General features: G+C 66.4%; 53 protein-coding genes, 1 other RNA gene and 1 pseudogene (2 of these 55 cut by a window edge). 18 read left to right on the top strand and 37 right to left on the bottom strand.

Translation table 11 applies throughout. The features are described 5' to 3' along the window. From ACSYDW_RS07530 to ACSYDW_RS07520, 3 genes are all read right to left on the bottom strand, one after another. A protein-coding gene (locus ACSYDW_RS07530; RefSeq protein ID WP_438338109.1) for a slipin family protein crosses the window boundary here: on the bottom strand, positions 1-701 show its 5' portion. 151 nt of this gene lie to the left of the window's left edge; the window shows 701 of its 852 coding nt (coding positions 1-701); it begins with the start codon at positions 699-701; the stop codon falls past the left edge of the window. A 342-nt stretch (positions 702-1,043) separates the two neighbouring features. Beyond that, the gene (locus ACSYDW_RS07525) at positions 1,044-1,721 is read right to left on the bottom strand and encodes a response regulator (RefSeq protein ID WP_438338108.1); all 678 of its coding nucleotides are present in this window, start codon (positions 1,719-1,721) and stop codon (positions 1,044-1,046) included. Beyond that, positions 1,706-3,016, bottom strand: a complete 1,311-nt coding sequence (locus tag ACSYDW_RS07520) for a sensor histidine kinase (RefSeq protein WP_438338107.1) — start codon at positions 3,014-3,016, stop codon at positions 1,706-1,708. Before ACSYDW_RS07520 ends, ACSYDW_RS07525 begins: the two co-directional genes overlap by 16 nt. 226 nt (positions 3,017-3,242) lie before the next feature. Between ACSYDW_RS07520 and ACSYDW_RS07515 the strand changes: the two genes are divergently transcribed. From ACSYDW_RS07515 to cls, 3 genes are all read left to right on the top strand, one after another. Then, the gene (locus ACSYDW_RS07515; protein WP_438338106.1) at positions 3,243-3,827 is read left to right on the top strand and encodes a M15 family metallopeptidase; all 585 of its coding nucleotides are present in this window, start codon (positions 3,243-3,245) and stop codon (positions 3,825-3,827) included. 225 nt (positions 3,828-4,052) lie between these two features. Then, positions 4,053-5,519: a carboxylesterase/lipase family protein gene (locus ACSYDW_RS07510; protein ID WP_438338105.1), complete on the top strand. Its 1,467-nt coding sequence runs from the start codon at positions 4,053-4,055 to the stop codon at positions 5,517-5,519. A 92-nt stretch (positions 5,520-5,611) separates the two neighbouring features. Next, on the top strand, positions 5,612-7,120 hold the full coding sequence (cls, locus tag ACSYDW_RS07505) for a cardiolipin synthase (protein WP_438338104.1): 1,509 nt from the start codon (positions 5,612-5,614) through the stop codon (positions 7,118-7,120). Positions 7,121-7,883: 763 nt separating this feature from the next. Here the strand turns inward: cls and ACSYDW_RS07500 are convergent. The 3 genes from ACSYDW_RS07500 to ACSYDW_RS07490 form a co-directional block, all read right to left on the bottom strand. Beyond that, positions 7,884-8,675: an ABC transporter ATP-binding protein gene (locus ACSYDW_RS07500; protein ID WP_438338103.1), complete on the bottom strand. Its 792-nt coding sequence runs from the start codon at positions 8,673-8,675 to the stop codon at positions 7,884-7,886. Continuing rightward, complete coding sequence (locus ACSYDW_RS07495; RefSeq protein ID WP_438338102.1) at positions 8,668-9,588, bottom strand: ABC transporter permease; 921 nt, start codon at positions 9,586-9,588, stop codon at positions 8,668-8,670. Before ACSYDW_RS07495 ends, ACSYDW_RS07500 begins: the two co-directional genes overlap by 8 nt. Positions 9,589-9,681: 93 nt before the next feature. After that, on the bottom strand, positions 9,682-10,698 hold the full coding sequence (locus ACSYDW_RS07490; RefSeq protein WP_438338101.1) for an ABC transporter substrate-binding protein: 1,017 nt from the start codon (positions 10,696-10,698) through the stop codon (positions 9,682-9,684). 414 nt (positions 10,699-11,112) lie between these two features. On the opposite strand from ACSYDW_RS07490, the gene hrpA reads away from it, so the two are divergent. Continuing rightward, entirely contained in the window at positions 11,113-15,099 is a 3,987-nt protein-coding gene (hrpA, locus tag ACSYDW_RS07485; RefSeq protein ID WP_438338100.1) for an ATP-dependent RNA helicase HrpA, read from the top strand. 68 nt (positions 15,100-15,167) lie between these two features. Here the strand turns inward: hrpA and ACSYDW_RS07480 are convergent, their stop codons facing one another. After that, positions 15,168-16,259 carry an endonuclease/exonuclease/phosphatase family protein gene (locus tag ACSYDW_RS07480; protein WP_438338099.1) on the bottom strand — a complete coding sequence of 364 codons (1,092 nt, stop codon included), beginning with the start codon at positions 16,257-16,259 and terminating at the stop codon, positions 15,168-15,170. Between the two features lie 309 nt (positions 16,260-16,568). On the opposite strand from ACSYDW_RS07480, the gene ACSYDW_RS07475 reads away from it, so the two are divergent. Beyond that, on the top strand, positions 16,569-17,567 hold the full coding sequence (locus tag ACSYDW_RS07475) for a patatin-like phospholipase family protein (RefSeq protein WP_438338098.1): 999 nt from the start codon (positions 16,569-16,571) through the stop codon (positions 17,565-17,567). A 99-nt stretch (positions 17,568-17,666) separates the two neighbouring features. Then, positions 17,667-17,918: a hypothetical protein gene (locus ACSYDW_RS07470; RefSeq protein WP_438338097.1), complete on the top strand. Its 252-nt coding sequence runs from the start codon at positions 17,667-17,669 to the stop codon at positions 17,916-17,918. A 97-nt stretch (positions 17,919-18,015) separates the two neighbouring features. On the opposite strand, the gene ACSYDW_RS07465 is transcribed toward ACSYDW_RS07470, so the two are convergent. From ACSYDW_RS07465 to ACSYDW_RS07455, 3 genes are read right to left on the bottom strand one after another with little or no spacing between them, the layout of a single operon-like run. Further along, on the bottom strand, positions 18,016-18,444 hold the full coding sequence (locus tag ACSYDW_RS07465; protein ID WP_438338096.1) for an HIT family protein: 429 nt from the start codon (positions 18,442-18,444) through the stop codon (positions 18,016-18,018). Then, complete coding sequence (locus ACSYDW_RS07460; protein WP_438338095.1) at positions 18,441-19,610, bottom strand: NAD(P)-dependent alcohol dehydrogenase; 1,170 nt, start codon at positions 19,608-19,610, stop codon at positions 18,441-18,443. The genes ACSYDW_RS07465 and ACSYDW_RS07460 overlap by 4 nt, the downstream gene beginning before the upstream one ends. A gap of 60 nt (positions 19,611-19,670) precedes the next feature. Next, positions 19,671-20,519, bottom strand: a complete 849-nt coding sequence (locus ACSYDW_RS07455) for a sulfurtransferase (protein ID WP_438338094.1) — start codon at positions 20,517-20,519, stop codon at positions 19,671-19,673. 197 nt (positions 20,520-20,716) lie between these two features. Here ACSYDW_RS07455 and ACSYDW_RS07450 point away from each other — a divergent pair, with 197 nt between their 5' ends. Further along, entirely contained in the window at positions 20,717-21,739 is a 1,023-nt protein-coding gene (locus ACSYDW_RS07450) for a PLP-dependent cysteine synthase family protein (RefSeq protein WP_438338383.1), read from the top strand. On the opposite strand, the gene ACSYDW_RS07445 is transcribed toward ACSYDW_RS07450, so the two are convergent. After that, a complete protein-coding gene (locus tag ACSYDW_RS07445; protein WP_438338093.1) occupies positions 21,736-22,410 on the bottom strand; it encodes an MBL fold metallo-hydrolase in 675 nt (224 codons plus the stop codon). The genes ACSYDW_RS07450 and ACSYDW_RS07445 overlap by 4 nt on opposite strands. A gap of 172 nt (positions 22,411-22,582) precedes the next feature. Between ACSYDW_RS07445 and ACSYDW_RS07440 the strand changes: the two genes are divergently transcribed. Further along, complete coding sequence (locus ACSYDW_RS07440) at positions 22,583-23,008, top strand: Fur family transcriptional regulator (RefSeq protein WP_438338092.1); 426 nt, start codon at positions 22,583-22,585, stop codon at positions 23,006-23,008. Between the two features lie 167 nt (positions 23,009-23,175). On the opposite strand, the gene ACSYDW_RS07435 is transcribed toward ACSYDW_RS07440, so the two are convergent. The 5 genes from ACSYDW_RS07435 to ACSYDW_RS07415 all read right to left on the bottom strand — a co-directional run bounded on the left by ACSYDW_RS07435 (position 23,176) and on the right by ACSYDW_RS07415 (position 28,359). Continuing rightward, the gene (locus tag ACSYDW_RS07435; protein WP_438338091.1) at positions 23,176-24,051 is read right to left on the bottom strand and encodes a metal ABC transporter permease; all 876 of its coding nucleotides are present in this window, start codon (positions 24,049-24,051) and stop codon (positions 23,176-23,178) included. A 4-nt stretch (positions 24,052-24,055) separates the two neighbouring features. Further along, entirely contained in the window at positions 24,056-24,856 is an 801-nt protein-coding gene (locus tag ACSYDW_RS07430; RefSeq protein WP_438338382.1) for a metal ABC transporter ATP-binding protein, read from the bottom strand. A 4-nt stretch (positions 24,857-24,860) separates the two neighbouring features. Then, positions 24,861-25,874 (bottom strand): metal ABC transporter solute-binding protein, Zn/Mn family, encoded by a 1,014-nt coding sequence (locus tag ACSYDW_RS07425; protein WP_438338090.1) that lies wholly within the window; start codon positions 25,872-25,874, stop codon positions 24,861-24,863. Positions 25,875-25,942: 68 nt separating this feature from the next. Next, on the bottom strand, positions 25,943-27,010 hold the full coding sequence (locus tag ACSYDW_RS07420) for a hemolysin family protein (protein ID WP_438338089.1): 1,068 nt from the start codon (positions 27,008-27,010) through the stop codon (positions 25,943-25,945). Then, positions 27,007-28,359: a hemolysin family protein gene (locus ACSYDW_RS07415; RefSeq protein WP_438338088.1), complete on the bottom strand. Its 1,353-nt coding sequence runs from the start codon at positions 28,357-28,359 to the stop codon at positions 27,007-27,009. Before ACSYDW_RS07415 ends, ACSYDW_RS07420 begins: the two co-directional genes overlap by 4 nt. Before the next feature lie 698 nt (positions 28,360-29,057). Between ACSYDW_RS07415 and ACSYDW_RS07410 the strand changes: the two genes are divergently transcribed. The 3 genes from ACSYDW_RS07410 (at position 29,058) to ACSYDW_RS07400 (ending at position 33,780) form a co-directional block, all read left to right on the top strand. After that, entirely contained in the window at positions 29,058-32,858 is a 3,801-nt protein-coding gene (locus tag ACSYDW_RS07410; protein ID WP_438338087.1) for a multifunctional oxoglutarate decarboxylase/oxoglutarate dehydrogenase thiamine pyrophosphate-binding subunit/dihydrolipoyllysine-residue succinyltransferase subunit, read from the top strand. Positions 32,859-32,983: 125 nt separating this feature from the next. Then, positions 32,984-33,589 carry a GDSL-type esterase/lipase family protein gene (locus ACSYDW_RS07405; RefSeq protein WP_438338086.1) on the top strand — a complete coding sequence of 202 codons (606 nt, stop codon included), beginning with the start codon at positions 32,984-32,986 and terminating at the stop codon, positions 33,587-33,589. A gap of 116 nt (positions 33,590-33,705) precedes the next feature. Next, a complete protein-coding gene (locus tag ACSYDW_RS07400) occupies positions 33,706-33,780 on the top strand; it encodes a 50S ribosomal protein bL37 (protein ID WP_369299107.1) in 75 nt (24 codons plus the stop codon). A gap of 96 nt (positions 33,781-33,876) precedes the next feature. Here the strand turns inward: ACSYDW_RS07400 and rsrA are convergent, their stop codons facing one another. Together rsrA and ACSYDW_RS07390 are read right to left on the bottom strand one after the other, a co-directional pair. Further along, positions 33,877-34,143: a mycothiol system anti-sigma-R factor gene (gene rsrA / locus ACSYDW_RS07395; protein ID WP_438338085.1), complete on the bottom strand. Its 267-nt coding sequence runs from the start codon at positions 34,141-34,143 to the stop codon at positions 33,877-33,879. Beyond that, positions 34,143-34,862: a sigma-70 family RNA polymerase sigma factor gene (locus ACSYDW_RS07390; RefSeq protein WP_438338084.1), complete on the bottom strand. Its 720-nt coding sequence runs from the start codon at positions 34,860-34,862 to the stop codon at positions 34,143-34,145. Before ACSYDW_RS07390 ends, rsrA begins: the two co-directional genes overlap by 1 nt. Before the next feature lie 333 nt (positions 34,863-35,195). Here ACSYDW_RS07390 and aroA point away from each other — a divergent pair, with 333 nt between their 5' ends. From aroA to ACSYDW_RS07370, 4 genes are all read left to right on the top strand, one after another. Further along, a complete protein-coding gene (aroA, locus tag ACSYDW_RS07385) occupies positions 35,196-36,548 on the top strand; it encodes a 3-phosphoshikimate 1-carboxyvinyltransferase (RefSeq protein ID WP_438338083.1) in 1,353 nt (450 codons plus the stop codon). 4 nt (positions 36,549-36,552) lie between these two features. Beyond that, entirely contained in the window at positions 36,553-37,656 is a 1,104-nt protein-coding gene (gene rsgA / locus ACSYDW_RS07380; RefSeq protein ID WP_438338082.1) for a ribosome small subunit-dependent GTPase A, read from the top strand. 81 nt (positions 37,657-37,737) lie between these two features. Further along, positions 37,738-38,538: a histidinol-phosphatase gene (gene hisN, locus ACSYDW_RS07375; protein ID WP_438338081.1), complete on the top strand. Its 801-nt coding sequence runs from the start codon at positions 37,738-37,740 to the stop codon at positions 38,536-38,538. Then, complete coding sequence (locus ACSYDW_RS07370; protein WP_438338080.1) at positions 38,538-39,218, top strand: metal-dependent transcriptional regulator; 681 nt, start codon at positions 38,538-38,540, stop codon at positions 39,216-39,218. Before hisN ends, ACSYDW_RS07370 begins: the two co-directional genes overlap by 1 nt. A gap of 54 nt (positions 39,219-39,272) precedes the next feature. Here ACSYDW_RS07370 and ACSYDW_RS07365 read toward each other — a convergent pair whose 3' ends face one another. The 14 genes and pseudogenes from ACSYDW_RS07365 to ACSYDW_RS07300 all read right to left on the bottom strand — a co-directional run. After that, a complete protein-coding gene (locus tag ACSYDW_RS07365) occupies positions 39,273-40,250 on the bottom strand; it encodes a YrdB family protein (RefSeq protein WP_438338079.1) in 978 nt (325 codons plus the stop codon). A gap of 564 nt (positions 40,251-40,814) precedes the next feature. After that, positions 40,815-41,184: a transfer-messenger RNA gene (ssrA, locus tag ACSYDW_RS07360) on the bottom strand. Between the two features lie 100 nt (positions 41,185-41,284). After that, positions 41,285-41,767 (bottom strand): SsrA-binding protein SmpB, encoded by a 483-nt coding sequence (gene smpB / locus ACSYDW_RS07355; protein ID WP_438338078.1) that lies wholly within the window; start codon positions 41,765-41,767, stop codon positions 41,285-41,287. A gap of 56 nt (positions 41,768-41,823) precedes the next feature. Next, positions 41,824-43,278: a peptidoglycan DD-metalloendopeptidase family protein gene (locus ACSYDW_RS07350; protein ID WP_438338077.1), complete on the bottom strand. Its 1,455-nt coding sequence runs from the start codon at positions 43,276-43,278 to the stop codon at positions 41,824-41,826. A 53-nt stretch (positions 43,279-43,331) separates the two neighbouring features. Continuing rightward, on the bottom strand, positions 43,332-44,246 hold the full coding sequence (gene ftsX / locus ACSYDW_RS07345) for a permease-like cell division protein FtsX (RefSeq protein WP_438338076.1): 915 nt from the start codon (positions 44,244-44,246) through the stop codon (positions 43,332-43,334). Next, complete coding sequence (gene ftsE, locus ACSYDW_RS07340; RefSeq protein WP_438338075.1) at positions 44,243-45,049, bottom strand: cell division ATP-binding protein FtsE; 807 nt, start codon at positions 45,047-45,049, stop codon at positions 44,243-44,245. The genes ftsX and ftsE overlap by 4 nt, the downstream gene beginning before the upstream one ends. 263 nt (positions 45,050-45,312) lie before the next feature. Further along, positions 45,313-46,431 (bottom strand): peptide chain release factor 2, encoded by a 1,119-nt coding sequence (prfB, locus tag ACSYDW_RS07335; RefSeq protein WP_438338074.1) that lies wholly within the window; start codon positions 46,429-46,431, stop codon positions 45,313-45,315. 113 nt (positions 46,432-46,544) lie between these two features. Further along, entirely contained in the window at positions 46,545-47,012 is a 468-nt protein-coding gene (locus ACSYDW_RS07330; RefSeq protein WP_438338073.1) for a pilus assembly protein TadG-related protein, read from the bottom strand. Then, positions 47,005-47,469, bottom strand: a complete 465-nt coding sequence (locus tag ACSYDW_RS07325) for a hypothetical protein (RefSeq protein ID WP_438338072.1) — start codon at positions 47,467-47,469, stop codon at positions 47,005-47,007. Before ACSYDW_RS07325 ends, ACSYDW_RS07330 begins: the two co-directional genes overlap by 8 nt. After that, complete coding sequence (locus ACSYDW_RS07320; RefSeq protein WP_438338071.1) at positions 47,462-47,905, bottom strand: TadE family protein; 444 nt, start codon at positions 47,903-47,905, stop codon at positions 47,462-47,464. Before ACSYDW_RS07320 ends, ACSYDW_RS07325 begins: the two co-directional genes overlap by 8 nt. A gap of 19 nt (positions 47,906-47,924) precedes the next feature. Beyond that, positions 47,925-48,119 carry a hypothetical protein gene (locus ACSYDW_RS07315; RefSeq protein WP_438338381.1) on the bottom strand — a complete coding sequence of 65 codons (195 nt, stop codon included), beginning with the start codon at positions 48,117-48,119 and terminating at the stop codon, positions 47,925-47,927. Between the two features lie 125 nt (positions 48,120-48,244). Then, positions 48,245-49,186 (bottom strand): type II secretion system F family protein, encoded by a 942-nt coding sequence (locus ACSYDW_RS07310; RefSeq protein ID WP_438338070.1) that lies wholly within the window; start codon positions 49,184-49,186, stop codon positions 48,245-48,247. Continuing rightward, positions 49,183-50,034, bottom strand: coding sequence for a type II secretion system F family protein (locus tag ACSYDW_RS07305; RefSeq protein WP_438338069.1), 852 nt, complete (start codon positions 50,032-50,034; stop codon positions 49,183-49,185). Before ACSYDW_RS07305 ends, ACSYDW_RS07310 begins: the two co-directional genes overlap by 4 nt. Continuing rightward, positions 50,031-50,396 (bottom strand): annotated as a pseudogene (locus ACSYDW_RS07300) (CpaF family protein); the annotation flags it as partial. The gene ACSYDW_RS07305 and the pseudogene ACSYDW_RS07300, both read right to left, overlap by 4 nt. A gap of 9 nt (positions 50,397-50,405) precedes the next feature. On the opposite strand from ACSYDW_RS07300, the gene ACSYDW_RS07295 reads away from it, so the two are divergent. Then, positions 50,406-51,830 (top strand): recombinase family protein, encoded by a 1,425-nt coding sequence (locus ACSYDW_RS07295; RefSeq protein WP_438338068.1) that lies wholly within the window; start codon positions 50,406-50,408, stop codon positions 51,828-51,830. Here the strand turns inward: ACSYDW_RS07295 and ACSYDW_RS07290 are convergent. The 5 genes from ACSYDW_RS07290 to ACSYDW_RS07270 all read right to left on the bottom strand — a co-directional run bounded on the left by ACSYDW_RS07290 (position 51,799) and on the right by ACSYDW_RS07270 (position 54,863). Continuing rightward, a complete protein-coding gene (locus ACSYDW_RS07290; RefSeq protein WP_438338067.1) occupies positions 51,799-52,206 on the bottom strand; it encodes a tetratricopeptide repeat protein in 408 nt (135 codons plus the stop codon). The genes ACSYDW_RS07295 and ACSYDW_RS07290 overlap by 32 nt on opposite strands. A 108-nt stretch (positions 52,207-52,314) precedes the next feature. Then, a complete protein-coding gene (locus ACSYDW_RS07285) occupies positions 52,315-52,704 on the bottom strand; it encodes an ImmA/IrrE family metallo-endopeptidase (protein ID WP_438338066.1) in 390 nt (129 codons plus the stop codon). A gap of 74 nt (positions 52,705-52,778) precedes the next feature. Further along, positions 52,779-53,768: a PASTA domain-containing protein gene (locus ACSYDW_RS07280; RefSeq protein ID WP_438338065.1), complete on the bottom strand. Its 990-nt coding sequence runs from the start codon at positions 53,766-53,768 to the stop codon at positions 52,779-52,781. A 50-nt stretch (positions 53,769-53,818) separates the two neighbouring features. Then, positions 53,819-54,055, bottom strand: a complete 237-nt coding sequence (locus ACSYDW_RS07275) for a hypothetical protein (RefSeq protein ID WP_438338064.1) — start codon at positions 54,053-54,055, stop codon at positions 53,819-53,821. Between the two features lie 40 nt (positions 54,056-54,095). Then, positions 54,096-54,863, bottom strand: a complete 768-nt coding sequence (locus tag ACSYDW_RS07270; RefSeq protein ID WP_438338063.1) for a helix-turn-helix domain-containing protein — start codon at positions 54,861-54,863, stop codon at positions 54,096-54,098. Between the two features lie 166 nt (positions 54,864-55,029). Between ACSYDW_RS07270 and ACSYDW_RS07265 the strand changes: the two genes are divergently transcribed. Further along, a complete protein-coding gene (locus ACSYDW_RS07265; RefSeq protein WP_438338062.1) occupies positions 55,030-55,284 on the top strand; it encodes a helix-turn-helix domain-containing protein in 255 nt (84 codons plus the stop codon). Between the two features lie 11 nt (positions 55,285-55,295). Continuing rightward, positions 55,296-55,972, top strand: partial view of an antA/AntB antirepressor family protein gene (locus tag ACSYDW_RS07260; RefSeq protein WP_438338061.1) — the 5' portion only. 166 nt of this gene lie beyond the right edge of the window; only the first 677 of its 843 coding nucleotides appear in the window; its start codon is at positions 55,296-55,298; its stop codon lies beyond the right edge, outside the window.

Here is a 55,972-nt window from a genome sequence, read left to right as displayed (position 1 = left end):
ACCGTCGAATTCTTGTCGACACCGAGCTCCACGAGAGTCTGCAGGTTCCGCAGTTGCAGGGCCAGCGGGTGGGCCATCATGGTGTCCGACGCGTCGCCCAGGGCCGCCGCGGCCAGGGACTCGCCCTGGGCGGCGATGATCTTGGCCCGCTTCTCGCGTTCGGCCTCGGCCTGCCGCGCCATGGCGCGCTTCATGCTCTCCGGGAGCTGGATGTCCTTGAGCTCGACGAGCGTCACTTCCACACCCCACTCAAGGGTCGCCACGTCGAGGATTTCGCGGATCCCGGAGTTGATGACGTCGGTTTCGGCAAGCGTCTCGTCCAGGGTGTGTTGGCCGACCACCTTGCGCAGCGTGGTCTGGGCGATCTGGTCGATGGCGGCGTGGACGTTTTCGATGGCCACCACCGACTTCACCGCGTCGACAACGCGGAAGTAGGCGACCGCCGAGATGTCGACGCTGACGTTGTCGCGGGTGATGATCCCCTGCGACTGGATGGGAAGCGTGATGATCCGCAGGGAGACCTTCGTCAGCCTGTCGATGACCGGGATGATGAGCACCAGGCCCGGCGGCCGTGCACCGTTGACGCGCCCCAGCCGGAAGACGACGCCCTTTTCGTACTGCTTGACCACGTGGATGGCCAGCACGGCAAGGATGACCGCCAGGAGGGCGATGAGAACGTAGATGACGATGGCGGTGAACATGGCCTGTCCTTGGAGGCGCGGCCGGGTTTTGCTGAAGCGGAACGCTCGCGCAGGCCGGGCAACGGCCGATCCACCCGGTGCGTCGTGACGGTTCCTGCGACGTGCGCATTCCCGTCAACCCCAAGGTAGCCCCTGGTGGATCCCCGGTGGAGGGTCGAAAGGCCCGGGACACGGGTTAAAAGGCAACCCCCGCGGTGACGGCGAATCTCCACGGGGGTCTAACCGCAACAACCCTCGAGAAAAAGCGTTTTGGCTGACTCGAACTCTACAGCCATTGCCCGGGATCCCCGCATCCTGGACACGTGATGCTCGCTACAGCCCCGGCACTTCGGCTGGCACCGGTCAGCGCCGGATCCCGTTTTCGTAGGCGTACACGACGATCTGCACCCTGTCGCGCAACTCGAGCTTGCGCAGGATCGCCCCGATGTGGGTCTTGACCGTCGACTCGCTCAGGAACAACCGCGCCGAGATCTCCTGGTTCGCCAGGCCGAGGGCCACGGCATCGAAGACTTCTTTTTCGCGCTCGGTGAGTTCGTCGAAAAGTTCCGGGACCTCTGGGGCCGGGGCCGGTTCGGCCTCCAGCAGGGCGGCGAGGTTCTGCGGGGCGATCACCGCGTTCCCGGCATGCACGGCACGGATCGACTCGCACACGAATTCCGGGGTGCTGTCCTTCAGCAGGAACCCGCTGGCTCCATGGCGGACGGCCGTTGCGGCGTGCTGGTCCCAGTCGAAGGTGGTGAGCATGATGACCTTGGGGGTCTTTTCGAACCGGCCCGCGGTGTCGGAGAAGATCTTGCGGGTTGCCTCGACCCCGCCCATGGGTGACATCTGCACGTCCATGAGCACCACGTCCGGCCGGTGCCTGGTGATGGCTTCGAGCGCCTCGGTCCCGTCTGCGGCCTGGCCCACCACCTCCATGTCCTGCTGCGCACCGACGATGATGGCCAGTCCGGAGCGGAAGAGCTGCTGGTCATCAACCAAGACAACAGTGATCGTTTGGTCGTTCAACGGCTTGTCCATTCATTGTTCAGCGGAAAGGTTGCGGCGATCGTGAAGATGCCGGGGGCATCACCGACGCCTTCCTCGGTGTCGATGCTCAGCGTCCCGGCGACGGAGGCAATCCGCTCGCGCATGCCTCCGAGGCCGGTTCCGCTGCGCGGCTTGGGTTCGGAGGCCTCGAAGTAGTTTGCCACGCTGAGCGTGTAGCTCGTGGCGCCCCAGTAGTGGCGGACGCAGATCGGCGTCGATTCCGTCCCGTGGTGCAGGGCGTTGGCCAGCATCTCCTGGATGATGCGCCTGACCACCGGGAGCAAGCCTGCCGGCAGCGGCACCGGCTCCCCCAGTGTTTCCTCGGCGACCTGGTAGCCGGTGGCCCGGACGTTGTCCAGGATCGCAGAGACGTCCGAGGTCCGTGGCGGCAGGAGCCCGAGTTGCGCGGTTTTCAGGACCGCGCTGCCGGGGCCTCCCTTCTCGGGCACCCCGGATTCGGCTGTTTGCGACAACACGTGTCGGACCTCGCCGAGGGAACGCCGGGCCGCATCCGCGATGGTTCCGGTGGTTTCCCGGATCTTGGCAACGTCGGAATCCGGGATGAAACGGATGGCGTCCGCCTGGGCGATGATCACCGCCAGCGAATGGCCCACGACGTCGTGCACGTCCCTGGCCAGGGCCGCGTTCTCGGCCCTGAGCCGGGCGAGTTCCAGGGCGTTGTCCGCTTCTTCACGCGCCTGGGCCGTGTACATCTCGGCCGATTGCTTGCCGGCGAAGAGCCTGATCATCAGCCCGAGCAGCCACGGCAGGGCCATCATCGACGCGGTTGCCACGAACACCGCAATCACCTGGTTGTTGCTGGGCCACTGGTTGTATTCCACGGCGCGCACCACCGGGCCCACCAGCCATGAATCGATGCGGATCATGTAGAGCGTGCCCAGGGCAGATCCGAGGATGATCGACAGCCCCGAGAGCGCCACCCACAGGCGGCTGCCATGGCGGGCCACCATGCCCACCACGTAGAGGGTGGCCACCTGGCTGAGGAGGATGTCGAACCTGCTGTTGACCTGCAGCAGTGTTGAAAGCCAAATCAGCGATATCGCCAGCCCGGGCATGGCCCGCGCGCAGGCCACCGCGAGCGCGGCAACCCCGATGAACACCACCGCATCGGCGGGAATGGACTGGGCATTGCGCCAGGAACCCGGCCAGCCGAGGAAGTACTCGTGGACAAGGACCACCACGGACACGAAGACCACGGCGACTATTGCATCCGGCTGCCAACGGATCCAGGACCGCGCAGACCCGGCGCGCACGCTCGGCCTCACGCGCGGCCTCTGGCTTCCGGATCCGCCGGCACTGCGGGGACACGGCGTGGAAGCACGCCGATGGCGCGACAAACGTGGATCTGCATACTCCAACGTTAGGCGTAATTCCCTCCGGGCGTTATCCACCGGAAGTGCAGTGGCTGTCATCCCTGGGTACCATGCGGTCCTTTCCACGTAGATACCGTGGCCTGATGTGCGGCGGGCCCGAAACGAGAAGGATTGGAACATGATGAGATTTCCTTCGCAAACGCCGCCTTCGCCTTACACCCGCATGTTGCGGATAGGCATTCTGGCGACGTCGTTGATGATCGTCATCGCATCGGCGATCGGCTTCGCCTACGCGTTGTGGCCTGCAAAGGAGATCCCTGCCTCGGGGTCCGCCACCCCGACGGCCACCGTCGTGGGGCATGGCACGAATGCCCTCGACAAGCTCGGTACCGCCTACGGCAACGGCAAGATCCCCCGGAGCGAGCTGGAGGAAATAGCACCGGGCCGCAGGCTGACCCCCGAGGCAGCCGAAGGGTTCGCCGGCATGAAAAAAGCCCTGGTCAGGGCCGGGCACGAGCTCCAGGTCAATTCCGCCTACCGAACGCTCTCCGAGCAGGAGGGTCTCATCAAGCGCCACGGGCTGCTTTCCGACGGCGGCAACGCGGCGCCCGTCGGGGAAAGCGAGCACGGCCTGGGACTCAGCGTCGACCTGAAGCTGGATGCGGACGCCCTGGCGTGGATGCGGGAGCGTGCCGGATCCTTCGGTTTCAAGAACACGGTTCGCGGCGAGCCGTGGCACTGGACCTACGTGGGCGCCCCGTAGGTCCTGCTCCTTCCCGGCTGCCGTTCCCGCGGGAGTTCTCCGGGCGGACACTCGGCGGTACCCCCGCGGGTGCGGCCCAACCGGCCCCCGGCTTCGACCCGGAACTCCGGCACGACCACTCCGGACGCCACGCACCAGCACGTGTGCACCCCCCTGCCAATGTCCACCGTGCACCGCTAGTCTGGTCTTGGGGAGTCCATGCGGCGGAGGCAGGAGGGGAAAATCATGAGCCTCAGCGACCAACAGCACGTGGTTCCGGTCATCAGGCGGACGCTTTCCGGCCCGGTCCAGGGATTGCTCTCGGGCGGGATCGAACGATTCCTCGGCATCCCCTACGCGGCGGCGCCGGTCGGGGACCTGCGCTTTGCGTTGCCGGTGCTGCCTGAGCGCTGGACCGAACCCCGCCCCGCGTTGGATCCCGGGCCAACGGCTCCGCAGGTTCCCTACGAAGGCGCGCTGGGACGACTCCTTCCCACGGTCACCGTTCCCGGGGACGAGTACCTCAACCTGAACATCTTCGCCCCGGCGCACCGCAGCGACACCCTGCGGCCGGTCATGGTCTGGTTCCACGGCGGCTCCCTCAGCCACGGATCCAACGCGCTGCCCGGGTACGACGGCAGCGCGTTTGCGCGCGACGCCGTCGTATTCGTCTCGGTGAACTACCGGCTCGGGACCGAGGGCTTCTCGGTGCTTGAGGGCGCGCCGAACAACCTCGGGCTGGCCGACCAGGTCGCCGCCCTGGAATGGGTCAAGGCAAACATTTCAGCCTTCGGAGGCGATCCGGCGCAGGTCACAGCGTGCGGGCAATCGGCCGGGGGCAACACCCTCGCGGCGTTGCTGGCGCACCCGCGGGCCAACAGCCTGATGTCCCGGGCGATCATCCAAAGCGCCCCCTTGAATGCCCAGCCCCTGGCCAAGGCCCGGCGGATCACCCAGCGCATCGCCGCCGACCTGGGGATCCAGGACTCCCGGGAGGATTTCCTGTCGAAGTCCCCGGCCGAACTTCTCGCCTCGCAGGCTCGGGTCCTTTCCGGGTCCTCGGCCCTCTCCGGCGGACCGCAGTTCGCCGTGGGCATCGAACCGGAGCTGGTGCCCGTCGATCCGTTGGCGGCGCTGCTCTCCGGCGAGGGCAGCAACGTGCCGCTGATGATCGGCACCACCACGGAGGAAGCCCGGCTCTGGCTGGTACCCACCGGGCTGGGCGCCAAGGTCAACGGCATCTACCTGGCATTGGCCCGGCGCAAGGCCGGACTCCCCCGCGCCGCCCAGAAGGTGTTCCGCCGCAACCGCCCGGATGCGACGCCCGGGGAGATCCTCGGTGCGCTGCTGACCGACAAGCTGCTTCGCGTCCCGATGAACAAGCTGGCCGATTCCAGGTACCACGCCAGGGCGCAGACCCACGTCTACGAATTCGCCTGGCGGAGCCCCGTCGAGGAGCTCGGCGCCGCGCATGCCGTGGAACTGCCCTTCGTCTTCGACAACATTGCCTTGCCGGACTCGGTCGGTCTCGTGGGAAACGCCGCGCCGCATGCGCTGGCCAGCGCGATGCACGAGGCATGGGTCTGCTTCGCCACCCTGGGCGACCCGGGCTGGCCCGCCTGGGACTTCAGCCGGCCCGTGAAGAGCTTCGACGGAAAGTCGAACCCGGTGCTCTTCTCCCCGCGCGATGACGAGTGCGAGGCCCTGTCCTGACCGTGTCCCACCGGGTTTTCCGCGCAAAAACGCTCCCCATCGGCTAGCGTGATCCCTAGGACCATGGTTGCCGGCAGGGGAAAGAAGCACGAATGTTCAACAACGCCCTGTGGTGGGCCATCACGCTCGTCGTCATCGACATCACGATCCGCGTCCTCGCGATCATCTTTGTGCCCCGCAACCGCCGTCCGACCTCCGGCATGGCATGGCTGCTGGCCATCTTCCTGATCCCCTACGTCGGTGTCCTGTTCTTCCTGCTGATCGGCAGCCCCAAGCTGCCGCGCAAGCGCCGCGAGGTGCAGGACGAGATCAACGCGTTCATGCGCGCCATGTCCATCGAGGAACGCCGCAACCAGGACCTCTCGGAGAACCCCGCCTGGTTCAACTCGCTGGCGGAGATGAACTCGAAGTACGGCGGGCTCCCGCTGACCCACGGCAGCGACGGCCGCCTGCTGGAGGACTACGAGGACACCATCGCCGTCATGGCCGAGGCGGTGGACGGGGCCACCGACTACGTCCACGTCCAGTTCTACATCTTCAGCCTCGACGCCACGACGGCCCCGTTCTTTGACGCCCTCGAACGCGCCGTGGCCCGCGGCGTGCGGGTCAACGTGCTCTTCGACCACTGGGCCTGCCGCGGCAAGCCCTTCTACAAGGAAACCAAGGCGCGGCTCGACGCCATGGGCGCCAGCTGGGCCCTGATGCTGCCGCTGCTGCCGCTGGAGGGCAAGTACCAGCGCCCGGACCTGCGCAACCACCGCAAGATCCTCGTGGTGGACGGCACCGTGGGCTACATGGGCTCGCTGAACATGATCTCGCGAGACTACAACGTGAAGAAGAACATCGCGCGCGGCCTGAAGTGGCAGGAGCTGGTGCTCGAAATCCGCGGGCCCGGGGTTGCCGCCTTGGACGCCGTCTTCATTTCCGACTGGTACGCCGAAACCGGCGAGGTGCTCACCGAGAGCGTGCGCCGCGCCGAACTAGTCGCAGCCGGCGATTCGCTCAGCCGGCTCGGCGGCTCGCTCATCGACCACCGCGAGGACCGGGGCACCATGCTCACGCAGGTGGTCCCCTCCGGCCCCGGGTTCGAGCGCGAGAACAACCTGCGCCTGTTCCTGGGCATGATCCACTCCGCGCAACAGCGCGTGGTCATCACCTCCCCCTACTTCGTGCCCGACGAGGCACTGATGTACGCGATCACCTCGGCGGTGGCGCGCGGGGTGCCGGTGGACCTCTTCGTCTCCGAGATCGGCGACCAGGCGCTGGTCTACCACGCCCAGCGCTCGTACTACGAGGAACTGCTGCGCGCCGGGGTGCGCATCTACCTGTACCCGGCCCCCTACATCCTGCACTCCAAGCACTTCACCGTCGACGACGACGTGGCGCTGATCGGCTCGAGCAACATGGACATGCGCTCCTTCGGCCTGAACATGGAGGTCTCGATGCTGGTGCGCGACGTCGACTTCGTGCACCAGATGCGCGAGGTGGAGGACCACTACCGCAGCATCAGCCGGCTGCTCACCCTTGAGGAATGGCTGAGGCAGCCGCTGCGCTCCACGGTGCTGGACAACCTCGCCCGGCTCACCTCGGCGCTGCAGTAGACAACGCCCCGGCAAAGACATCCGGGGAGGCCGCCAAGGCCTGCGACCAGGCGCCACTCCCGTTCCTCCACATCCGGGAACGGATCCCGGGCATCGACGTCGACGGGACATCGATCCGCCTGCGCGCCGGGTGTTGGAACGGCATGGTCGTTGCCCTGGGCCCTGCGGGCGCCGAGGACGCCTCCCACCTGCCCGAGCGCGCCGACGAACTTGTCTGGGTTCGCGTCGTCCCCGGCGGCTACCTCCGCGTGCGCGGTTCGGGTGGCTTGCACGTCGCGGCGTTGTCCATCTGCCTCGATCCCGCCGTGGCGCTGGAGGGCAAACCGCAAGGCCTTCGTTGGCGATTCCGGAATCACCACGGGTATAGCCAAGGACGCGGGCCTTGGCGGGTGGAGCGTCGAGGCCCTGGCCCCGCTGGAACGCGACGGGGCGGTAACCCGAACCGACCCATGGCTACAGCCCGAGGGTCCTTGGCGACTTCTCCCCCGCCCCCGCCCCGCATGGGAGGAAGTCCTGCCCAGTGCCGTGGGCCCGGAGCTGGTGTTCCACGGACATCTCGGAAGCGAGGGACGAACCGAGGTGGCGCTCCTCGGGATGGCCCTGACCGCGCGCAGCATCCTGGCCTCTCGCAAACTAACGGAGGGGTGAGCGCCACCCCGGGTTCTCGCCACACGCACGAACGAGAAAGGAGCCGCACCCCGTGGGGTGCGGCTCCTTCGTCAGACGGTTCGTGCCGGTCCGCGCCGTGCGGATCGATAGGGCGCTACTGGAGCAAGGTCCGGTCGTCGAGCTGTGCGCCCTTGATCTTCTCGAACTCGTGCAGCAGGTCCGCCACCGTCATCTTGGACTTCTGCTCGGAGTCCAGGTCGAGGATGATCTGGCCGTCGTGCATCATGATCAACCGGGTGCCCAGGCGCAGCGCCTGTTCCATGTTGTGCGTGACCATCAGCGTGGTGAGCTGGTGGCGTTCGACGATTTCCTCGGTCAGCCGGGCCACCAGGGCCGCACGCTGCGGGTCGAGCGCCGCCGTGTGCTCGTCGAGCAGCAGGATCTTCGGTCCGGAGAACGTGGCCATGAGCAGGCTCAGCGCCTGGCGCTGGCCGCCGGAGAGCAGGCCGACCTTGGACTTGAGCCGCTTCTCCAGCCCAAGCTCGAGGGACTTCAGTTCCTCGACGAACAGCTCGCGCTTGGACTTGTTCACGCCCATGGACAGGCCGCGGAACTTGCCGCGGCCCAGGGCCAGCGACATGTTTTCCTCGATGGACATGTTCGGCGCGGTGCCTGCCATCGGATCCTGGAAGACCCGGCCGATGTACTTGGCACGTGCGTAGTCCGGAAGCCGGGTGACGTCCTTGCCGGCGATGGTCACGCTGCCGGTGTCCGGGCGCAGCTTGCCGCCGACCATGTTCAGGATCGTCGACTTGCCGGCGCCGTTGGAACCGATGACCGTGACGAACTCGGCGTCGTTGAGCGTGAGGCTCACATCGCGCAGGGCCTTGCGCTCATTGACGGTGCCGGGGAAGAACGTCTTGTTGATGTTCTTGATCTCAAGCATTGGTCTTCACCGCGTCTTCCTTGGGTGCAGTCGCTTTTCCGTTGATGCGGATCCGGTTGGCGAACTTCGAGAAGCCCTTCCATTGTGGCAGGATCAGCGCGACGACGACCAGTATTGCGGAGATCAGCTTCATGTCGTTGACCTCGAGGCCGGCGTTGAGGGCCAGCTGGATGACCAGGCGGTAGATGACCGAGCCGAGGACCACGGCGATGCAGGCAATCCAGATGGCCTTCTGGCCGAAGATCGCCTGTCCGACGATGACCGAGGCCAGGCCGATCAGGATGACGCCGATGCCCATGCCGATGTCGGCGAAGCCCTGGTACTGGGCGATGAGCGCGCCGGCGAGGCCGACGAAGCCGTTGGAGATGGCAAGGCCCAGGATCTTCTGGTTGTCGGTGCTGACGCCGAAGGAACGGATCATTTCCTCGTTGTCACCGGTGGCGCGCATGGCCAGTCCGACGTCGGTGCGCAGGAACCAGACGATCATGGCAACGGCCACCAGGCAGCCCAGGAGCATGAGCCCGATCGAGGTCGGGGTGCCCAGCAGCTGGTTGTCGCGCAGGAAGGACATCACGGTGGTCTCACCCAGCAAGGGGGTGTTGGCCTTGCCCATGATGCGCAGGTTGATCGAGTAGAGGGCAATCATCGTCAAGATACCTGCGAGCAGGCCGTCGATCTTGCCCTTCGTGTGGAGCAGGCCAGTGACAACGCCGGCCAGCGAGCCGACGACGAAGGCGAGGATCGTGGCAATGAACGGGTTGACGCCATTGACGATCGAGATGGAGGCGACAGCGGCGCCCGAGGTGAAGCTTCCATCGACCGTCAGGTCCGGGAAGTCGAGAATGCGGAAGGTCAAGTAGACCCCGAGTGCCATGATCGCGTAGATCAGGCCTAATTCAACCGCGGTGATCATGGGTGGATCCTTGCGTTTCGAGAGTTGGGTTAATGTCGGTGGCCGGTCGGTGTTGACCGACCGGCCACCTGGAGACCGCAGATGCGGTCGGGACTACTTGGTGTAGGTTTCGACTGCCTCGGAGAGCAGGTCGGCCGGGAACGTCAGGCCGATCTTTTCCGCGGCGGCGGTGTTGACGTAGAGCTCGACCTTGGTGATGGTCTCAACCGGCATGGACTCGGCCTTGGCCTCGCCCTTGAGCAGCTTCACGGCCATGGCGGCGGTCTGCTCGCCCAGCTTCTCGTAGTTCAGGCCGTAGGTTGCGGTGGCGCCGCGCTTGACGGATTCGCCGTCGGCGGAGATGACCGGGACCTTCTTGTCCTGCGAGACCTGCAGCAGGCCTTCGAGTGCGGAAACCACGGCGTTGTCGGTCGGCACGTAGAACGCGTCGACGTTCAGGCCTGCGGCAGCCTGCTGGACCTCGGAGGAAGCCGAGATGGCCTTCGCGTCGATGGTCAGGCCGAGCTCAGCGCCGGCTTCCTTGGCCCAGTCGACCTGCACCTGCGAGTTGACTTCACCCGAGGAGTAGACGATGCCAACGGTCTTGGCTTCCGGCTTGATCTTCTTCAGCAGCTCAAGCTGTTCCTTGACCGGGTTCTTGTCCGAGGTGCCGGTGACGTTGCCGCCCGGCGCTTCCAGGGACTTGACCAGCTTGGCAGCCAGCGGATCGGTCACTGCCGAGAAGAGCACGGGAATGCCGGTGATGGCCTGGGCTGCGGCCTGGGCGGTCGGGGTTGCGACGGCAAGCACGAGGTCCATGTCCTTGTCGGCTGCGAACTTGCCGATCATGGCGGTGTTGTTGGCCTGGTCGGCCTGTGCGTTGGCGAAGTCGTACTTCACCTTGTCGTCGCCGGTGTAGCCGGCGTCCGCCATTCCCTTCTTGAATCCCGTGACAACGGCGTCGAGGGACGGGTGGGAGACGTACTGGCCGATGCCGATGACAACCGGGCCTTCGGCGGCCGGAGCCGAACCGGAGGCGCCCGGCGCCGGGGTGGAACCGCCACAGGCGGAGAGCACCAAGGCGGTGGCGGCGAGGCCGGCAGCGATCTGGGCGGACTTGAAGAGTTTCATGTTTTTCCTTTCACAACATGCGAGTCATGCCCGGTCTTCGACAGTTGCCGCGTCGGGGCCCGTTCAGGATTCGTACGTCCCTGCCTACGGCCGGAAGTCCTCCTCATGAATCACCTAGATACTACATGTGAATCAACTCACATTTCTTCCATGAACCATGAAATACAAGACGAATTGATCTTGAAACCGTCTCAAACTTGTAAATCTACGATCTGAAACCCGGCCAATCAATCATTTTGTATCTCACCGCTACAACTTTCAGACGGATACGCGGCGCCCACCGCCATGATTTACGCCACGCCCCGTGAAAACCGCAAGCCACATGCCATTCCTGCGCATCAGCCAGCCCGACGGGAAGCCGCGCGCGGGCCGGAACGGCGGCCCTCCCCCGGGCTGGCCTAGACTGGTGAGACCATGGCTCTGACGATTTCCTATCCCGAGGCTCTGCCCGTTTCCGCACGTCGTGAAGACATCATGTCGGCGATCACGGACCACCAAGTGGTCATCGTGGCCGGCGAGACCGGATCGGGCAAGACAACCCAGCTGCCCAAGATGCTGCTCGAGCTCGGCTTGGGCGAAAAGGGCATGATCGGCCACACCCAGCCCCGCCGCCTGGCAGCGCGCACGGTGGCCGAGCGCATCGCCGAGGAACTCGGCACCAGCATCGGCGACGAGGTCGGCTTCCACGTGCGGTTCACCGGCGAAACCTCACGCAGTACCAAAGTCAAGGTGATGACCGACGGCATCCTGCTGGCCGAGATCCAGCGCGACAAGCTGCTCAAGAAGTACAACGCAATCATCATCGACGAGGCCCACGAGCGCAGCCTGAACATCGACTTCCTGCTGGGCTACCTGCGCCGGATCCTGCCCAAGCGCCCGGACCTGAAGATCGTCATCACCTCCGCGACGATCGATCCGGAGCGCTTCGCCGAGCATTTCGCAGCCCCCGGCACCGACGGGGCCGAGCCGGTTCCGGCACCGATCATCGAGGTTTCCGGGCGCACCTTCCCGGTGGAGTTGCGCTACCGCCCGCTGAACCCGGCAGACGGCATGGACGAGGACGAGCTCGACCCCGATGCCCAGGTCGAGGACCGCGACCCGCTGGATGCCATCTGCGACGCCGTCGACGAGCTGGCCAAGGAAGCCCCGGGTGACATCCTGATCTTCTTCTCCGGCGAACGCGAGATCCGCGACGCCGCAGACGCGTTGCGCGCCCGCGTCCAGACCAACAAGCGGCTGGCCGGCACGGAGATCCTCCCCCTGTTCGCCAGGCTCTCGCTGGCCGAGCAGCACCGGGTCTTCCACCCGGGCTCCGCGCGCCGGATCGTGCTGGCCACCAACGTCGCCGAAACCTCGCTGACGGTGCCGGGCATCAAGTACGTCATCGATACCGGAACCGCACGCATCTCGCGCTATTCCCACCGCACCAAGGTCCAGCGCCTGCCCATCGAACGCGTGTCCCAGGCCAGCGCCAACCAGCGCTCCGGGCGTTGCGGGCGCGTGAGTGACGGCATCGCCATCCGCCTGTACTCCGAGGACGACTACAACTCGCGCCCCGAGTTCACCGACCCCGAAATCCTGCGCACCAACCTGGCCGCGGTCATCCTCCAGATGAGTTCCATGGGCGTGGTCCGCACCGCCCGCGACGTCGCCGACTTCCCGTTCGTCCAGCCTCCGGACTCCAAGTCGATCGCCGACGGCGTGGCGTTGCTGCGCGAACTCGGCGCCCTCAACACCGGCACCGACGCCACCGTCACCAAGGTCGGCACCCAGCTGGCCCAGCTGCCCGTCGACGTGCGCCTGGGGCGCATGATCGTCGAGTCCGGTACCCGTGGCTGCGCCAAGGAGGTCATGGTCCTGGCCGCCGCGTTGAGCATCCAGGACCCGCGCGAGCGGCCCAGCGAGGAAACCGGCAAGCGCGAGCGCGCGCAGGAACTGCACAAGCGCTTCGTGGACGACAAGTCCGATTTCTCCTCCCTGCTGAACCTCTGGCGCTACCTGCAGGAGCAGCAGAAGGAACTCTCCTCCTCCGCCTTCCGCCGGCTGTGCAAGAACGAGTTCATCAACTACCTGCGCGTGCGTGAGTGGCAGGATCTTTTCTCGCAGCTGCGCCAGCTGGCCAAGCCCCTGGGCATCACCCTGTCCCCGGACCCCGTCGACCCGGCGGGCCACGAGGAGGCCATCCACGTCTCGCTGCTCTCCGGGTTGCTGAGCCACGTCGGCTCCTGGGACGAGCGCAAGCGCGAATACGTGGGCGCCCGTGGCACCCGCTTCTCCGTCTTCCCCGGCTCGGCCCTCTTCAAGAAATCGCCCGAGTGGGTCATGGCCGCCGAGCTCGTGGAAACGAGCAGGCTCTGGGCCCGCACCGCCGCCCGGCTGGACCCCAAGTGGGTCGAGGAAGTCGCCGGGGACCTGCTCAAGCGCAGCTACTCGGAACCGCACTGGTCGCGGAACATGGGCGCAGTCATGGGCTATGAGAAGGTCACGCTCTTCGGCCTGCCCATTGTGCCGCGCCGCCGCATCCAGTACTCGCGCGTGGATCCCGAACTCTGCCGCGAGCTGTTCATCCGACATGCCCTGGTGGAGGGCGACTGGAAGACCCACCACAAGTTCTTCGCCCGCAACCGCCGGGTGCTCGAGGACATCGAAGAGCTCGAGACCCGCATGCGCCGGCGCGACCTGCGCGTGAGCGACGAGGACCTCTTCGAGTTCTACGATTCGAGGCTCGGACCCAACGTGGTCTCCGAGCGGCACTTCGACCGCTGGTGGAAGGCCGCCCGCCAGGAAAACCCGACGTTGCTGGACTTCGACCCCGAGGCCATGCTGCTCGCCGACGCCCAGGAACTGGACCAGGAGGCCTTCCCGCGCACCTGGCGCCACGGCTCCCTGGATCTTGACCTTGTCTACGAGTACAACCCCGCGGCCAAGGCCGGGGAATCGGACGGCGTGTCCGTGCGCGTGCCCGTGCTCTTCCTGAACCAGCTGGACCCCGTGCGTTTCCGTTGGCTCATCCCGGGCCTGCGTGTGGAGCTGGTGACGGCGCTGATCAAGTCGCTGCCCAAGGCGATCCGCAAGAACTTCGTTCCGGCACCCGATGTGGCCCGCCTTGCCGTCGCCGCGTTGGAGGCAGACTTCAACCCGGAGACCGACGACCTCGCCGCGTCCCTGGAGCTGGTGCTGCGCCGGCTCAAGGGAGTGGTCGTCCCCCCGGGGTCCTGGAACTGGGATGCGCTGCCGGAACACCTGAAGTTCTCCTTCCAGGTGATCGACTCCGACGCGAAGATCCTCGACGAATCCAAGGACCTGGCCATGCTCCAGCAGACGCTTGCTGCGGCCAACCGCTCGGCCCTGGCCCGCTCGCTCGGCGTGAAACCCGGTGCCTCGATGCCCGCGGGCAAGCAGGCCGGCACCGGAAACGCGAAGGCCTCGGCGGGACGGAACGCCAAGGGCACCAACTCCCCCGCGGCGAAGTCGCGCCCCGGCACCCCCGGCTCCGTGGCCACCACGGTGTGGGAACGCAAGGGGCTCACCGACTGGGATACCCAGCTGGGCCTGAACGGGACCATCACGGCCAAGGTCGTCTCCGAGGTCGCCGGGCAGCAGGTCACCGCCTACCCGGCGCTGCTCGATGACAAGACCAGCGTCCGCCTCACGGTCTTCCGCAACGAGGCCGAACAGCTCGCTGCCCACCGCACGGGCGTGATCCGCCTGCTGCTGCTCAAGGTGCCGTCCCCGGCCCGGTACGTGCTTGACCACCTGAACAACAAGGAAAAGCTGGTCTTCACGCAGAACCCGCACGGCAGCGTCGACTCGCTGATCCAGGACTGCACTATGGCCGCGGTGGACCGGCTGGTGCCCGAAAAGCTGCCGTTCGCCAAGACCGAGTTCGATGCGCTCTACGAATCCGTGCGAGCCGAGCTGATCGACACGGTCTTCGCCGTGACGGCCATCGTGGAGAAGGTGCTCTCGGGCACGCGGCGCATCAACCAGGAGATCAAGTCGGCATCGTCCCTGGCTCTGATCAACGCGCTCAACGACGTGAAGACCCAGCTGTCCCAGCTGGTCTACCCCGGATTCGTGGCGGCCACCGGGTACGCCCAGCTGGCGCAACTGCCGCGCTACATCGCCGCCATCGAAAAGCGACTGGAAAAGCTGAAGGCCGGCAACGTCACCCGCGACAACGCCGCGACCCTGGCCATCCAAGCGCTGGAGGACGAGTACGACGCGGCGCTGGAGATGCTGGTTCCGGGCATGCGCACTCCCCCGCTGCTCGCCTCGGTGAAGTGGATGCTGGAGGAGTTCCGCGTTTCACTCTTCGCCCAGGAGCTCGGCACCGCGTATTCGGTCTCCGAGAAGCGGATCCGCATGGCCATCAAGGAGGGCCTGGCCGCCGCGCGGTAGCCCGTGCCCTGGCTCGCACCAAGCCCGCTGCCTGCGGCGGCGTCCGCGGCTTGATGCGAGCCGGAGGCTCAATGCTTCGGTTGTCCGGCCTTTCCGTGCACCCTGTAGCTCACAAGGATCCCCTTGTGGTCCGTCGGCCACGGGGCATCCGCCATGATGAAGGGATCCTTGCCGGATTCGGCAACGCGGCGGTTGCGCACTATCGATTCGCGCGGACCCACCACTGTGGCATCGACCAGCTTCAGGCGGGCGTCCGGGCGGTGGAACACGTAGTCGATCCTGTCCCGTTCGTCAGCTTCCGGGGCCCACGTCAGCTCGCTGACATCGGCCCGCGGGTTGCTCGCCGGCCACGTGAATCCGGGATGCGTGACCGGATTGGGGTGCTGGCGCCGATACGCGTCCACGAACCCGGCATCCCTGAGCAACCGCGTTGACCCCCACTGCTGGACGACGCCGTTGTGGTCGAAGAGCCGCGCCGTCCGCTTGGTCCAGTCAAGGGTCGAAGGCTCGTTGAAGTCGCCGCCCAGGATGACCGCGCGCCCAAGACGCCGTTCGTTCTGGGCGTCCTTGAGGAACCCGGCGATCACTTGAGGCCGTCCCGATTCCTCGTTCACGCGGGCAACTGCCGCCTCATCGGTCACCGGGCCGCCTGGCATCCGGTTCCATCCGAACTCGGAGTACTCCCCGCCGGGAACACCCGCCCCGTAACCGCGCGGCAGGTATGTCGCGTACCACCGATACTCCAGGTGAGCCGCATAGGCCGCAATCTCAACCGAATCGACCGTCACCACGGCCTTAGTCATGTAGGGAAGCGCGGTGGCCTCGCCTATCGGATGGGTTGAAATGATGGCGTTGTCACCGGTGATCTTGTGCCGGAAACCCAGGCCGGCCGCGTTGAGCCTGGCCACGATATCCGGCGTGGTCTCGTTGGCCTCCGAGATGAAGACCAAGGTTGCCCCCGATTCCTTGATGATGTCCGCGATCATGCCAACGCCGCCGCTGATTTGCTTGCCACCGTGCCAGGCATTGAGCACCAGGACCTTCAAGGAGGTCTTGGCCGGCACGGCCCCAGCGGGAGGGGCTCCCGTGATGGACAGGGCTCCCAGGGCTGCAGCACCGGCGATTCCTTGGACGACGCTTCTTCGAGACACTTGGCTCATGGATTTCCTTTCTCGCAGGGATTCGGCCTCACACGCTAGGACGTCCTTATGAACGGGATCACCGCAACCGGTGGGTCCGTGGCCAACACCGGATGAACGACTCGCACGGCGATTGTTGTCGCATCTGGACCGGTGATTGCGGACGCCCGGGCTGCGTGCTAGATTTCCCGTGATCGTGAGAAACCGGCTGGAGGTGAGACCCATGTACGCAGTGTCCACAACGGGTGCTCCCCCGCCGTCCACGATCGCGCGACAGGACTAGTCGCCGTGCGGGAGCTCCGGCCAGGAAATTCGCGAAAGGCGACTCCCATGGAACAAACACCTTTTTCAACCCGATACGTCGTGCCCCGGGCGTCGGCTGTCCGCTCGGCCGCCGGGAAACAACCGGAATCCACCGATTCAGACCCCGTGCGCTCCCCGGACCGCCGGGCGTTGGTCCTCGGTGGCGGTGGATCGGCAGGCAACGCGTGGTTGGTCGGCGTCCTCGCCGGACTGCGCGAGGGCGGGCTGGATGCGACAACGGCCGATTTGGTCGTCGGGACTTCTGCCGGGGCGACGGCTGCAGCGCAGCTCACCGGCGCAAACCCCGGGCAGCTGCTCTCCGATATCCTCGATGCCGCTCCCCCGCAGCGCCCCGCCGGAATCACCGGCACCGGCCGCACACCCGGCGGGCAACCGTCGGACCCCATGCGCATCACCGGCGACATCATCGCCGCCTCCTCGGACCCGGCCGACATGCGCCGCAGGCTGGGTGCCGCGTCGCTCGCAATGTCCGACGATACCGCCGACTCCTGGACCGCCCGCTGGCGCGGTGTCGTTGCCTCGCGGATGCCCGGGGCACACTGGCCCCGGCACCGCGTGTTCATCACCGCCGTCGATGCCCGGACCGGTGAACCCGTCCTGTTCGACAACCACAGCGGGGTCGATCTCGTAGATGCCGTGGCCGCAAGCACCTCATTCGGCTTCGGGGCGCCTCCCTACCGGATCGGCGAAGATCGGTACATCGACGGCGGATACCGCCGTTCCAGCGAGAACGCGGACCTGGCGGCCGGGTACGGGCGCGTGTTGGTGCTCTCTCCCCTGGGCGGCAGGTCACGGACGCCGGCGGAATGGGGAACGGACCTCGCAACCCAGGTGGAGGAGCTGCGCGCCGGCGGCAGCGAGGTCTGCTGCATCCTGCCCGATGCCGAATCCCTCGGGGTATTCGGCAGCAACATGATGGACCTCTCGACCCGCCCGCCGGCTGCCCGCGCGGGTTACCACCAAGGCAGGGCGGTTGCCGCGGAGCTCGCCGGATTCTGGAGCTGAGGACCAAGCCGCGCCGGCCGGCCCATCCGCTGCCGGCCAGCGCGGACACACATTCCCCCCCCCCCCCCCCCGACGCGTGCCGGTGCAAAAATTAGGGTCATGCGCATCGAGGAATGGTGGCCCGCACTGCCGGCCGACAGCAGGGAATGGCTGGTCCGGCACAACGGCGAAGCGGTTCCGCAGCACATCGTGGACAACATCAGGTCGGTGGAGGGGGCCGCAACGGCGGACACGTCGTGGGCCGGCGCCACGGCCCCCGATGGTTTCTTCCTCTCGGACCAGGCCGTCGATTGGATCGAGGCGGTTGCCAACGGCGAGACACCCGACGGCAGCGGGGCCACCGACCGGTAGCAGCGTGGCAAGGGCGCCCTTCTCCGGATGCTCACAGCACGAAGCCTTCGGGTCGATGGTGTCACCGGCCCGAAGGCTTCCGCTTGTTCCCGCACTGTTAGCTGGCGGGAACCCAGTCCCCGTGGCCGTCTTCGCGCAACGCGGCACGCAGCTTTTCGGCGTTTTCATCCATGGTCGCCGGGTTGGGGTTGACGTCGGCACGGGCCAGGTCGAAGTCGGCCAGCGAGTTCGTGGGCCAGACGTGCAGGTGCAGGTGCGGCACCTCGAATCCCGCAATCATCAGCCCCGCCCGCTCGGAACCGAAAGCACGCACCTGCGCCTTGCCGATCTTGCCGGCAACGTCGGTGAGGTGGTTCATCAGGCCGGTGGGGGCCTCCGTCCACTTGTCGACCTCCGCGCGTGGTACCACCAGGGTGTGCCCGTGCGTGATGGGCCCGATGGTCAGGAACGCCACGGCGTACTCGTCCTTCCAGACGAACCTGCCGGGGATCTCCCCGTCGATGATCTTGGTGAACAGTGTGCTCATGCACCCTCCTTGGCTGCTTCGCCGAGTGTGGCGATATCTAGGACAAATCTGTATTTCACGTCGGAGGCGACCATGCGGTCCCAGGCCTCGTTCAGGTGTGCGGCATCGGTGAGTTCGATGTCTGCGGCGATGCCGTGCTCGGCGCAGAAGTCCAGCATCTCCTGGGTTTCGCCGATCGACCCGATGGGCGATCCGGTGTAGCTCAGGCGCTTGGTGATGAGCTGCCGGGTATCGAAGGCGGGCATGCCGTCGGCCGGCAGCGAAAGTTGCACCAGCGCCCCGTCGCGCTTGAGGGTCCGCAGGTAGAGGCCGATGTCGTGCGGCGCCGACACGGTGTCGATGAGCAGGTTCAGCGTGTCGAAGGCAGCCCGCAGCTCGGTGGCGTCGGAAGAGTTGGCCACGCGGGCCGCACCCAGTGCCAACGCGGATTCGCGCTTGTCCTCGCTGCTGGTGAAGACAGTGACGCTGGCGCCCATGGCGACGGCCAGCTTGACGGCCATGTGCCCGAGTCCGCCAAGTCCCAGCACGCCGACGGCACTGCCGGGGCCCACCTTGTGGTGGCGCAGCGGCGAGTAGCTGGTGATGCCCGCGCACAGGAGCGGGGCTGCGGCGGCCGGGTCCAGCGCGTCGGGGATGCGCAGCACGAAGTCGCGGTTCACCACGATGCCCTGCGAGTATCCGCCCTGGGTGTATTCGCCCGTGGCCGGGTCCGTGGCCCCGTAGGTGCCGACCCGCTTGGGGCAGAACTGCTCCAGCCCCTCGCGGCAGGCCTCGCATTCCCGGCAGGAATCCACCAGGCAGCCCACGCCCACCCGGGCGCCGACGGCCAGGTCCCCAACCTCGCTGCCGGTCTCCCGGACCACGCCGACCATCTCGTGTCCGGTCACCAGCGGAAGCTTCGCCGCACCCCATTCGCCGCGTCCCGCGTGGACGTCGCTGTGGCACAGCCCGCAGTACTCGAGGTCGATGACCACGTCGCGGGCTCCAGGTTGCCGCCGCTCGATCTGCAGGGCCGTGAGCGGGCCGTGCTCCTCGACGATGCCCATGGCCCTGACCTTCCGGGGCCCGCCGGCCACGGGGTCCCGCGGCTGCCGGGCACGTGCCGCGAACCGGTCGTTGATGCGCTGTTCGGCGTTGTGGGGCGGGGGTACCGGGCGACCAATCATGCTTTCGAACTTACTCCTTGGAGGCCGCAGGTGCCAGCGCGGCACCCCTGCTGCGGGCGCCTACGGGGCTTCCCCGGTGGCGGGGGTGCGCGTCGGGTCCGACGCGTACTGCGACCAGGAGCCCGGATAGAGCGCCGCCCGGACTCCTATGGTTTCCAGTGCCAGGATCTGGTGTGCCGCGGTGACGCCGGAGCCACAGTAGGCGGCCACCTGCTGCCCGCTCTCGGTGGCCTGCACGCCCAGCGCGGCGAAGCGCTCGGCCAGCACCGTCGGCACCAGGAACCGTCCGTCGGTGCCAAGGTTTTCGGTGGTCGGCCGGCTCACTGCACCCGGGACGTGCCCGGCGCGCGGGTCGATGGGTTCGGTGGCGCCGGTGTAGCGTTCAAAGGCGCGGGCATCGAGCAGGACACCGGCAAAACCCTCGGCCTGGTCGATCTCGATGATCGGCAGGTGGCCCCAGCCCAGCTCCACGGTCCCGGGAACCGCCGTGCGCTCGCCCCGTTCCAGCGGGAACCCGGCGCGCGTCCAGGCATCGAGCCCGCCGTTGAGCACCCGCACGTCGGCGAACCCGGCGTGGCGCAGCAGCCACCACGCGCGGGCCGCCGCAAGCGCGCAGGTCGCGTCGTAGACCACGACGCGCGAGCCGGGGTTGATGCCCCAGCGACGCGCTGCCCGGTGGAAGGCCTCCGCGGAGGGCAACGGGTGGCGGCCGGCCTGCGGGCTCGGTTCCGCGGCGAGTTCGTGGTGGAGGTCGACGAAGACCGCACCGGGCAGGTGCCCGTCCAGGTAGTGCGCATGGCCGTCGGGATCCCCCAGTGCCCACCGCACATCGAGCAGCACGGTGTCCCCCGGCGCCTCCAGCAGCCGGTGCAGTTCCTGTGCCTCGATCAACGGGTATTGCTGTGCCATCGATGTCCTTCCCTGAAGTGCCGAAATGACGCCCCCACCACGACTCTACCCGTGGCGAGGTACCCGCCCGCGTCATCCTGGCGGGTGATCTTGGGTAGGGTGGGAGCGTGGACACAACACCCCTGATCTCGCTGCCCGAACCCTCCGCCACCCGTGCCTGGGTCGACGCCGCGGTGCGCACCATCGACGCGGAATCCATGCGTTCGGCCGACACACACCTGCACAAGCTCGAGCTGCCCCGCGACTGGGGCATCGACCTGTACCTCAAGGACGAGTCGACGCACCGCACCGGCAGCCTCAAGCACCGGCTGGCCCGCTCGCTCTTCCTCTACGGGCTGGTCAATGGTTGGATCACCGAGGGCACCACGATCGTGGAGGCCTCGTCCGGGTCCACAGCGGTCTCCGAGGCGTACTACGCAAAGCTGCTCGGGTTGCCCTTCATCGCCGTCATGGCGGCAAGCACCAGCCCGGAGAAGATCGCCCTGATCGAGGCCACCGGGGGCACCTGCCACTTGGTCCGGAACCCCTCGGAGGTCTACCAGGTGGCCGAGCGGCTGGCCGCCGAGACCAACGGCCACTACATGGACCAGTTCACCTACGCTGAACGGGCCACCGACTGGCGCGGGAACAACAACATCGCCGAATCGATCTTCGGGCAGCTGGCCATGGAGGAACACCCGGTCCCGTCGTGGATCGTGGTCGGCGCCGGGACCGGCGGCACCTCGGCCACCATCGGGCGCTACGCGCGCTACCACCGCCATCCCACCCGCTTGGCCGTGGCGGACCCGGAAGGCTCGGCGTTCTCCCCCGCCTGGCATGCCTGGGCCGAGGGCACCGACCCGGCGTTGGCCACGGGCCGGGCCAGCCGCATCGAGGGCATCGGCAGGGCCCGGCCGGAACCTAGCTTCGTGCCCTCGGTCATCGACTTCATCGCCACGGTGCCCGACGCGGCCTCCGTTGCGGCAATGCGCCACCTGCGGGACTTCGCGCACCTGTCCGCCGGCCCGTCCACGGGGACAAACCTGTGGCTGGCCTGGCAGATCATCGCCACCATGCGCGCCCGGGGCGAACGCGGCTCGGTCGTCACACTGCTCTGCGACAACGGCGACCGCTACGCGGGGTCCTACTACAACGAGGCCTGGCTCGCCGGCGCGGGGCTCGACCCGGCACCCTACGCCGGACGGATCGAGCGCCTGCTGCAGACCGGCAGCTGGGACTAACCCAGCGGCACCCGTTCCCCGTCGGCGATGCGCCTGTAGGACAGGCCGCGTTCGGCGGCGACCCGTCCGAGGTGCCCGTCCATCATGGCCAGGCCGCGCGCGTTGAGCAGCCCGTCGTGGATCGGGAAGTTCCGCGCGGCGCCCACCGCCGCCAGGAAGTCGATGGTTTCGCCGATCTTCGCCCATGGGGCGTGGGCCGGGACCAGCAGGATCTCCACCTCGAGGCCGCCGGGGACCTCGTAGCTGTCCCCCGGGTGGTAGAGCCGCCCGTCGACGAAGTACCCGATGTTTGCCACGCGCGGCAGGTCCGCATGGATCAGCGCGTGCACCCCGCCGTGGGCCGAGACCCGCATGCCGGCAGCTTCGAAGGAGTCCCCGGGCTCCACGGCGTGGATGCGCCCGGCGGCCCCGACCACTCCGGCGGCCTGCGCCGCCTCCAGCACGCGCGCTGCCACCGGCGCAGGCGCATGCAGCTCGAGCCCGTTCCTGGTTTCCAGCGCCTCCACGACGGGTCCGAGGTCCAGGTGGTCGGCGTGCTCGTGGGTCACCAGCACCGCTTCGACGCCTTCCAGCGCCTCGGGGACCTGGCTGAAGTTGCCCGGGTCGATCGCCAGGGCCCGGCCGCCTGACTCGATGCGCACGCAGGCGTGGGAGAACTTTTGCAGATCCATGCTGAAACCCTAGCGCCGGGTTCCCGGTTCGCGCCAGCGCCCGGGCCCACGCCCGGAACCTGGCACCCACTGGTAAACTTGGGGAGTCATCGGTGTCTTGTTGCCGCGCCGTTTCCGGCGCCCATGACGCCCACCGACGATGTTGTGCTGATCTATAGGAGTGCTTCCACCCATGACCAATCCCACGACCGAGCGGCGCGGCTCCGAGCAGCGCGTGACAAAACAGCGGCTGGCGGTTGTTGCGGCCCTCGGACAGGTCGATGACTTCGTGACGGCCCAGGAGCTCCACCGCTGGCTCGTCGACGAGGGTGACAAGGTGTCGCTGGCCACGGTGTACCGCCTGTTGCTCTCCATGGCCGAGGACGGCCAGGTCGATGTGCTGCGCAGCGCCGAGGGCGAGGCGATGTACCGCCAATGCCAGGCCGAGCACCACCACCACCACCTTGTCTGCCGCAGGTGCGGCAAGGCCGTCGAGGTCGAGGCACCGGCCGTCGAGCAGTGGGCGGCCCGCGTCGCTGCCGAGAACGGCTACACGGTGCCCACCCACACCGTGGAGATCTACGGGCTGTGCCCCGCCTGCTCCGCGGCGGAGGCCTAACCGGGAAAACCCCGAAGACGGGTCCCGCCGCGGAACCGGCTCCCCGTATCTACGCAAACGCCTCGGGCGGAACCCCCTCCACGGGATCGGGGTTCCGCCCGAGGCGTTTGCGTACCGGGCCGTATTTGGGGCCCGGACGTTCCGGAACGGTGTGGGCCGCCGCGGACTCAGGCCGCGAGTGCCGCCGTCTTGATGTGCCGCACCCGGTCGCGGCGCCAGGCAATCACGCGGCAGACCACGTAGATCAGGAAGGAGATCGTCGTGACGTACGGGCTGATCGGCAGGCTCCCGGCCAGGGCCAGCAGGATTCCTCCCACCACGGAGGTGACGGCGAAGGCCACCGAAAGGCTCACGGTGAGGACCGGGTTTGCCGTCACGCGCATGGCTGCGGCGGCCGGGGTGATCAGCAGGGAGAGGACCAGCAGCGAGCCGACGACCTGGATCGAGAGGGCCACGGCCAGGCCGAGCACCAGCATGAAGGCCACCGAGAGCTTGGCCGCGGGAATGCCGCGGGCCGTGGCCACCGCCGGGTCGACGCTGATGAAGGTCAGCGGGCGCCACATGGCGACAAGTGCCACGAGCACCACCACCGAACAGACGGCCAGCAGGCCCAGCTGCACCTGGTCGACGGCGACGATCTGGCCCGTGAGCAGGCCGAACTTGTTGGCGCTGCGTCCCTCGTACAGGGCCAGGAACAGGATGCCCAGGCCCAGGCCGAAGGGCATCAGCACGCCGATGATGGAGTTGCGGTCCTTCGCCGCGGCACCCATCATGCCCAGCACCAGGGCGGCGATGACGGAGCCGATCAGCGAACCGAACACCACGTTCGCGCCAACCAGCAGCGCAAAGGCGGCACCGGCGAAGGACAGCTCGGCGATGCCGTGCACGGCGAATGCCATGTCGCGGAGCATCACGAAGATGCCGATCATGCCGCCCACCAGGCCGAGCAGTGCGCCGGCGATCAGCGAGTTGGTGACCAGCGGCAGGATTTCGGCGTAGTCCTGGAAGCTGAAGACGGTGTTCCAGATTTCTTGCAGATCCATGGGCTCAGGCTCCTGCCGTCGGGTGGGCGTGGCTGACGTTTTCCGGCATGCCGACCACCACGATCCGGCCGTTGGACTCGAAGACCTCGATCGGGCTGCCGTAGAGGTCCGAGAGCACGTCCGAGCGCATGACCTCGGCGGGGGTTCCCACGTGGAAGCGCCCGCCGGCAAGGTACAGCACCCGGTCCACGTACTGCAGGATCGGGTTGATCTCGTGGGTCACGAACACCACGGCCGACCCGCGGTCGCAGGCCTGGCGGTGGATCAGGCCGGAGACGGCCTGCTGGTGGTGCAGGTCCAGGGAGAGCAGGGGCTCGTCGCAGAGCAGCAGCCGCGGGTTGTCGGCCAGCGCCTGCGCCGCGCGCAGCCGCTGCTGTTCGCCGCCGGAGAGCACGCCGACGGGGCGGTCGGCGTAGGCCGTGGCGCCCACCAGTTCCAGCAGTTCGTCGACGCGCTTGCGGATGGCCTTGCGCTTGAGCCGGATGCCCCAGCGGTGGCCGTCGATGCCCAGCGCGACAAGGTCGCGGGCGCGCAGCGGGGTGTTGTCGGCGAAGGGGCGCTGCTGCGGGATGGTTCCCACCAGGCGCGAGCCGCGGGTTGCGGGCTTGCCTGCCACCTCGACGGTTCCGCCGGAGAGCTGCTGCAGCCCCAGCAGGGTGCGCAGCATCGTGGTCTTGCCGGATCCGTTGGGGCCCAGCACCGCCAGGAACTCGCCGGGTGCGATGTCGAGGTCCAGTCCGTCCCAGAGCAGGCGGTTTCCGAAACTCAGCGACGCGTCGCGCAGCCGGACGACAGGTTCGGCCATCGGGTCACTGGTTTCCAAGGGCCACCTCGAGTTGTTGCACGTTTGAATCCATCCAGGAAATGTAGTCCTGCCCCGGGGGCAGGGTTTCGGTCATGCTGATGATCGGGACGCCGGCGGACTCGGCGATGGAACGCACCTTGTCCGTCTGCGGCCCGGAGGTCTGGGTGTTCAGCGCCAGCAGCGCGTATTCCCGGTTGACCAGGCCGTCGCTCAGGTGCTTGAGCAGCAGCGGCGACACGTCGTCGCCGGATTCCATCGCGGCGCTGAAGCCGGAGGGTGTTGCGTCCTCCAGCCCCGCCTCGGTCAGCAGGTAGAAGGCCAGCGGTTCTGTCATGGCAAAGGTCTTGCCTTCGGCTGCGGGCTTCAGGGCGTCGATGCGCCCGGCCAGGGAATCCACCTTGGCCTCGAAGCCGTGGGCCGCGGCCTCGAACTCGGAGGCCTTCTCCGGCATCAGGGAAGCGAACTTATCCGCCAACCCCTCGGCCAGGGCGCCAACGGTGTGCACGTCGTACCAGACGTGTTCGTTGGGGCCCGAGTGGTCGTGCCCGGCGTGGGCTCCCCCGGCCGCGTCGGTTGCCTCGGCGGGTTCCGAGTGCTCCTCGTGGCCATGTCCGGTGTGTTCGTCGCCGTGAGCCCCGGACAGGTCGGCGAAGTCGACGGCATGCAGGACCGCACCCGGCGGCAGTTCCAGCCCTCCGGCCAGCGATTCCATGAACGGGTCGTAGCCGCCGCCGTTGGCGACGATCACGTCTGCCTTGGACAGTGCCAGCATGTCCCGGGCCGTGGCCTCGTAGGAGTGCGGGTCCTGCGAGGTCTTGTCGACGATCGCCGTGACCTCCACGTTCGCCCCGCCGACGGCCTTCGCCACGTCCGCATACACGGACGTCGAGGCAACCACGTTAAGCACGGAGTCCCCACCGCCAGTCCCGGCCGCACCTTCGGCCGGCGCCGTGGTGGCGCAGGCGGAAAGCAGCAATGCCGAGACTAGGACGGTGAGGACACTCGGTGTTCTGCGCATGCGGTGTTCGCGGGCCCTTTCGGAGGAAGCTTGGAACACCAGCCTATCTCAAATGCGAGTCATTCGCATTATTGGGCGCTCCGGTTCTCGCGGCGGATGCCGCGCTTCTGGTTCTGGTCATCGATCTCCCCGACCAGCTGTTCAAGCACGTCCTCGAGGAACAGGACGCCGAGCGTGCTTCCGGAGGGATCCACCACGCGGGCCAGGTGCTCGCCCGCGGCGCGCATCTGCTCGAGTGCGTCCTCGATCTCCGCGTCCGGGGCCACCACACCCATGGTGCGCAGCGGGGTGTTGGCGATCGGCTCGCGGTACTGGGCGTCCGGAAGGGACATGACGTCCTTCAGGTGCCAGTAGCCCACGAAGTCCTCGCCGTCGCTGATGACGATCCGGGAGAATCCGGTGCGTCCCACGGTGCGCTCGAACTGCTCGACCGTCGCCCCGAGCTCCAGGCTCACCACGCGCTCACGGGCAACCATGGTGCCCTCGGCGGTGAGGTTGGAGAACTCCAGCGCCTTGGAGAGCCGCAGCGCGTCCTCCTCCTGCATGGCGCCGGACTTCGCGGAGCTGGCGATGATCGACTGCACTTCCTCGGCGGTGAACGCGGAGTTCACCTCGTTCTTGGGTTCGACCTTCAGCAGGCGCAGGAATCCGTTGGCTATCGCGTTGAGCGACACGACGACCGGGTGCACCAGCGTGGAGAGCATCAGCAGCGGGCCGGCCAGGATCAGCACGGCCTTGTCCGCCATGGACACCGAAATGTTCTTCGGGACCATTTCGCCGAAGGTCACGTGCAGGAAGGTGACAATCAGCAGCGCGATGATGAAGGCCACGCTGCCGGCCAGCGCCTCGGGCAGGCCCACCCATTCAAGCGGCACCACCAGGAGGTGGTGGATGGCGGGCTCGGCCACGTTGAGGATCAGCAGCGAACAGACGGTGATGCCCAGCTGGCAGACGGCCAGCATGAGCGAGACGGATTCCATGGCGCGCAATGCCCGGACGGCGCGCTTGTTCCCGGCATCGGCCAGGGGTTCGATCTGGGAGCGGCGTGCCGACATGACGGCGAATTCCGCCGCCACGAAGAACGCGTTGCCCAGCAACAGGATGACAAGCCAGAAGATTCCTGCCCAGTCGCTCATGCCCCGGCCTCCGAATCCTCGTCGGCGCCCGGGTCGACGGCATCGTCATCCTCGGGTTTGGCGCGCGGGGTGAAATGCAGCTCCGCGACGCGGCGCTTGTCCAGGGCCGTGACGACGAAGACCCCTCCGTCGGTGGCAACCTCGTCGCCCACCGACGGGATCCTGCCGAGTTCCGCCATGACGAATCCACCCACGGTTTCGTAGGAGGCGTCTTCGGGGATCTCCACCTCGCCGATCAGCTCGTTGACCTGGTCCGGGCGGAACATGCCGGGGATCATCCAGCTTCCGTCCTCGCGCTGGCGGACCTCGGGGACCGCCGAGTCGTGCTCGTCGGCGACCTCGCCGACGATTTCCTCGATCAAGTCCTCCAAGGTGACCATTCCGGCGGTTCCCCCGTACTCGTCAAGGACGATTGCCATCTGCAGGTTGGCGGTGCGCAATTGCACCAGCAGGTGGTCAAGGTGCACTGTCTCGGGCACGAAGATCACCGGGGTCTTGTTCTCGCCGACTTCCTTGCCCTCGCGCTTGTCGCGCGGGATGGCGATGATGGTCTTCACGTGGCAGACGCCCTTGATCTCGTCGCTCGACCCGTCGGTGACGGGGAAACGCGAGTAGCCGGTCTCCCGGGCCAGGGCTATGACCTCCTGGACGTGGGCGTCGTGTTCGATGGTGCGCATCCTGGTGCGCGGGGTCATCACGTCGGCGGCCGAACGGTCGGAGAACCGCAGCGTGCGGTCAACGAAGTGCGCGGCATCCTTGTCAAGGGTTCCCAGTTCGGCGGAACGCCGCACCAGCGAGGCGAGCTCGGCCGGGGAACGTGCACCGGAGATTTCCTCCTTGGCTTCGAGCCCGAAGAGGTGAAGCACCTTGTTGGAGAATCCGTTGAGTAGCACGATGGCGGGCTTGAAGATCGCGGTGAAGATGAGCTGGGGGCGGGCCACGGCGCGGCCGATGTGGAAGGCCTTGGCGATCGCCAGGTTCTTCGGAACCAGCTCGCCGATGACCATGGAGAACAGCGTGGCTAGCACCATGGCGGTGATCAGGCTTACCGGAACCGCCGAATCCCCCAGGCCCAACGCATGCAGGGGTTCCTGCAGCAGCTTGCCCACGGAGGGTTCCATCACGTAGCCGGTCAGCAGGGTTGTCAGGGTGATGCCGAGTTGGCAGGAGGAGAGTTGCGTGGATAGCGACTTGAGGCAGCGAAGCAGGGCTTCGGCCTTCTTGTCCCCGTCCTTCACCGCCTTCTCGACAGTGGCGGGATCAAGTGCAACCAGGGAAAACTCGACTGCGACGAAGAAGCCTGTGCCAAGGATGAGCAGGAGGCCTGCAAGCAGGAGTAACCATTCCATTTAGTGTTTCACCGCCCCGGCGGTGAATTCCCACTCGCGCAGCGCAGCTGGGGCGCGGTGGTTCTTGTGTTCAGCCAGCGCCGGACTAGAAGGCTCCGATACTGGGGCAGAACTGGGCAAACAATGACGTATATTGCCGGCACCGCGTGTATCCACGACTGGCCGGCACAGAGAGTGGCTGTCCATTATGGATTCAGTCTAACCGAACCCGAACCTGCATTCACTCGACCCGCTGCCGAAAGGATTCCCGGCCGGACCGGCCGCCGGCAGCCCCGTCCAGGCATCCCGCGCCATGACTGCGCAGCAGGGCCCCTGACGGAGCCGGGCGTGCCTGCCGACCCGCGACACGCCGGAACCGGCGGCGCGGCCCGCGGGCCCTCCCGGGCCGCCCGACGCATCCGCCGCAGTCCGCTCGAGCTTGCCGCCCTGTTCCACACCGGCCGGTGACGTGGGGCGAAGACGGGAACGGCGGCACCCAAGCCGACGCGCGCAGGACTCCCCCGCACGGCCGGCCCGGCAACACCTCGGCGACGGATCCGACCGCTTGGCGCAACGGGTGTGTGATGCCCAACTCAATGATTCCCATCTCCGGGGCAATAGTCACTAGACTACTTAGCAGGTCTAGAACTATGCCTTCGTGATGGTTTTGTCACGGCGGCGCTTGGACACAACGGCAATCAGGGAAGAGGCGTAATACCGTGCCAGATCAATCGCACCACCGACTCACCGAAGAGTTCGGCGGGAACGAATGGCTAGTTGATGAGCTGTACCAGCAGTTCCTCAAGGACAAGAACTCGGTAGACAAGAAATGGTGGGACATCTTCGCGTCCCTCAATTCGGATCAGGCAAGTGCCTCCGACGCCCCGGCCCCCGCGGCCCCGGCCGCCGCCGCGCCAGCGCCTGCTACCACCAGCAGCGCACCGACCGGAACCCCTCGTGCGGCCACCCAGGCCCGCGTCGTGGATGTCACCGGATCGACTGCCCGTTCGTCCGCGGAATCCTCCACGGCCACCGGCGCTGCAGCCGCAGCCCCGCGCGTGCCAGCCGACCCGGCGCCCGCCACCAAGGCCCAGCCCATCCCGGCCCAGCTCCCGAAGACCGCGGCACCCGCGGCCACCGGCGAAGAAAAGCGCACCCCGCTGCGCGGCCCGGCCAAGGCCATCGTCACCAACATGGAACAGAGCCTCACGGTTCCGACGGCAACCACGGTTCGCGCCGTTCCCGCCAAGCTCCTGATCGACAACCGCGTGGTCATCAACAACCACCTCAAGCGCGCCCGCGGCGGCAAGATCTCCTTCACCCACATCATCGGCTTCGCCGTGGTCCGGGCCCTGAAGCTCTTCCCCTCCCAGAACGTCACCTACGCGGAGATCGACGGCAAGCCCGTCGCCGTCCAGCCGGGCCACGTCAACTTCGGCATCGCCATCGACATGCCGAAGCCGGACGGCTCGCGCATGCTCGCCGTGCCGAACATCAAGGCAGCCGAGACCCTGAGCTTCAACGAGTTCTGGGACACCTACGAGGGCCTGATCAAGCGCGCCCGCGCCAACAAGCTGACTGCCGACGACTACGCCGGCACCACCGTCTCGCTGACCAACCCCGGCGGCATCGGCACCGTCCACTCGGTCCCCCGCCTCTCCAAGGGCCAGGCCACCATCGTGGGCGTCGGCGCCCTCGAGTACCCGGCGGCCTTCCGCGGCGCGGCCGATGTCACCGTTGCCAAGCAGGGCGTCGGCAAGGTCATCACGCTGACCTCCACCTACGACCACCGCGTCATCCAGGGTGCCGGCTCCGGCGAGTTCCTGCGCCTGATCGAGTCGCTGCTGCTGGGCGAACAGGGCTTCTACGACGAGATCTTCGAAGCGCTGCGCATCCCCTACGAGCCGGTGCGCTGGGCCGTCGACAACCAGGTCGACATCGAGCTGCAGGTCAACAAGATCGCCCGCATCCAGCAGCTGATCCACTCCTACCGCGTGCGCGGCCACCTGATGGCCGACACCAACCCGCTCGAGTACGTCCAGCGACGCCACCCGGACCTGGACATCCAGACCTACGGCCTGACCCTCTGGGACCTGGACCGCGAATGGGTCACCGGCGGCTTCGGCGGCAAGGACCGCCTGCTGCTGCGCGACATCCTCGGCGTGCTGCGCGATGCCTACTGCCGCACCACCGGCATCGAGTACATGCACATCCAGGATCCGGTGGAACGCAAGTGGTTCCAGGACGAGCTGGAGCACAAGTACTCCAAGCCGACCCGCGAGGAACAGTTCCGCATCCTGGGCAAGCTCAACGCCGCCGAGGCGTTCGAGACCTTCCTGCAGACCAAGTTCGTGGGCCAGAAGCGCTTCTCGCTGGAGGGCGGCGAGTCGCTGATCCCGCTGCTTGACGGCATCATCTCCGACGCAGCCGACGACGGCATCGACGAGGTCGGCATCGGCATGGCCCACCGCGGCCGCCTGAACGTGCTCACCAACATCGCCGGCAAGACCTACGCACAGGTCTTCCGCGAATTCGAGGGCACCGCCACCCCGGGCTCCGTCCAGGGTTCCGGCGACGTGAAGTACCACCTGGGCACCGAGGGTTCCTACACCTCGGACTCGGGCAACCAGACCCGCGTCTACCTGGCAGCCAACCCCTCGCACCTCGAGGCCGTCGACCCGGTGCTCGAGGGCATCGTGCGAGCCAAGCAGGACAAGGCTGAGTCCAGGGACTTCAGCGTGCTCCCGATCCTGGTGCACGGCGACGCGGCCTTCGCGGGCCAGGGCGTCGTCTCCGAGACCCTCGCGTTCTCGCAGCTTCCGGGCTACAAGACCGGCGGCACGATCCACGTGATCGTGAACAACCAGGTGGGCTTCACCACCGCGCCGACCTCCTCGCGCTCCTCGGTGTACGCCACCGACGTTGCCAAGCAGGTCCAGGCACCGGTCTTCCACGTCAACGGCGATGACCCGGAGTCGGTCGTCCGCATTGCGCAGCTGGCCTTCAAGTACCGCCAGCGCTTCAACAAGGACGTCGTCATCGACATGGTGTGCTACCGCCGCCGTGGCCACAACGAGGGCGACGACCCGTCGATGACCCAGCCGATGATGTACAACCTCATCGAGGCCAAGCGCTCGACCCGCAAGCTGTACACCGAGGCCCTGGTCGGCCGCGGCGACATCACGCAGGACGAGGCCGACCAGGCTCTGCGCGACTACCAGGAACGCCTGGAGCGCGTCTTCGCCGAGACCCACGCGGCGCAGACCTCGCCGATCCCGGTCATCACCGCCGGCACCTCCGCCGTCAACGACCTGGAGCTGCCCGCGGCCCAGCGCGACGACGAGGCAGCACCGCTCACCGAGAACCCGACGAAGATCAGCACCGAGACCCTCGCGCACATCGGTGCCGCCCACGTGGCGATCCCCGCCGACTTCACGGTGCACCCGAAGCTCAAGGTGCTGCTCGAGCGCCGCGAGAAGATGAGCCGCGAGGGCGGCATCGACTGGGGCATGGCGGAAATCGCCGCCTTCGGTTCGCTGTCCATGGAAGGCGTCCCGGTCCGTTTGGTGGGCCAGGACTCGCGCCGCGGCACCTTCGTGCAGCGCCACGCGGTCTTCCACGACCGCCTCAACGGCGACGAGTGGTACCCGCTGCTGAACCTCTCCGAGGACCAGGCACCGCTCTCCATCTACGACTCCCTGCTCAGCGAATACGCGGCACTCGGCTTCGAGTACGGCTACTCGGTGGAACGCCCGGACGCCCTGGTGCTCTGGGAGGCGCAGTTCGGCGACTTCGTCAACGGAGCGCAGACGGTCATCGACGAGTTCATCTCCTCCGCCGAGCAGAAGTGGGGCCAGCGCTCCTCGCTGGTCATGATGCTTCCGCACGGCTACGAGGGACAGGGTCCGGACCACTCCTCCGCCCGCATCGAACGCTTCCTGCAGATGTGCGCCGAGCAGAACATGGTCGTGGCCCAGCCCTCCACCGGTGCCAACCACTTCCACCTGCTGCGCCGCCAGGCCTACGCCCGTCCGCGCAAGCCGCTGGTGATCTTCACCCCGAAGCAGCTGCTGCGCCTGAAGGCCGCCGCCTCCTCGGTCGAGGACTTCACCACCGGCACCTTCCAGGAAGTCATCCCGGACACGGCGAACCTGAACCCGGCCGACGTCGATCGCGTGCTGCTGGTTTCCGGCCGCCTGTACTACGACCTGGCCGCGGCCCGCACCAAGGCAGCGGACACCAAGACGGCGATCATCCGCGTCGAGCAGCTCTACCCGCTGCCGGCCGGGGCCATCGCCGCGGAGCTGGCCAAGTACCCGAACGCCGAGGTCCTCTGGGCGCAGGACGAACCCGCCAACCAGGGTCCGTGGCCGTTCGTCGGCCTGAACCTGCCGGGCGAGCTGAACAAGCACATCCGGTTGGTTTCCCGCAAGGCCTCCGCAGCCACCTCGACCGGCACGCACAAGCGCCACGAGATGGAGCAGGCCGAGCTGATCACCAAGGCCTTCTCGCGCCAGTAAACGCGACGGCACTGGTGAAACAGTGAATTGAAAACGCCTCAGGGGCGGGACGCAATGGTGTCCCGCCCCTGAGGCGCTTAATCGACTGCTAGTGTTGGTGCGTACGCGCCCCAGAAAGGTCATTCGTGGAATACCGCACTATCCGACTCACCGCCATTGGCGACGAACTCCTGGCCGGCCACGGGGATCCCCGGGCCCTGGGCTGGTACGGGCGCGTGTTGGCACGGACCTCAAGCAACGAGGTGCGCATCGAGAGCTACACGCTTGCCGCCCCCGGCGAGGGTTCCGAGGCGCTCAGCACCCGCTGGTTCGACGAGGCCTCGCGGCGCTTCGGCGAGAACGTCGACAACCGCCTGGTCGTCGCGCTTTCGGACCGCGACCTGGACCTCGGCCTTTCGACGGCACGCAGCCGCCTGAACCTGGCGAACATCCTCGATTCGGCGTCCCAGATGAGCATCAAGGCGCTCGTAGTGGGCCCGGCCCCGGGGCTGGACCCGGAACGCAACCACCGGCTGGCCGAGCTTTCCCACGTGTACGGGGACGTCGCCACGCGCCGGCGCCACCACTACGTCGACACTTTCACACCGCTGCAGAACCACGCCCAATGGCGCAGCGACCTCAACGCCAACGGCGGCCTGCCCGGCCAGGCGGGCTACGGCCTGATGGCGTGGCTCGTGCTGCACCGCGGCTGGTACTCGTGGCTCGGCCTTCCGGAACCCGCCGGCGACTGACACGCCCCTGCGCAACACCGCTGCCCGGCGGGCCGCCCGCTTTGTCGATCGGGGCCGGTGTGTGAAAGACTTGCACCAGTCAACAGATGGCCCCGATCACACAAGGGAGACAGCATATGAGCAAGCGTGCACGCAAGCGCAGGGACCGCAAGCGCGGCGGAGCCAACCACGGCAAGCGCCCCAACAGCTAGTCCGCCTGCGGCACCCGGTGCCGCAGGAAAAAACTGGTCCCCCGACTCCGGAATTCCGGAATCGGGGGACCAGTTTTTTGTGCGGCTGCGGCCGGGCTAGACGTGCCCGATTTCCACGCGGATCTCGCTGATCCGGGAAATGATCTTGGACTTCAGGGTCTCGGGCGCGATCTCCTGGCAACTGCGGCGCACGACCGAGCGGATGATGCACTCGAGGTCGTACTCCTCGGCGCATTCGGTGCAGTGCTCCAGGTGGGCCTTGACCTCCGAAAGGTCCTGCATCGACAGCGCGCCGTCAAGGTACTCGTACAGCCGGACGATGCGCTTGTCGTCGCAATCGCCCAGTGAATAGCAGTCACCCATTACTTCTTCTCCGCTCCGGGCTTGGCCGCCCCTTGGGTCTCTGGTGGCTGGCCGCCGCCACGCTCGTGGGCGTAGTCGGCCAGCAATTCTCGCAATTGTTTACGGCCCCGGTGCAACCGCGACATCACCGTGCCGATCGGCACCCCGAGGATCTCCGCGGCTTCCTTGTACGGGAAGCCCTCCACGTCCACGAAGTACACGGCCAGCCGGAATTCCTCCGCGATGGCCTGCAACGCGTTCTTCACATCCGAGTCCGGGAGGTGGTCGAGGGCCTCGACCTCCGCCGAACGCAGCCCCGTGGGCGTGTGCTCGGCGGCCTGGGCCATCTGCCAGTCCTCGACGGTGTCGGTGGACGTGCGCAGCGGCTCGCGCTGCCGCTTGCGGTACAGGTTGATGTACGTGTTGGTCAGGATCCGGTAGAGCCATGCCTTCAGGTTGGTCCCTGGCTTGTACTGGTGGAACGCCGAATAGGCCTTGGTGTAGGCCTCCTGGACCAGGTCCTCCGCATCGGAGGGGTTCCGGGCCATGCGCATGGCGGCCGAATACAGCTGGTCGACATACTGCAGGGCATCGCGTTCAAAACGCTCGCGGCGCTGTGCTTCGGTCTCATTGGCTGCCGGTACGGTGTCGGTGCCCTGGGTATCTTCGGTCATCACGGCCCAGTCTACGCGCTGCGGCGGCGCTGCAGCACGCGGCGCAGTCGCCTCTAGCACAACCATATGTTCCTCCACCTGTAGGCAAAATTCGGCTCCGGCCGCCTCCGCCGGCACCCCGCCGCAGGGAGGGAGCGTGGACACGGACGGCATCCGGTACAAGGGGTAACACCGACGGACCCCGCGCTATTCCGTCCCGTGTGGAAACACACGCCCCTTCCCCGGCGGCTTCCCGCGGTCCGCTCCCCCCCGCGGGACGCGGGAACGGCTAGGATTGAGGCGGGCACTGCGCCCGGGCCTGCGTCCCGGGATCCGCAGCGCACCGGCGGCTTGTGCCGCACGCCAGCATCCCCCGAGGCCACTCCGGCCCGGGCACACGTTCACCACCGGAGGCAGCCGATGAGCATGCAGAACACCGTTGACCAGAGATGGGACGCCCCGCACCCGGGCCTGCCGGTGAACGGCACCGTCGTCGTGCCGGCATCCAAGTCGCTGACCAACCGTTACCTGCTGCTCGCGGCCATGGCCGACGGCACCTCCCGCATCCGCAACGCCCTCACTTCGCGCGACTCCGACTTGATGATCGCCGCGCTGCGAGCCATCGGCGCGCACATCGAGGTCCTCCCGCAGGCCGACGGCACGATCGACCTGCTGGTCACCCCGCCGGCCGCGGCCGGCGGCGAAGGGACCGGGGAGGCAACCGGGGCGCCGGCGACCGTCGGGATCGACTGCGGCCTGGCCGGCACCGTGATGCGCTTCGTGCCGCCGCTGGCCGCGCTGGCCCGCGGAGCCTTCTCCTTCGACGGCGATCCGCATGCACGCCTGCGCCCCATGGCCCCGATCGTCGCGGCCCTGAAGGACCTTGGCGTTCCGGTGGAGGAACACGGTGCACCGGGGATGCTGCCATTCACGCTCACCGGCACCGGCACCTTGCCCGGCGGCAGCATTGTCGTCGACGGGGCCTCCTCCTCCCAGTTCATCAGCGCCCTGCTGCTGATCGGCGCCCGCACCGAGCACGGCCTGGAAATCACCGCGGCCCCCGGGCCGATCGCCAGCCCCGACCACATCGAGATGACGGTGCAGACCCTGGGCGAGCTCGGCGTCGGGGTCACCCGGCCCGATGCACGCAGCTGGAAGGTCGCCCCCGGACCCATCGCAGCCTTCGACAAGGTCATGGAACCGGACCTCTCCAACGCCGGCCCGTTCCTCGCCGCCGCGCTTGTCACCGCCGGGACGGTGCGCATTCCCCACTGGCCCGCCGCCACCACGCAGGTCGGCGACCGCTGGCGCGCGATCCTCGGTGCCATGGGGGCGAGGGTGGACCACCTGGCCGACGGCACCCTCGAGGTCACGGGCCCCGCCGCCATCAACGGCATCGACTTCGCCGACTCCTCCGAGCTTGCCCCCACGCTGGCCGCGCTCTGCGCCCTGGCCACCGGGCCCTCGCGGCTGACCGGCATCGCGCACCTGCGAGGGCACGAGACCGACCGACTCGCGGCGCTTGCCACCGAGATCAACGCCCTCGGCGGCAAGGTCACCGAACTCGAGGACGGACTGCTGATCGAACCGGCCCCGCTACACGGCGGGGACTTCGCCACCTACGCCGACCACCGCATGGCCACCGCCGGCGCCATCATCGGACTGGCCGTCCCCGGGGTGCGCGTGATCGACATCGCCACCACCGCCAAGACCATGCCCGACTTCCCCGCACTCTGGATGACGCTGGCCGCCAGCGGAAAGGCCGCAGACTAAGCCCATGGCACGCAACACCCAGGATTGGGAGGACTTCACGGTCCGCACCCGGCCGAACAAGAAGGGCACCCGCCCGCGCACCAAGGACCGCCCCGCCTACGAGGAAGCGGTCATCGGACGCATCATCACGGTCGATCGCGGACGGTACACCGCGATCCTCGACGAGGACACCGCCAACGAGCGCATCGTCATCGCCGCCCGCGCCCGCGAACTGCGCCGAAACCCCGTGGTGCCCGGAGACTTCGTGGCCCTGGTCGGGGACACCTCCGGCGCCCCCGACACCCTGGCGCGACTGGTGCGCATCGAGGAACGCAGCACGCTGCTGCGCCGCAGCGCCGACGACACGGACCCCGTGGAACGCGTCGTCGTGGCAAACGTGGACCAACTGGTGATCGTGGTGGCGGCGGCAAACCCGGAACCGCGCACCGGCTTCATCGACCGCGCCGTGGTGGCGGCTTTCGACGCAGGCATCCGCCCGCTGCTGTGCGTGACAAAGGCCGACGTGCGCGACCCGGAACCGTTCCTGGAGAACTACCGGCACCTGGACATCGACATCGTCATCTCCCGCACCACCGCCGAGGACGCCACGGGCATCGACGCGCGAAGCGCCGACGGGGCCTCGGCCCGGCTGGCCGGCACCCCCGTGGAGCTGCTGCGCGAGCACCTCGCCGGCAAGGTCTCGGTGGTCATCGGCCACTCCGGCGTGGGCAAGTCGACGCTCGTGAACGCACTCACCGGCGCCGAGCGCGCCACCGGCAACGTCAACGCCGTCACCGGCCGCGGCCGCCACACCTCCTCCTCGGCGCTCGCACTGCGCGTCGACGACGCCCCGGAGGGCACCTGGATCATCGACACCCCGGGCATCCGCTCCTTCGGGCTGGCCCTGGTGGACCCGGAGAACATCCTCAAGGCGTTCGACGACCTGGAACCGATCGCCGCGGACTGCGAACGCGGATGCACGCACAAGGCCTCCGAGCCGCAGTGCGCGCTCGACGCCTGGGTCGCCTCCGGCGAGGCCGGCCCCGTCGGCATCGCGCGCCTCGAGTCCTTCCGCCGACTGCTCGGCCAGGACGAGAGCACCGAGGCCAAGGAACTGGGCAGCTTCTAACCCGTCCGGCCCGCGGCCCGGGCCGACGCGGACCCGACACGAAACGGCCCCCGGGAACCGGGGTGGGATAGGTTTAACAGCATGAACCCCGATGTGATGACGTACAACGACGACCTGCGCCTGGCGCACGTGATCGCGGACTCGGTCGACTCACTGACCCTCTCCCGCTTCAAGGCCGTGGACCTGGTGGTGGAGACCAAGCCGGACCTCACCCCGGTCTCGGATGCGGACAAGGCAGCCGAGGAGGCGATCCGCTCGCACCTGGCCCGCGCGCGGCCACGCGACGCCGTCACCGGCGAGGAGTTCGGCACCACCGGCAAGTCGAAACGCCACTGGGTCATCGACCCGATCGACGGCACCAAAAACTTCGTGCGCGGCGTGCCCGTCTGGGCCACGCTTATCGCTCTCGTCGAGGACGGCGAACCCGTCGTCGGGTTGGTCTCCGCACCGGCGCTGGGCCGGCGGTGGTGGGCGGCGAAGGACATGGGTGCCTACACGGGCAAGTCGATGGCCGCGGCGCACCGCCTGAAGGTCTCCTCGGTCTCCCGTTTGGAGGACGCCTCGCTGTCCTACTCCTCGCTCTCGGGCTGGAAGGAACGCGGCCAGCGGGATAACTTCATCGAGCTTACCGACACCCTCTGGCGCACCCGCGCCTACGGGGACTTCTGGTCCTACTGCATGGTCGCCGAGGGCGCCGTGGACCTCGCGGCCGAACCGGAGCTGAACCTCTACGACATGGCGGCCCTGGTGCCGATCGTGCGCGAGGCAGGCGGGCGCTTCACCTCCGTCGAGGGCGTCGAGGGCTGCGACGGCGGCAACGCGGTGGCCAGCAACACCCTGCTGCACGATGCGGCCCTGCGGATCCTGAACGAGGGCCGCTGATGCGACATCCCCGCTCCCTGGCGCTGACCGCCAGCGAGGAAAACTACCTGAAGGCGCTCCACGCGCTCACCGAGTGGGAAAACGATCCCGTGACCACCGGGAACATCGCCGCGCAGCTGGGCGTCGCACCGGCTTCGGCGACCTCCATGGTGGCCAAGCTCGCCGGCAAGGACCTGGTGGTGCACCCGCGCTACGGGGCCATCGAGTTCACCGAGGCCGGGCGGCTTGCCGCGCTCTCGGTGGTGCGCCGGCACCGGCTCATCGAGACGTTCCTGCTCAACGAGCTCGGCTATTCCTGGGACGAGGTCCACAACGAGGCCGAACAGCTCGAACACACCGTCTCGGACCGCTTCATCGAGGCCCTCGCCGCGCGCCTCGGACACCCCGCGGCGGACCCACACGGGGACCCGATCCCGGGCCCCGACGGAACCGTGGTGATGCCGCCGGCCATCCGGCTGGACCGCTTCATCCACGGCACCGGCGACACCGCCCCCGCACTCGGCAACGGAGCGACCGCGCGGGTAATCGTGAGCCGGATCAGCGACGAGGATCCCGCCTGGCTGCGCCGCTGCACGGAGCTCGGGATCGCCCCCGGTGCGGAGCTCGAGCTGCCGCACCCGGAGCTCAGCGACATCGACGCGACAATGCTCTGGGTACTACCCGCAACACAGCCCTCCTGACCCGCGGAACCCGCCGGCTTCATTGACAGGGCCGGCGAAGGTCCCGCAACGCTTCTAGCGTGCTGCCCGGCGCCCGGAGCCCTTGGTCCTGCGGCGCCGTGGCTCCCCCGCATCCCCGCCACGCACCAGCAGTGTCAGCTGGATGCTCAGCGCCGTGAGCGCGCCCATGGCGATTGCCAGCACCGGCTGGCCGGCAGCCACCAGCAGCGCCGTGCCGCCGGCGAAGAGCGCATGGGCCAGCACCGCATGCGGCACTACGGCCAGGCGGAAGGGCGCCTTCGGGGACATGAACACTCCCCAGAAGATGACCAGCGGGGCCACCGTAACCAGCACGGAAACGATGGGTTCCAACGGCAATGCACCCATGGCCCACAGACCGACGGCACCGAGCAACGCCACCTCGAGCACAAACGAGACACCCATGAACAGCGCGAGCGCCACGGTGCCGGGAGCTGCCTTAACGTCCCCTGCGGCCTCGGCCGCAGACGTGCCAGGGATCCCGGCGCGGTGTTCGGCACCCGTCGCGACAGCGTCCCAACCGGCATGGGACACCGGCTGGTCCATTGACTCGGCGCCGGCCAGGTCTGCGGGGTCCGCAGCTTCCTGAACCGTCTGGCCCTCCCCGGGATGAGGTTGGGCGTTCTTCTGCTTGAAGTCTGCGGGCCGGTGCACGACTTCTTCCAGGAACACACCGGCACCGGGCAGTGCCGGGGATTCCGGAGCCGGCGCGTCCACCGGGGTTCCGGCGTCCTCCCGGGCTTCCAGTGGTTCCGAGGCGACAGCTTCCTGCGCGGTCACGGTCGGTTCCGGGGTGCCTGGGACCACCGCGACGGCTTCGGTCCGTGGAAGGGCCTGTGCCTCGGGAACAGCGATCGCCGGCAGCGCCGCCGTCGCGGGTGCAGGCTGAACGGATACCGCCGCTGTCGCGGGTGCAGGCTGAACGGATACCGCCGCTGTCGCGGGTGCGGTCTTTCCGATCTGTGCTTCGGGTCGGGGACGGTGCGGCTTCATCACGGCCGGTGTCGGGTGCATCGGCGAGGATACACCGCCGTCCATCGGACGGGATGGACGGGCGTCGAGCCCCGGCTTCAATCCAACGGCGGGCGTGGGTGCTTGACCCGTTGCGGGTTTCGGTCCGTCTTCGGCAGCCACCGCCGGCTTCACCGGCTTCCTTGCATCTTTGGGGCGCGCTTTGGCCGTGCCCACCGGCCGAGGGCCCGGCTTGGGGACCGGCTTCTTCGACGTGGCAGGCCGCCCAACATCGCCACCGGCACCTACGGCACCGGACTTGTCCACCGGTTTTCCGTTGCCGGACGCTGGTTGCTGTTGCATGTGGCTTACCCTCACCAAAAACTCGTCATTGCCCGGCCTTCGCCAGGCTCAACACTTACGTCTCCAGTCTATGTCGACGCCGGTGTCCGAAACGTACAACACCCACCTCGACCGGCTTGGCCTGTGCGTTTCGCATCACGCGCGGCCCTGCCGGGAGCCGGGCCAGGCAGGGCAGGGACTGGACCGGAAACTGCACGCCAGCCGGTCCGGTAGGGGCCTTAAACAAGTGCGGCTCCGGAATCGCATGGATTCCGGAGCCGCTCATTGTGGAGATGGGGAGAATTGAACTCCCGTCCGATGTGGTGTTGCCAGGTCTTCTCCGGGCGCAGTTTGCAGTGGATTTTCTCTGCTCCAGCCGTCACGCAAACAAGCGGCTGATCCGAGCACAGTTACCTAAATTATGCAGGTTGTTCCGGTAACACTAACTTCCCGCAGTGGCTATCTAAATGACGTAAGGAACAGGGGCGATAGCATCCCCTGGCTTACGGACTGTCTGGCTGCTTAGGCAGCGAGAGCGAAGTCAGTGCGCTTTGAGTCGGCACTTATTGTTTTGCAAAGAGCGTTTACGAGATAACTTTGCATCCTCGGCCCGCTTCACATGTCGCGACTCACACCGTCGAAACCGATCATCCCCGTATTTTGTTGTCAACGAACGATTTCCATCGTTCCAACCCCACGGTTTTATCCGTGGATACCTAGTCTAACGCACAATTGCGCCACGTCTATTCCCGGAACTATTCGCGGTTACCACGGTTGCGTTCCCGCATCGTGCGCAAAGCCTCGCGGTTGTCCTGCTTCTCCCGCAGCGTCTGCCGTTTGTCGTATTCCTTCTTGCCGCGCGCCACGCCGATCTCAACTTTCGCGCGCCCGTTCTTGAAGTACAGGCTCAAAGGAACGATCGTCAATCCCGATTCGGAGATCTTGCGCTCGATCTTGACGAGTTCCTGGCGGTGCAGCAGAAGCTTCCGGCGTCGACGAGCCGCGTGGTTTGTCCAGGAACCGTTGAGGTACTCGGGAATGTAGACATTCTCCAGGTACAGCTCGTCGCGGTAGAACTGGCCGAACCCGTCAACAAGGGACGCCTTTCCTTCGCGGAGCGACTTCACCTCGGTGCCGGTAAGCACCATGCCAGCCTCGAAGGTATCGAGGATTTCATAGTCGTGCCTGGCCTTGCGATTGCTCGCAATGATCCGTTCCTCCGGGTCTTTTTTAGCCACGTCGGCAGCCCCTCTCCACGTAAGACTTCATCGGTATGCGAAAGAACAGTTTACCGCTAGAGAAGTCCCAATGGGTTCACGGGCGTGCCGTTGACGATCGTCTCGAAGTGCATGTGGCAACCTGTGGAGTTTCCCGTGGTGCCGACAAAACCGATGACCTGGCCCTGCTTGACGTTTTGACCGTTCCGCACGTTGATGCTCTGCATGTGGTGGTAGTTCGTTGCCAGGGCCTTGCCCCGAACCACGCCGTGGCTGATTGTGACCTTGTTGCCCGATGATCCGCCCCAGCCGGCGAACCAGACCTCGCCGTCAGCGGCGGCCCGCACCGGAGCACCGCACTGGCCACCGAACCCCCAGTCAACACCGGCGTGCACGTAGCCGCCGCGTCCCCCGTAGTCGATGGTTCCCGCGGGAGTCGGGCGCCACCCGAAGCTCGAGGTCTGCCGACCCCCGCTCACGGGCTTGATCAACCCCCAGGAACTACGCTCTGCCTGGGGCACCTGGGCCTTGGGCGGTACGTACGTCGGCTTCACGTACTTGTTCGGTTTTTTCGCGGCGGCGGCCTCTTTCCTGGCTTTCTCCGCACGCGCAGCTTCCTCACGCTCCCACTTTGCCTTGGCCTCGGCACGGCGCTGGCGTTCGGCTTCCTCTTCCTTGCGCTTCTTCTCCGCGGCCTCGCGGATGAGCCGTTCCTGGCGTTCCTTGATTGCAGCGTTGTTCTGGGCGTCGGCGGCTTCCTCCGCCCTCAGCTTTGCCTGGATCTGCGGGCGCTTGGCCAGCAATTCGGCGCTCAGCGCTTCGGTCTTGGAAATGATCCCGTCGAGTTCGACCTTTTTCGATTCGGCCTCGTTGCGGGCGGTTTCCTCGCGGGCCAACGCGGCGTCGGCTTGGTCCTTGAAGTCTGCGATCTCCTTCTCAACGGCTGCCAGGCGCAATTTCGCATTCGCATCGGTTGCCGATTGCTGGCTCAGGGAATCCAATGCCGCATTCTGGGAACGCATTGCTTGGTCGGCCAGGTCCATGCCCGTGGCGAGGTTGCCCGAGGAACTCACGTTGAGCATCAGGGTCAGGTCCGAGGAAACACCTCCACGCTTGTACGCCTGGGTGGCGATCTGGCCGATGAGCTTCTTGGTTTCCTCGAGCTTTGCCTTGTCTTCGGCCATTTTCACGTTGAGCTGGTCACGCGTTTCACGGGCGGCCTGAAGCCTTCGCTCAAGGTCGGCAACCTCTTCGGACGCGCGTTGCACACGCCCCTGGGCGTCGGCCAATGCCAACCGGGCGTCGGGCAGCTGGGCCTGGTAGCCGCGAAGCTCGGCATCGGCCTGCTTGATGTCGGCGTCAAGGAATTCCATGTCTTCGGAAAGGTCGTCGATGTTCTGCTGGATCTCGACCTTGCGATCGTCGAGCTCGTCGGAATATGCGCCAACCCCGCCGGAGACCAACAGCGCGGCCGAAATTGCACCTACGGTTCCTGCACGTGCGATCCGAACCCAAACAGCCTTGGCCAACATAGATTTCCTTTGTCCCGGGTGATTCTTAGTGACAAACATGAAAATACGACGCACTAAACCTTCAAGTAGCGCCGTAAGGTCACGATCGACGATACACCAGCTAAAACGATGCCGAGTAGGATCAACGCCGGTGCGACCATGAATACCTCACCTGTGGAGATGAATGCCGTGTCCGGATACGCCTTGGCGAGCTTGCCGTCGATGAAGAACTTGGCCATGCCCCACAGCACGCCCGATGCCAACAGGGCGCCCAGGAGGCCGGCGATGACACCCTCCATCACGAAGGGCAGCTGGATCGATGCCTTCGAGGCGCCAACCAGTCGCATGATCCCTGTTTCACGCCTGCGTGTGAACGCCGAGAGCCGGATCGTCGTGCCGACCAGGAGCACCGCACAAACGATCATCACGCTGGCAATGCCTATGGCGACGACGGAAGCGATGTTGATGATCGAGAAGATCTCCTCGAGCAGCTCGCGTTGGTCGATCACGACGTCAACGCCCTTCATGGAGGAGAAGAGCTCGTTGATCACGTCGTATTTCTCGGGATCGACCATCGAGACCCGGAACGATTCGGGAAGCTGGTCGGCGGTGACGGTATCCACGATTGCGGAGTTTTCAAACTGCTGGCGGAAGTGCTCCAGAGCCTGGTCCTTGGACTCGTACTCGTAGCTGGCCACGTATGGCTTGACCGCGTCGGATTCGAGCATGGCCTGGATGTCGCTGCGCTGTGCATCGGTCACCGGGCCGTCGGCACAGGTTGCCGATCCGTAGTCCTCGCCGCAGAGGAAGACCGCGACCTGGACCTTGTCGTACCAGTAGCCCTTCATCTGAGTGATCTGCATCTGCAGCAGGGCGGCGGCGCCCACGAACGTCAGCGAAACGAAGGTGACCAGCACGACGGAAATCACCATGGAAAGGTTGCGCCGCAGGCCGTAGCCTACTTCGCCAAGAATAAATCCGAGCCTCATGGCATGTCATCCTCTGTGTCGAACGGGGCGAATGCCTGACTTGCCGGTGCGCCCTTGCCCTGCTCCGCGGGCTCGGCGACGCGCAGTTCCCGCGTTCCGTCCTGGTTGATCACCGGGATCATGGAGGTGTATTCACCGGCGGTCTCGTCGCGCAGGACCTTGCCGGCGGAAAGCTCGATCACGCGTCGGCGCATGGAGTTCACGATTCCATCGTCGTGCGTGGCCATCAGGACGGTGGTGCCGTTCTGGTTGATCCGGTCCAGCACGTTCATGATGCCGACGCTGGTTGCCGGGTCGAGGTTGCCTGTGGGTTCGTCGGCGAGCAGGATCGCGGGTTTGTTGGCGATCGCGCGGGCAATGGCGACGCGCTGCTGCTCGCCACCGGAAAGCTCGTGCGGCTTGCGCTTTTCCTTGCCCTCCAGGCCCACCATTTTCAGGACCTCGGGGACGTGCTCGCGGATCGTGTTCCGGTGCTCACCGATGACCTGCATGGCGAAGGCGACGTTGTCGAAAACGTTCTTCTGCGGCAGCAGGCGGAAATCCTGGAAGACGACGCCGATGCCGCGGCGCAGCTTGGGCACGCGCCACGAGGGGATGCGCGCAACATTCTGGCCGGCGACATGGACCGACCCGCTGGTCGCGACGAGTTCCCGCAGCACCAGGCTCAGGAACGTCGACTTGCCGGACCCCGAGGCGCCGACCAGGAACGCGAAGTCGCCGCGATCGATCTCGATGCTGATGTTGTCCAAGCCTGGACGCGACTTCTGGTCGTAGACCATCGTGACGTTTTCGAATCTAATCATCACAGCTCTGCCCGTCGGACCGCCGGCAGAAGGATCCAGGGAACGGGACTTTTGTTTAATAGGGAGATTCAAGGCCAGCCCTTGAACTCTATCCGCACGGTGGCGGCTGCACGGCGCTCGCGGCGGGCGTGTCCCGAAACTGTGAATCTCCTCGCAGGACACTCCGAACCCCTCCGCCAAACCCGGTCCGGCACGGCGAAGCCCCCGCCGGTACGGATGCCGGCGGGGGCTTCGCCCCGGATCGCGGCCCTGCCGCGGGGTGGCTACGAGGTGACGGGGCGCCGCTGGGTGGCACGCCAGCGGATGCCCGCATCGATGAAGTCGTCGATCTCGCCGTCAAGCACCGCGGAGGTGTTTCCGACCTCGTGCTCGGTGCGCAGGTCCTTGACCATCTGGTACGGGTTCAGCACGTAGGAGCGCATCTGGTCGCCCCACGAGGCCTTCACGTCTCCGGCCAGTTCCTTCTTCTGCGCGTCCTGCTCGGCCTTCTTCACGAGCATCAAGCGGGACTGCAGCACGCGCAGTGCGGCCGCGCGGTTCTGGATCTGCGACTTTTCGTTCTGCATCGACACCACGATTCCCGTGGGGATGTGGGTCATGCGGACCGCGGAGTCGGTGGTGTTCACCGACTGGCCACCCGGGCCCGAGGAACGGAACACGTCGACTCGGATCTCGTTTTCCGGGATCTCGATGGAGTCGGTCTGTTCGATGAGCGGAATGACCTCGACCGCGGCGAAGGAAGTCTGGCGGCGCCCCTGGTTGTCGAAGGGCGAAATGCGCACCAGGCGGTGGGTACCGGCCTCCACCGACAGCGTGCCGAAGGCGTAGGGTGCGTTGACCTCGAAGGTTGCCGACTTCAGTCCGGCTTCTTCCGCGTAGGACGTGTCCATGACGCGGGTCGGGTAGCCGTGCTTCTCCGCCCAGCGGAGGTACATGCGCATGAGCATCTCGGCGAAGTCCGCGGCATCCACGCCGCCGGCGCCGGCGCGGATCGTGACAACGGCCTCCCGCGCATCGAACTCGCCCGAGAGCAGGGTGACTACCTCGAGGTCGGCGAGCGCCTTGCGCACCGCGGCGAGTTCGGCTTGGGCCTCGCTCAGGGAATCCTCGTCGTCCTCCATCTCGGCGAGCTCGACAAGCACCTCGAGGTCGTCGATGCGCGTGGCGATGGTGGTCAGCCGCTCGAGTTCCGACTGGCGGTGCGAGAGCTTGGATGTCACGACCTGGGCGGCGGCCGGGTTGTCCCAGAGATTCGGTGCTCCGGCTTCCTCGGAGAGCATCGCAATGTCGGCGCGAATGCGCGGAACATCGGACACCTCTTCGATCGAGGCGTAGGTGGAGCGCAGTGCGCGGATTTCTGCGGGGAAGTCAGTGGAAGCCATGGTGCTTCCAGCCTACGACATCCGCGGGGCATCTCCGGGCCGATTGCGGGTTGTTTCGGTCGGCGCAGGCACCGTGCCGCCCGTTCCCCCGAAGGACCGACGTCGCCGGGCGGCTACCTGGAGAGCAGCGTCCGCGCCTTGGACTCCACGGAGATGCCCACGCCGGCCGGCACCACCCAGCCCACGAGCGGAGGGTGCACCACCGCCCCGAGCCGCAGTTGCGCCGTCACCCCGTCGCCCTGGACGCCGGCCGAGACGATGTGCAGTTCCGAGAAGTCCGCCGCGGCGCCGATGTCATCGAGGTACTTCGCCGCGGCCGACCTGACCTCGGCGGGATCCAGGTGAAGCGTGGCCTGGGACTGCCCCGTGGCATCGAGTTCGAAGTTGTCGGCCGCGGCGGCGACGGCGCCGTCGGCCACCGAGAGCAGCTTGCGGGCCTGGACGTTGACGGCGGTGGCGGCCAACACCACGCTGATGGTCAGCAGCGCGAGCGCAACCATCCCGATGACCAGGATGATCGTCTGGCCCGACTCCGTCTCGCCCGGCCGCCGGGTTCCGGGGCGCGGGCCTCGGCTACCCATAGCGGTCAACCCGGTGGGTGGTGCTTGAGCTGACGGCGCCGGTGCGCCAGTTCCATCCCTGGGGCAGCAGGGGCAGCACGGTGTCGATCGAGACGCGCACCGTGACGGTGCTTCCAGGGGACAGGCATTCCCCGCTGCAGCTGTAACTGAAGTTCGCCCGGGGCCTGTCGATCCCCATGTTCGCCGCCGCGCGGCCCACCGCATCGGCCACGCGTTCCCCGGCCTGCGCCTCGGTGTCCGCCGTGACAAAGACCTTGGCGCCGTGGTCGGCCGCCCCCACCGCCGCGTAGGTCGCCGACTGCAGCTGGGCGGCCCCCACCACCAGGTACACCAGCGGCACCAGGAGCAGCACCACCAGGAAAACGAACTCGATCACCGCAGAGCCGACCTCGCTGCCGGTTTCGGGGCAAGGCCCGGGGCAGGACTCGGGGGCTGCGTCTTCGATGCGACTACCCATATCGCACCGATTCCCCGTGCACCTCAAACTGCCCGATTCCTTGGATCATGCCGATCAGCGGGATCCCGGCGCGGACCGTTATGACAAGGCCCGGGCGCCCGCCGATCTGGACGGAGCGTGCCTCGACGTCCCCGGCGAACCCGTCGTTCAGCGCCCCGGAGATCAGTTCCTTGGTGCGTTGCACACCGTCGGCCGGGCCGCGGTCGGCCAGCGTGCCATACCTGGCCCCGGACGCTGCGGCGTCCATCAGGGTGTTGCGCACGTGCAGTGCCAACGCCAGCTGCAGAACGCCCAGGAAGACGGCCAGCAGCAGTGCGCTGACCATGACGAACTCGGCCACCGCGGAACCCCGTTCGTTGGCGTCGCGGCGGCGCTTGGCTGCGGGGGCGCAGCGCGGGTCATGCGCCGGGATTGGTGCGGGCAGGGGCGGGGACATGGTCCGGACCGCTGCCGCTCTAGCCCAGGCCCGAGACGCTGTCGATCGCCTGGTTGAACAGTTCCTGCAAGCGCGGACCCGCGATGGCCAGCAGGGCGGCGACCAGCAGGGCGCTCATCAAGGTGATCATGACCCACCCGGGGACGTCGCCGCGCTCGTCTTCCCTCACCCGCCGGGCCAGGGCACCGGTGCGGGCGGCGACCCACAAGCCCATGCCGAGCATCAAGCAGCAAATCCTGTGTGCGATTCCCATGACGGTTCCTCCGTAGGTTTGACCCGGTGTTGCTCCCTGCGCCCGGGGGTCGGGGCTGCGGCGAAGGGTGAAGTGGATGGTGTGCATCAGTAGCTCATATCAATCAGCGACAGCCCGGGATACACCGCAAAGACGATAGTCAGCGGCAGGATGCCGAAGACGATCGGCACCATCATCCCGATCTCCTTCTTGCCTGCGGTCTCCATCAGCTCGCGCTTTGCGGCGTCGCGCACGTCCTGCGCCTGGGCACGCATGACCTGGGCGATCGGCGTGCCGCGCTCGGAGGCGACGGTGATGGCGTCGACGAATCGGGTCATGGCGGTGAGCTGGATGCGGTCGGACATCGCCGCGAGCGCCGCAAGCAGCGTGGAACCGGAGCGCACGTCGGCCAGCACCATCGAGAATTCGTCGCTCAGTGCACCCTTGGAGGTCCTCGCCACCCGTTCGATGGCCCCGGTGGTGCCTTCCCCCGCCCCGACCGCCAGCGCCATCAGCTCGGCGATCGTCGGGAACTGGTTCAGGATGCGTTTGCTGCGCCGAGCGATCTGCTCGCCCAGGTACCAGTCGCGCAACAGGTAGCCACCGAGTGCGCAGAATCCCAGCACCACCAGCGCCAGCACCGGGTTGAACGCCCCGTTGGCGAGGTTGATGCCGATAAACGCGGCACCCGCAAGCATCATCCCGGCGGACCAGAGCAGCTGCTGGGAGCGGAAGTCCAGAACGCCGATCGAGAGCCCGGCGCGGGCCAGCCTGCGCGTCAGCGCCTCGTTGCCGGGGTTGAGCCGGTGCGTGAAACGGGCGAGGTCGGCGAGCGCCGGACCCAGGATCCTGCCCAGCGGCCCGAACGGCGCCTGTGCCGCGAGCGGTTCGCCGAAGCTGCGGGAGCTGGTGCGCCCGGTACGCAGGTGCGGGGCCATGCGGTCGGCGAAGCTGAGCGGTCGCATGGCCGGCAGCCTGACCAGCACCAGCCAGAGGCCGCTGCCCAGGCAGAGCCCCAGGACCAGTGCGAGGACCATCGTGCCGCTCATGCGAAGACCCGCTCCTCGGCCGGAAGCCGGCCAATGCGCATCATCGCCCTGTAGCAGACGAAGGACACGCCCAAGCCGGTGAGCAGCACCAGCGTGCCCGTCACCGTGGAGTAGGCGGCAACGGCCGCGGGCTGCCCGGCCAGCAGCAACAGGATGACCCAGGGCGCCGCAACGGCCAGGCGTGCGGCGGAGACGGTCCAGGACTGCCGCGCCTCAAGCTCGCCGCGGGTGCGCGCCGCATCGCGCAGGAAACTGCTGAGCGTGCCGAGCATCTCCCCCAGGTCTGTGCCGCCGACCTCCCGGGTGATCCGCAGGGCCGCGACGATCTTGTCCGCCACAGGGTCCGCCAGCCGCTCGGCCAGCCGGTTCAGCGATTCCTCGAAGCGCGCCGTGGCCCGGTAATCGAGGCCGAAGTCGGTGAACGCCGGGCGCAGCGCCTCTGGGCCCTGCTTGCCCAGCTGGGTCAGTGCCTCGGGCAGCGACAACCCGGCACGGATGGCCGAGCGCAAGTGGTCGACGACGTCGGGCCATTGTTCGCGCAGCGCCGCGGTTCGCTTGGCAGCCTGCCGGTGCACGATGGCCCACGGCACGAACGCCCCGAACCCGGTGAAGGTCAGCGCAATCATGAATGCCCCGGTGAGCACCAGCACCGTCAGCCCGACGAGGACGGCGCTGGTGACCGAGGCGTAGATGAAGCCGGCGCGGGTGACTTTGTCCATCCCGGCGTGAAGCAGCATGGTCTCGACCCTCGAGGGGCGCACCCTGCCCGTGCGTTGCTTCGGCGGGGTGAAGGAACGGTAGATGAGCAGCAGCCCGCAGCCCAGGGTGAGTCCCAGCAGCAAGCTCATGCCACGGCCCGCCCGAGTTCGGCAACGTCGATCCCGGCATCCAGCAGCTTCTGGTGGGCCAGGTCCGCGGCCGGCTGCAGCTGCAGCACCCCGTCGACGGCCTCGAAGAGCGTCGTGGTTTCGATGGCGCCGTTCTCCACCCGGCGGCCCAGGCCCAGGATCTCCCCCACGTGGCGTCGCCCGGAGGGATCGCGCCGGCAGTGGACCACCAGGTCGATGCAGGCCGCAACGGTCGGCACCACGAACGCGGAGGAGATGTTCTCCCCGGCCAGCAGCGGCAACGTGCACAGCTTGGTGACGGCGTCGTGGGCGCTGTTCGCGTGGATTGTACTCAGCCCGGGCAGGCCTGACTTTGCTTGTACGCTATTCACATGATTACCCCTCCGAGCGCTACCAAAGCAGTGATTTACTGCCGCATCAGCGACGACAAGGCCGGTGAGGGCCTCGGCGTCATCAGGCAGCAAACCGACTGCGAAAGGCTCGCCAAATCCCTCGGTTGGACTATTGCACAGATCATCGTCGAGAACGACCGTTCTGCATACAGTGGCCGCAAACGCCCCGGCTATGAGCAACTCCTTGATGGACTCCGAGACGGCACCTTCGACGGCGTGATTGCCTGGCATGCCGACCGCCTGCACCGGCGCCCCATCGAGCTCGAGGAGTACATCCACGTCTGCCAGGCCCAAGGGGTCCGCACCCACACGGTCAAGGGCGGTGAGGTCGAACTCGCCACCCCGGAGGGCATGCTGCGTGCCGGCATGCTCGGTCAGATCGCCCGGTACGAGTCCGCGCACAAGTCTGACCGCATCACCCGTGCCCACCAGCAGGCCGCGGAACAGGGCAGGTGGCGCGGCGGCGGCCGCCCCTTCGGCTACCTCGCCGACGGCACCACGCCGCACCCGGTCGAGGCCCCCGCGATCGCGCAAGCCTACGATGACTTCCTCTCCGGAAAAGGGCTCAATGAAATCGCGCAATCCTGGAACAGCCAGGGCCTCAGAAGCTCGCGCGGCAAGCCCTTCGGCACCGTTACGTTCCGGACGATTCTTTTGCGTGAGAGGAACATGGGTGCCAGCGTTTACAAGGGTGAGATCGTCAAGCGGGATGCTTTCACGCCTATCGTCAGCGAGGACACTTTCGCTGCTGCGAAGGCGGTTCTGACCAGTCCGGCGCGCCGTCGTGCGGTTTCGAATCAGGGGCGGTGGTTGTTATCGGGGCTGGCACTGTGTGGCATCTGCTCGGCTGAGGGCGTCCACGCCAAGATGGGTGCCGGCATGGTGAGGAGCAGCGACGGATCGCAGAAACACACGGTGTACAAGTGTCGGGTCAAGCACCACATGGGCCGCCGGGCAAACTATTGCGACGACTACATCACGCACTTGGTCTTTGCCAGGTTGGCCCGTCCTGATGCCAAGAACTTCCTGAACATTGGGGAGCGGCCGGACGCTACAGACTTGCACCAGCAAATTGCGGGGCTCCGGGAAAAGCTCGCCGAGTATGCTGCCATGCTGGCTGATGATTCGATGACGGCGGCCCAGTTCCGGGAGGCCACGGCGTTCACCAGGAAACGTCTTGAGGACGCGGAGAAGAAGCTATTTGGTGCTCAGCAGCCCGCGGCGCTCAGGGCGTTGGTGGAGGCCCCGGATGTTCGGGCCACGTGGGATGGGCTGTCGTGGGCCCAGAAGCAGGCTGTGGTTGATGCGCTGATGGTGGTGACGTTCCTGCCGACGAACCGGAAAGCGTCGCGGTTCTTTGACCCGAAGTACATCAAGGTTGAATGGCGGCAAGACGGCGCGTGACGCGTTCGACGTCGTGGTTGGTGCGGAACCGGGTGTCTGGCCAGTGGGTCAGCCAGTCGGTGAGCACCGCGGCGGCGGCTGGCTTGTTGCGGAGGCGTTGGTGGACGGTGGCGAGTTTCTCGGCCCAGTACGCCTGCGGTTCCCGGTTGTCGTACTGTTTCAGGCTGACGCAGGTCTTGGTGATGTCTTGGAGGACGTCGAGGGCCTCGGCATAACGCTTGGCGCGGATCAGGTCGTCGATGGGCAGCAGCCAGTCGTTGAGGTCCCAGCGGGCGACTCGGCGGCGGATCCAGAGTTCTTCGGAGTTGATGCCGATGATGAGGCGTTCCCAGTCGGGTCGGGAACTCCCCCGCCGGATTTCCTTACCGTCAATCACGGTAGAGGTTTCTTCCCACCCTTTGCCCGGTAGTTCCACGGGGGCGCGGCGCCAGGTGTTGCCGGTGGGGTGGTTCTTGCCGGGGCTCACGCCGGTACTCGGTGGGTGTTAGGCGTGGTCGTGCGCGGTGGCTTCCCGCAGCTGTGCGAGCTCGGCGTCGGTGAGGGTGCGGAGCCGGTCCAGGAGGACGAGGTCGGTGATGTGGAGCTCTTCGCAGAGTTCGACCCGGGAGCGTGTCCAGGCCGCGGCCGTGCACAGCAGGTCGATGGGTATGAGACGGCGCGCGACCTCGTCACGGACCGCTTGCTCAACAGCCGGGGGCTGGCAGCCCACATGCCGGTTTTCGAGATGCAGCACCTCATGGGCCAGCGCGCACCGCATCTCGACTTGGTTGAGGGATGGGCAGATCCAGATCCGGTCAACACCGTTCGACGCAGCCACCAGGTCGGGGCGCGGCCGCTTCCATATGACGCGCACACCACCGGGAATCTCAAACATTCAACCAACCTACAAACCCCCACCCACAAAAAAGAAAGTCCTGCACGGCCAAGTTGACCGTGCAGGACTTCAAACTATTGTTTAGTCCAAGTTCCGCAATCTTCGTCTACTTCAAGAACTTCGCCACTACGCACTGTGACCGTGGCGCCAGACGCGGCGTAGGAAATGAAGTTGTTGGCGATAATGTCGCCGCCGGGCGTCAACCGCGCCCAGTAGCAGTCGCTGACTTTCTTGCGGCTTCGGTAGGTTCCCGGCTTAATTTCCGTACCCACCTCATAGGTGCCGTACTCGAAAATTTCGCCGTCGGCCCATTTCTTCATCTGCTTGTAGAACGGAGCGTCCGGGCAGAGGATCACTGCCGCCTCGAGGTATGGGCCTGGGGTATCTTCCCAACTTTCTGAGCCGTCGTAGTCCGATGCGCCCGGGATTGCACAAGTTTCCATCGCGTCGGCGTAGGCAAGTTCTGGATCTTCTTTGCCGTTAAAGTGCTCATTGACAATCTTGGAAATGCGCTTTTCCTTCTTGGTCGGATTCCATTCCGTACCAGTGAATTCCACATCACAGCTTCTATATTCTTCAAAGTTTTTGCTCGCCCAGATGGACTTCAAGTCGGTGTGGACATCTTCGATGCTGTCATCACTGTAGGAGTCGTCAGAGCAAGTGATTGTCCACGGCTGCAGATTCGAGATTTGCGCTTCGGTAGGCGACGCATAGATGAGAACGACGCTTTCAGACGGCGTATCTCCGGCTCGTAGCGATTGAGAGTCAACGACGAAGCCTCGCGTCATTGCCTCATTGCCTTCCCACCCGCGGTCTTCGTACTCGTCCGGGATCAAAGGCTGCAGGCTCCATTCCAGGCCGGCTTCATCGATCGCTTTCGCTGCCATCTCCACCGTCATGCCCTTCACATCGGGTGCAGCGGCGGCGATTGCCTCCCCCTCTGCACTTGCCAATGGAGTGCTCTGAGCTGGCGATGAGCTGGCTGCTTTCGAAGGTACATCAGTGGAAGAACATCCGGTGAGGGCGACCCCTGTCAGGGCGATTAGTGCGAGTGTGCGTTTCATTGTTTCCCCCAATGAGGTGCGATTTGATTAGTGTTCAGGTGCCGGCTTCGCTACGACTGCAGCTGTTCGGTTGTGGTTGGTGTTTTGGGGCGGTTCAGGTGCAGGACCAGCCCAATGATCGCCAGGATGACGCATACCGGCGCTACCAGGACCATGAGCATGACGATGTGCCATCCCTGCAGTCCGCTGCCGGCCATGGCCAGGATGACGAAGAGCGCTAGGAATCCTCCGAAGATCCAGCCGGCAACCTTCATGAGCGTCATGCCGGTCGATTTGGTCTTGGCCATAATTTCCCCCTACTTGTATTGGCCGAATAGAGCAGGTCGCTTATTCGGTGTCCTGGTTTTCTTCTCCACGGTCGCCGTGGAGGCGTTCGTATTTCTCGCGCTCGGTTTCCATATGCGGGTGCGCAGCCAGATCCCAGTGCGCTGGGTCATCCAGGTCAGCAGCTGAAACGCTTCCTCCAGATCCAGCCTCCGGCAATAGCCGCCTTGCAATTTCGGCCAAGAGCTCCGCGCTAGAAACGTTTTCCAGCGAATTCCCGCCCCCGGGAGACCCCACCATACGAATCGGCGGCGCCGCTTGGCACGCCGATGCGACCGAACCATGCTGCCATTCCAGACGACGCTCGAGGGCGCTATAGAAGGCAGGTTTTCCAACTGGCTCTCCAGCAACTACCTTGGCCACCGACTCGGGGTTCAGGCTATTTGCTCGCGCGAACTGCCCAGCCGATTTATAACCAAGCTCTACGATTCTCGGCTCAACAGCCCGCGCCAAATTTACCCAGCGAGCATCTTTAGGGTTGGGACGATCGGAAGGGAACATCTGGTGCAACTCTTCCGCCGCATCCGCCCTGCCAGATTCGGCCAATTCCTTGGGGCTAACGCCAACAACATGCGCCATTCGAGCCAGAGTGTCAGCGGGCGCGCGCACCGGAATGACCTGCCCCTGTCCAACAGGCTGGTAGCCATTGACGATGTGACGCCAGCGCGAGTCGGAGATGCCGGCCAGCATCGCTGCTTTCCGCGCAGATAAGCCGAGACGCTTCTGTGCGTTCGCAATTAGTTGCCCTTCTGGCGGGGCTTCGTGGGTCATAGCCTTAGCGTCCTTTGGTTTCTTTTGCGAAGTCAACCAGTCCAGACTACCGAAAAGTTCGCAATTACAAGCGTGTAGTTCGCTGACTTCGCACGTCAGTCGGTAGTTCGCATAATTTGAGTGCGTACATGTTGACGTTCGCATTAGTTCGCATTAGTCTTATTCCATGGCAACCACACGAAGGGGGCACAGGATGTCCCCGCTCAATCACTCACCAGACGCAGTGAAGTGGGCCATGAACGCAGTCGGAATGAAGCAGGCACAGTTGGCCGAAGCAACCGGCATCTCAAAAAGCCTGATCAACGAAATCTTGGGCGGAACACGAAACGCCACTCCCGAGAAACTGCGGATCATCGCACAAGCACTCAACTGCCCAACCACTGTCCTAGAAGCTAAGCGCTGCTATGACCACGCAGCCTGAAAGGAACGAAAATGAGCAACGTTATCGAGCTAGTTGCAAGCAACGCACTGATCCCCGTCACTAAGCAGGAGGGCAGCATTTCGGTCAGCCTTCGCGACCTGCACCAGTTCTTGGAAGTTTCAAAGGACTTCACCAACTGGGCAAAGCAGATGTTCGACTACGGATTCACGGAGCATGAGGACTACGTGGAGGTTTTCGCCCAAAAGGGCGAGAACCCTTCCGGCGGTCGCCCGGCTCGCAATTGGGCAATCTCCCTGGATATGGCCAAGGAATTGTCGATGATCCAGCGCACCGAGAAAGGCAAGCAGGCTCGCCAGTACTTCATCGAAGTCGAGAGGCGCTCAAAGTTGCAGGCGCCGGCCCGGGCCCTGTCGCCGGATGAGATTGTGGCGCAGGCGCTGCAGATCACCACGGCGAAGGTCCGGGACCTTGAGGCAAAGATCGAGCAGGACGCCAGCAAGGTCTACTACGTGGACACCATGGTTGCTGAGAACGACCACCACCTGTTCCGCACCGTGGCCTCCGACTTGATGGTCGGCGAGATGGAGCTTCGCTGGGCGCTGGTCTACACGGGCTGGATCTACCACGAGTTGCAGAAGCGCCGGAACAGCAAGGGTGACATCGTCAACGATCACCTGTGGTCCGAGTATGCAGCGAAGAAGCCCTACTTCTTCCGGGCCCTGAACCA

Source organism: Paeniglutamicibacter selenitireducens (assembly GCF_051550675.1).
Taxonomy (GTDB): Bacteria; Actinomycetota; Actinomycetes; order Actinomycetales; family Micrococcaceae; genus Paeniglutamicibacter.
Note: the sequence above shows the minus strand (reverse complement) of the source record. Positions and strands in the feature narration are given on the sequence as shown.

Coding starts and splice junctions, on each gene's coding strand:
- prfB (WP_438338074.1), bottom strand. CDS start 46,431: ATGGCTTCCACTGACTTCCCCGCAGAAATCCGCGCACTGCGCTCCACC.
- ACSYDW_RS07285 (WP_438338066.1), bottom strand. CDS start 52,704: ATGTTTGAGATTCCCGGTGGTGTGCGCGTCATATGGAAGCGGCCGCGC.
- ACSYDW_RS07440 (WP_438338092.1), top strand. CDS start 22,583: ATGACCAATCCCACGACCGAGCGGCGCGGCTCCGAGCAGCGCGTGACA.
- ACSYDW_RS07390 (WP_438338084.1), bottom strand. CDS start 34,862: ATGGTTGTGCTAGAGGCGACTGCGCCGCGTGCTGCAGCGCCGCCGCAG.
- ACSYDW_RS07500 (WP_438338103.1), bottom strand. CDS start 8,675: ATGCTTGAGATCAAGAACATCAACAAGACGTTCTTCCCCGGCACCGTC.
- ACSYDW_RS07265 (WP_438338062.1), top strand. CDS start 55,030: ATGGCAACCACACGAAGGGGGCACAGGATGTCCCCGCTCAATCACTCA.
- cls (WP_438338104.1), top strand. CDS start 5,612: ATGTTCAACAACGCCCTGTGGTGGGCCATCACGCTCGTCGTCATCGAC.
- rsrA (WP_438338085.1), bottom strand. CDS start 34,143: ATGGGTGACTGCTATTCACTGGGCGATTGCGACGACAAGCGCATCGTC.
- ACSYDW_RS07445 (WP_438338093.1), bottom strand. CDS start 22,410: ATGGATCTGCAAAAGTTCTCCCACGCCTGCGTGCGCATCGAGTCAGGC.
- ACSYDW_RS07295 (WP_438338068.1), top strand. CDS start 50,406: ATGATTACCCCTCCGAGCGCTACCAAAGCAGTGATTTACTGCCGCATC.
- hrpA (WP_438338100.1), top strand. CDS start 11,113: ATGGCTCTGACGATTTCCTATCCCGAGGCTCTGCCCGTTTCCGCACGT.
- ACSYDW_RS07370 (WP_438338080.1), top strand. CDS start 38,538: ATGCGACATCCCCGCTCCCTGGCGCTGACCGCCAGCGAGGAAAACTAC.
- ACSYDW_RS07480 (WP_438338099.1), bottom strand. CDS start 16,259: ATGAGCCAAGTGTCTCGAAGAAGCGTCGTCCAAGGAATCGCCGGTGCT.
- ACSYDW_RS07475 (WP_438338098.1), top strand. CDS start 16,569: ATGGAACAAACACCTTTTTCAACCCGATACGTCGTGCCCCGGGCGTCG.
- ACSYDW_RS07515 (WP_438338106.1), top strand. CDS start 3,243: ATGATGAGATTTCCTTCGCAAACGCCGCCTTCGCCTTACACCCGCATG.
- ACSYDW_RS07325 (WP_438338072.1), bottom strand. CDS start 47,469: ATGGGTAGTCGCATCGAAGACGCAGCCCCCGAGTCCTGCCCCGGGCCT.
- ACSYDW_RS07330 (WP_438338073.1), bottom strand. CDS start 47,012: ATGGGTAGCCGAGGCCCGCGCCCCGGAACCCGGCGGCCGGGCGAGACG.
- hisN (WP_438338081.1), top strand. CDS start 37,738: ATGAACCCCGATGTGATGACGTACAACGACGACCTGCGCCTGGCGCAC.
- ACSYDW_RS07275 (WP_438338064.1), bottom strand. CDS start 54,055: ATGGCCAAGACCAAATCGACCGGCATGACGCTCATGAAGGTTGCCGGC.
- ACSYDW_RS07465 (WP_438338096.1), bottom strand. CDS start 18,444: ATGAGCACACTGTTCACCAAGATCATCGACGGGGAGATCCCCGGCAGG.
- ftsX (WP_438338076.1), bottom strand. CDS start 44,246: ATGAGGCTCGGATTTATTCTTGGCGAAGTAGGCTACGGCCTGCGGCGC.
- ACSYDW_RS07420 (WP_438338089.1), bottom strand. CDS start 27,010: ATGAGCGACTGGGCAGGAATCTTCTGGCTTGTCATCCTGTTGCTGGGC.
- ACSYDW_RS07315 (WP_438338381.1), bottom strand. CDS start 48,119: ATGGGCTTGTGGGTCGCCGCCCGCACCGGTGCCCTGGCCCGGCGGGTG.
- ACSYDW_RS07350 (WP_438338077.1), bottom strand. CDS start 43,278: ATGTTGGCCAAGGCTGTTTGGGTTCGGATCGCACGTGCAGGAACCGTA.
- rsgA (WP_438338082.1), top strand. CDS start 36,553: ATGGCACGCAACACCCAGGATTGGGAGGACTTCACGGTCCGCACCCGG.
- ACSYDW_RS07435 (WP_438338091.1), bottom strand. CDS start 24,051: ATGGATCTGCAAGAAATCTGGAACACCGTCTTCAGCTTCCAGGACTAC.
- ACSYDW_RS07490 (WP_438338101.1), bottom strand. CDS start 10,698: ATGAAACTCTTCAAGTCCGCCCAGATCGCTGCCGGCCTCGCCGCCACC.
- ACSYDW_RS07525 (WP_438338108.1), bottom strand. CDS start 1,721: ATGGACAAGCCGTTGAACGACCAAACGATCACTGTTGTCTTGGTTGAT.
- ACSYDW_RS07320 (WP_438338071.1), bottom strand. CDS start 47,905: ATGTCCCCGCCCCTGCCCGCACCAATCCCGGCGCATGACCCGCGCTGC.
- ACSYDW_RS07425 (WP_438338090.1), bottom strand. CDS start 25,874: ATGCGCAGAACACCGAGTGTCCTCACCGTCCTAGTCTCGGCATTGCTG.
- ACSYDW_RS07495 (WP_438338102.1), bottom strand. CDS start 9,588: ATGATCACCGCGGTTGAATTAGGCCTGATCTACGCGATCATGGCACTC.
- ACSYDW_RS07460 (WP_438338095.1), bottom strand. CDS start 19,610: ATGATTGGTCGCCCGGTACCCCCGCCCCACAACGCCGAACAGCGCATC.
- ACSYDW_RS07305 (WP_438338069.1), bottom strand. CDS start 50,034: ATGAGCTTGCTGCTGGGACTCACCCTGGGCTGCGGGCTGCTGCTCATC.
- ACSYDW_RS07455 (WP_438338094.1), bottom strand. CDS start 20,519: ATGGCACAGCAATACCCGTTGATCGAGGCACAGGAACTGCACCGGCTG.
- ACSYDW_RS07415 (WP_438338088.1), bottom strand. CDS start 28,359: ATGGAATGGTTACTCCTGCTTGCAGGCCTCCTGCTCATCCTTGGCACA.
- ACSYDW_RS07430 (WP_438338382.1), bottom strand. CDS start 24,856: ATGGCCGAACCTGTCGTCCGGCTGCGCGACGCGTCGCTGAGTTTCGGA.
- ACSYDW_RS07270 (WP_438338063.1), bottom strand. CDS start 54,863: ATGACCCACGAAGCCCCGCCAGAAGGGCAACTAATTGCGAACGCACAG.
- ACSYDW_RS07510 (WP_438338105.1), top strand. CDS start 4,053: ATGAGCCTCAGCGACCAACAGCACGTGGTTCCGGTCATCAGGCGGACG.
- ACSYDW_RS07450 (WP_438338383.1), top strand. CDS start 20,717: ATGCGTTCGGCCGACACACACCTGCACAAGCTCGAGCTGCCCCGCGAC.
- ACSYDW_RS07470 (WP_438338097.1), top strand. CDS start 17,667: ATGCGCATCGAGGAATGGTGGCCCGCACTGCCGGCCGACAGCAGGGAA.
- ACSYDW_RS07310 (WP_438338070.1), bottom strand. CDS start 49,186: ATGAGCGGCACGATGGTCCTCGCACTGGTCCTGGGGCTCTGCCTGGGC.
- ACSYDW_RS07280 (WP_438338065.1), bottom strand. CDS start 53,768: ATGAAACGCACACTCGCACTAATCGCCCTGACAGGGGTCGCCCTCACC.
- aroA (WP_438338083.1), top strand. CDS start 35,196: ATGAGCATGCAGAACACCGTTGACCAGAGATGGGACGCCCCGCACCCG.
- ftsE (WP_438338075.1), bottom strand. CDS start 45,049: ATGATTAGATTCGAAAACGTCACGATGGTCTACGACCAGAAGTCGCGT.
- ACSYDW_RS07365 (WP_438338079.1), bottom strand. CDS start 40,250: ATGCACCCGACACCGGCCGTGATGAAGCCGCACCGTCCCCGACCCGAA.